The organism is Trinickia dabaoshanensis, assembly GCF_002879885.1.
GTDB lineage: Bacteria > Pseudomonadota > Gammaproteobacteria > Burkholderiales > Burkholderiaceae > Trinickia > Trinickia dabaoshanensis.
Window position 1 is genome coordinate 54511 of the sequence record NZ_PNYA01000028.1, and the last position, 50663, is coordinate 105173.

A 50663-nucleotide genomic window follows, 5' to 3' on the forward strand; every position below is an offset into this window, starting at 1 on the left:
CGGTCTATGGGATGCCCGAGCGCTGCCCGGTGGACGAATCGTTTCCCCTTTCGGCGACCAATCCCTATGGGCAATCCAAAGTCATCGCCGAACAAATCTTGCGTGACGTCGAAACCGCGGATCCGAGCTGGCGCATTGCGACGCTGCGCTATTTCAATCCGGTGGGCGCGCATGAAAGCGGTCTCATCGGAGAAGATCCGGCGGGCATACCAAACAATTTGATGCCGTATGTCGCGCAAGTCGCGGTTGGCAAGCGAGAAAAGCTGCATGTGTTCGGCGACGATTACGACACGCCCGACGGCACGGGCGTGCGCGATTACATTCACGTGGTCGATCTGGCCCGGGGGCACATCGCGGCGCTGAGCGCACTAGCCGCGCGCGACGCGAGCCTGGTGGCGAATCTCGGAACGGGACGCGGCTACTCGGTGCTCGAAGTCGTCCGCGCGTTCGAGGCGGCGTCAGGGCGTCCGGTGCCCTATGAAATCGTCGCGCGGCGGCCAGGCGACGTGGCGGCCTGTTATGCGAGCACCGATCTGGCCGAGAAGCTGCTCGGTTGGCGCGCGCAGTACGGGCTCCAGCGGATGTGCGAGGACCACTGGCGGTGGCAGGAGATGAATCCGCTGGGGTTCGCCGGCTGAGCCGGGCGACTCGATCGGGCGACGAGCCTCGAGGCCATCGGGCAATCGCAATCGCGACCGCGAACCGTCGCGGCTGGGCCGTATAATTCCGCGTCCGCCTTTAGCCCACGATCATGCTCAGTTTCGCGCTCGGTTTCTTGATTTCGCTTTTGATTACACTCTTGATCGTGCGCTATGCGCACCTGCACGAGAAGTTCTCGGTCGATAGCGACCTGGGCGGCGTTCAAAAATTTCACGCGCGGCCGGTCCCACGCGTTGGCGGCATCGGTATTTTGATCGGGCTAGTGGGTGCGGCCGTGCAGTTGCTCGGCCCCTACCCCGCGGTCGCACACGGCATTTTCGCGTTGGCCGCCTGCGGACTGCCGGCGTTCGCATCGGGCTTGATCGAAGATTTGACCAAGCGCGTCACGCCTTCGGCCCGGCTCCTCGCCACCATGAGCGCGGCCGCCATCGCTTATTTCGCGCTGCACATTGCCATCGTGCGGATCAGCGTTCCGCCGCTCGATTTCGTGCTGTCGTACGCGGCGGTGTCGTTTCTCGTGACGGTCTTGGCCGTTGCGGCACTCGCCAACGCCGTGAACATCATCGATGGCTTCAATGGCCTCGCATCGATGGTCGCGCTGATGATGTTCGCCTCGCTGGCCTATGTGGCGTTCAGGCTATCGGACGCCGTGGTGCTTTCCACCGCGCTCATCATGATGGGCGCGGTGCTCGGCTTCTTTATCTGGAATTTCCCGGCCGGACTGATTTTCCTCGGCGACGGCGGCGCCTATTTTTTGGGCTTCATGCTCGCCGAGTTGGCGATTGCGCTCGTGATGCGGCACCGGGAAGTGTCCGCGTGGTACCCGGTGCTGCTATTCGTATACCCCATCTTCGAAACCTGCTTCTCGATCTATCGAAAGAAGTTCGTACGCGGGATGTCCCCCGGTATTCCGGACGGGGTGCATCTGCACATGCTTGTCTACAAGCGTCTGATGCGGTGGGCGGTAGGTACGAAGACAGCGCACGAACTCACGCGGCGCAATTCGTTCACCTCACCGTATCTGTGGCTGCTGTGTCTAATTGGCGTGATACCGGCGACGCTTTTTTGGCAGCACACCGTGCATTTGTTCGTTTTCGTCGTGTTCTTTGCGGTGACTTATGTCTGGCTTTACGTGAGCATAGTCAGATTCAAATCGCCGCGATGGCTCGTTTACCGGCACCAAGGGCGCCGGCGATAACTGGACGCCCACCGGAGCGGCGGAGGGCTCTACCGGGACGGCCGATTGAGCCGCTATGCCTGCGAGCCTTCGCCGGTCGGGCCATGAGGCTGTGCCATACCTTTCGCGATTGCACGCGTGGCCCATTTTGCCCGGACGATTCTTTCGAGCACTTCGAATCCAACCAAAGCGAAAGTGGTCAAAACCGCCCGCGCCAAGTACCAAGGCGCCTCCGGTCGATAAACCGGGGTAAAGGTTTTGAATAGCGGAACGCCAATAATTCCAAAACCGCGCAGATAATCGACCCCTGCCAACAGGAGCGCAAACAATATCATTAACAAAACGCGCCTCGCATGTTCCGGACGCGATCGTTGTCTATTCTTTTCTCGCAATCCGATGAGCGCCAACTCCAAGACGATGCCAACCCCGCAGGCAAGTTGGACATACCCCCCGAATATGAATTGATATTTGGCCTGAAAGATCTCGTTCATAGTTCTTCATTGTTCAGCATTACTGAAGGCAACGAAGTGTAACATGCCGTTACATGCCCTAAGTTAGGGTTAGAGTAGAAAAACAAACGAAAACGTTTGCGAGTCCCGCCTATTTAATGAGATGAAGAATTGTGTGTTGCAGCCGAGCATCGACGGACGGCCAATTGGAGACCGCCGCCGGGGTAAAGGCTCAACTGAAAGGCAGACGCAAGCCGGACGCTCCGCGAGAACGCTTCCGAACGGCGCGACCCGATTGGCGACGCCGGATTGTCGAGAACCGTTATGACTGCGAGGCAGTCCGGGACACGACGACCTCTAATTCGGGAACGTTACTCGGTTGATATTCCGGCACCCATCGCCGCAAATCGCGCCTGACCTCTTCGTCCCTCAATGCACGGTGCTGCGTGAGCCACGGGAGCACTTCATCCAGTAGCGCTTGCTCCGCCTCCCTCGCACGGGCGATCCGCAGTTTCGGATGAGGGGTTGGCAACGTCGTTTCGTCGTCGGCCAACAATTCTTCGAAAAGCTTCTCGCCGGGCCTCAGCCCCGTAAACTCGATGCGGATCTGATCTTCCCCGTAACCGCAAAGCCGGATCAAATCGCGGGCGAGGTCAACGATACGGACAGGTTGGCCCATGTCCAAAATGAATATCTCGCCGCCGTTCCCCATGCTCGACGCCTGCAGCACGAGCTGAGAAGCCTCTGGAATCGTCATGAAAAAGCGCGTGATCTCGGGGTGAGTCACCGTGACTGGACCGCCTTTCGCGATTTGCTCCTGGAACTTCGGAATCACGCTGCCGGCGCTACCTAACACGTTGCCGAAGCGTACGGTTTCGAATCGAGTCTGCGAGGTCGTGCGCTGCAATGCTTGGCACACCATTTCCGCCAGCCGCTTGCTCGCCCCCATGACGTTGGTCGGGTTGACGGCCTTGTCGGTCGAAATGAGCACGAAGCGTTTCACGCCGTGGCGCATCGCGGCCCGCCCGACGCGATACGTACCCATCACGTTGTTGCGCACCGCCTGCCAAGCATTGACCTGCTCCATCAACGGAACATGCTTATAGGCCGCCGCATGATAGACGATGTGCGGCAAATGGCGCTCCATGACTTGGTCGAGCAACAACGAATCCTTCGCGTCCCCCACGACAGGAAGCACGGGCACCGTTGGGAACCGCTCGCGCAGTTCCTCGACGAGGCGATACATCGCGAATTCGGAGATATCGAGCGCGATCAGTTGCGCCGGCTCGAACCGAGCGATCTGACGGCTCAATTCGGAGCCGATCGAGCCGCCCGCCCCGGTCACCATCACGACATGGCCGCCCAGCAATTCCCGCAGGCCATTCGTGTCGATGCGGACCGGCTCTCGCCCCAAGAGGTCCTCGAGGTCGATCTGCCGCACCTGAGACAGAAAGCCCTGCCCGGGCACGAGAGCCGTCAATGCCGGCAACACCATGGCGTGCACGCCTGCTCGCAGGCACAGCGTGGCTACCCGGCGCTGCACGTCGACAGACGCCGACGGAATCGAGATGATGGCGTATTCAGCTTTAAACGTTGCCGCGATACGCGACAAGTCGGCGATGGTGCCGAGCACTTTGTGGCCGTATAGCTCCCTACCCTGCTTGGAGGGGTCGTCGTCGAGCAGACCGACCAAGCGCCACTCGCTCGAGCGCGACAATTCGCGGGCAAGGCTCGCGCCGGCGCGGCCGGCCCCGATGACGATGACGGGCTTTCCCTGGGAGACGAGTCCCCCGTATAGGTAGAACTCTTTCGATGCCCGGTAGATGGCACGCGCGCCGCCCATCCCCAAAAACAGCAACAGCGGCGAGACGATCAGCACCGAGCGCGGCGTGACGGGCTCCGGCTGCAGCATCAGCGAGGCGACCATCGTCACGAGCGCGCCCGCCGCGATCGCCTTCGCGATGCGCAACAAATCAGGCAGACTCGCAAACGCCCAGATTCCCCGATAAAGACCGAAGGCAAAGAACATCACCGCGTACGAGGGGAGCACCCAAAAGAGCGCCCGCAGGCCGCCGTCGAAGAAGGCGCGGGGAATTTGACCGTTGAAGCGCAGCAGATACGCGCTCTCCCACACGAGCGCCAACATGGCTATGTCAAAAACGAAGGCGCTCAACGAAAGCAACGCGGCTTTGTTTCGGCGAATCCAGGTCATCATTTCGAACCGGTGGAGGCAAGCATGAAGCGGCGCCATCTGACATCGACCGCGACACAGGCGGCGGCAAGCGCGGCAAGCCACACACCCAAAGCCGCCCATTGCCAGCCAAAAGGCAACTTTAAACAAACGATCGCGAGCATTATGCCCAGTCCCATCACCGCATACCAATAAAGCGCGGTACGGCGGTGTCCGAGCCCCGAGCGAACCATACGTTGATAGTAGTGCTCGCGGTGCGCCTGCCAGAATTTTTCGCCGCGCGCGAGGCGCCGCGCCAGCGTCACCGACGCGTCGACGACAAACGGCGAAAACGCCATGACCGGAAACCAAACGGGCCAGCCGCCGCTAAGCCACCCATACAATCCGAGCGCACCGGCGAGAAAACCCAACGGGATCGATCCGGCATCGCCGAGAAATACACGCGCGGGATGGAAGTTGAACCGCAAGAATCCCGCCGCCGCGCCGGCCACGGACGCGCAAGCAAGCGCAAGCTCGAACGATCGATGGCCGCCGACGAGCGCCGCGATGGCGTAGCCACCGAATCCGAACAGCGCCATACCGCCCGCAAGACCGTCCGCGCCGTCCATGAAATTGTAGAGATTCACGAGCCAGACCAGCGCGAGCGCGAGAAAGGCCAAAGCCCAGACCGGCAATGCGTATCCATAAACGGCAAGGAGCACGCATACGGCCGCGACATGCACGGCGAATCGAACGCGAGCCGGCAGTCCGCGGCGATCGTCGATCTGCGACACGACGGCAAGCGATAGCGCGGCCGCCGCGACCGGCCAAAGACTCGGCGCGGCGATCGCGATGCCGAGACTCGCGACGGGCGAGACGCCCCATCCGCCGACGCGCGGCGTGGGCCGCTCGTGCAGCGAGCGATCGTTCGGGATATCCGTTGCCAGCCGCCAGGCGAGACCGGTCCGCAGTAAGAAACCGATGACGGCGGCGCAAGCGAGCGCGGCGGCGAGCAACACGCCTATCGCAATCCAGGCGCTAGTGGCGGAAAAGGGCATGGCTAAACAATGATCAATAGGTGGCCCGATACCAATTCGCGGTAGCGGCGAGGCCCTCGTCGACCGTGTAAGGCGGGTTCCATCCGAGCGTAGCACGCAGATGAGCGGTATCGACCCGCAGACCGTCGACGAGCCGGCTTACTTGATCGGCGCGGCCGAGCAGGCGCCCCGCGGCGCGCAGCCAGGCTACGGGGACCGGCACCAGCCGCGCGCGGCGATGCAGGTGCCGGCCGATCGCCTCCGCGAGTTCGGACACGCTGAGGTCTCGACCGTCCGCGACGTGGAAACACTCGTTCGCGGCCCGTGGGTCGATGGCGCAAGCCACGAGCGCATCGACCAAATTACCGACGTAGACGAGACTGCGTTGCGCGGCGACCGCGCCCAGCGGCAAGGGGATGCCCCCGGCGATCGCGCGAATCAACTGGAGAAAATTGGCCCGCACGCCGGGACCATAAACCAAGGGCGGACGCACGATCACGATTTCGAGCCCCGTGCGCGCGCCGAACTCGCGCAGGGCGGTCTCGGCCTCCTGCTTCGAGCGCCCGTAGGCGTCCTCGGGGCGCGGCGGATCGGATTCCCGCAACGGCACGCCGCCATCGCGTTCGGCGACCGCCTTGATGCTGCTCACGAAGACGAACCGCTTGGCGCCGCGCGCTTTCGCCGCACGCGCGACGCGCAGTGAACCCTCGACGTTGGTCGCCCGATAAATCGCCAACGGATCGGCAGCGGTATCGCGCATGACGTGGACGCGAGCGGCCAAGTGAACGACGCAATCGGCATCGACGTCCGTAGGCCACGCTTGTTCGAGACCGTCGAAATCGGGCCGCGCATGCACCCAGCGGCGCACGCCGTCGATACATTGCGCGTCGCTTCGAATCAGCCCCGTGACTGCGTGCCCGGCCTCGAGCAGCGCGCCGGAAAGCGCACGGCCCACGAAACCGTTCGCCCCCGTCACGACGATATGCTTCATAACAACTTCCATCCGAACCGGTTGTAGAACTTGAAGGCGGACGCGGCGAACATGCGAATGTGGGCCGTCCCCTTACGGGCCGCCCCGCCCCCGTGATGGACGACGCGCACGGCGGGCACGTACGCGACGCGCGCGACACGATGCGCGCGCAGGCTCAGGTCGTAGTCCTCGAAGTAGAGGAAGTACCGCGCATCGAAACCGCCTAGCGCGCGCAATGCGTCGGTACGGAACAGCATGAAACAACCGCTGACGATAGGTGGATCCCACAGCGTGTCGCGCTCGTTGATTTCGGCACGCATTTCATAGCGGGCGAGCCGCCGCGCGAACGCCGCGCGCACGGATGCGGGCATGAAGCCTCGGACGAACAAGTCCCACAGAGTCGGATAACGGCGGCACAGGTACTGAAGACCGCCCTCGTCGTCACCGACCCGAGGTGCGAGCAAGCCGGCCTCCGGGTGCGCATCCAGGAAATCGAAGGCCTGCACGAGGGCGTCCTCGGCCAGATCGATATCTGGATTGAGTATGAGATGGAACCTGCTTTGTACCTCGGCGATCGCCAGGTTATGGCCGCACCCGTAGCCCACGTTGCCGTGCCCGCTGACGAGCCTGCATTGCACGCCGGCGTGGCTCAACGTCTCGAACATCTCACCGGCGGAATCGAAGCCGCCATTGTCGATGAGCCAGCAACCCGCCTTGAAACCGGGCCGCGCGCGCTCGAGTGCCGCGCAAGCCACGGCTAGGCTCTCGAGCGTGCGCGCGAGCAGCGAAAGATCCGGGCGGTAAACGACCACCGATATCGACAGGTCTACGGACGGGACGCGTGGCGTGGAAACAACAGTCATACGAGCGAGGGGCGGCAAAGATGCGTGAGTGTGCCCAAAGCGGGGCAATTGGACAACCGCCAGTTCGGATGGGCCACCGCACCGATCGATGACCGAGGACAAATCGGCCTGCCGAACGCGCCCGCGAACGACGCTCGTTAGCCCCGCCCCGCAGGATTGCGGAACGTTTGCGCAACCCCGTACAATACCGCCGGCCAGGCATTTGGGCATGCGCGAAGAGCCGTTGTGTATAATTTTAGGATTTCGATCGAGGCACGTCGCGCTCGCATGAAAGGATGATTCGAGGGCTTGCTACGGCCCCCCCTTTGGAGACCGCTTCCGAGGCCTGTTCCCGGTGCATCTAAGACGCGACAGCATGCTGACGCGGTTGCCATCGCGGCGGCGAACAACCGCTGCGACCTACGATCGGACCAATCCCGATAACACAGGCTTGAGCGCCTGTTTCGCCATACACGTTCCCCTTTTTCGGCAATGAGGACGCAATCAAGATGAAAGCAGTGCTGCTCGCTGGTGGTTTGGGCACCCGAATCTCCGAGGAGACGTATCTTAAGCCCAAGCCGATGATCGAGATCGGGGGGCGGCCCATCCTGTGGCACATCATGAAGATCTACTCGAGCCACGGCGTCAACGACTTCATCATCTGTTGCGGCTACAAGGGTTACGTCATTAAGGAGTACTTCGCAAATTACTTCCTCCATATGTCCGACGTAACGTTCGATATGTCGAACAACAAGATGGAAGTCCATCAGAACAATGCCGAATCCTGGCGCGTGACGCTCGTCGATACGGGCGAGCAGACCATGACCGGCGGGCGACTGAAGCGAGTTGCGCCCTACCTCGGCGACGAAGATTTCTGTTTCACCTATGGCGACGGTGTCGGCAACATCGACATTTCGGCGCTGATCGAGTTTCACCGCTCGCACGGCAAGCTCGCGACCCTGACAGCGACGCAGCCGCCCGGACGCTTCGGCGCGCTGGACGTGCACGGCAGCGCCGTGCGCAGCTTCCAGGAAAAGCCGCACGGCGACGGCGCATGGATCAACGGCGGTTTCTTCGTGCTCTCGCCGAAAGTCGTCGAGTACATCGACGGCGACCAAACGATTTGGGAGCGCGATCCGATGGAAAAGCTCGCTCACGAAGGGCAGCTTCAGGCGTGGTTCCATCGCGACTTCTGGCAGCCGATGGACACGCTCCGAGACAAAAATCATCTCGAAGATCTCTGGAGCTCGAACAAGGCGCCTTGGAAGGTGTGGCGATGAACGCAGCGTTCTGGCGCGGCAAGCGCGTGCTCGTCACCGGCCATACCGGCTTCAAGGGCGGCTGGCTGTGTCTTTGGCTGCAGCAAATGGGCGCCGACGTGCTCGGCTATTCGCTGCCCGCTCCGACCCAACCGAGCCTGTTCGACGCCGCTCGCGTCGCCGAGGGGATGAAGTCGGTGATCGGAGACGTGCGCGACCTCGAGCATCTCGCGCGCGTGCACGCCGAGCATGAACCCGAGATCGTCTTTCACCTCGCGGCGCAACCGCTCGTTCGGCTCTCGTATCGAGAACCCGTGCTCACCTACGAAACGAACGTGATGGGCACCGTTCACTTGCTCGAAGCCGTTCGCCGCACGCCCTCCGTGCGTGCCGTCGTGAACGTGACGAGCGACAAGTGCTACGAAAACCGCGAATGGGTCTGGGGCTATCGCGAAAACGAACCGATGGGCGGGTTCGACCCCTACAGCAATAGCAAAGGCTGCTCGGAGCTCGTCACCGACGCGTACCGCAATTCGTTCTTCCATCCGGACGCATTCGACACGCACCGCGTGGCGCTCGCCAGCGGGCGCGCGGGCAACGTCATCGGCGGCGGCGACTGGGCGGGCGACCGGCTCATTCCCGACATGATGCGCGCGATCAGCAGCAATACGCCCGTTCGCATCCGCAATCCGCACGCGATTCGTCCGTGGCAACACGTGCTCGAACCGCTCTCGGGTTATCTGGCGCTGGCCGAACGCCTGTATACCGACGGCCCGAAGTTCGTCGGCGGCTGGAACTTCGGCCCGAACGAGGCGGACACCCAGCCCGTGCAATGGATCGTCGAGCGTCTCGTGGCTAGCTGGGGCGATGGCGCCAGTTGGACACGCGACGAGGCACCGCAGCCCCACGAGGCCCATCACTTGAAGCTCGATTGCGCGAAAGCGCATGCGCTGCTTCATTGGGCTCCCCGCTGGAGCCTGGCGCAAGCCGTGGATCGGATCGTCGAGTGGCATCAAGCCTCCTTGCGGCAAGCCGACATGCGGGCCGTCACTCTTTCACAAATCAACGCGTACCAACAGCAATGACTTCTGACACCCAGCAACAACTGCGCGAGCAGATCATTCAACTCGTCGGTCAATACGGCGCACTCTCCACGCAAGCGCCGAAGTTCGAACCCGGCGTGTCGACCGTTCCGCCGTCCGGTAAGGTGATCGGCGCGCGCGAACTCGAACTGATGGTGGAAGCGTCGCTCGACGGCTGGCTGACGACGGGCCGCTTCAATGAAGCATTCGAGCAAAAGCTCGCGCGCTTCATCGGCGTCCAGCATCTGATCACGGTCAACTCGGGTTCGTCGGCGAACCTCGTCGCGTTTTCGACGCTGACGTCGCCGAAGCTCGGCGACCGGGCGATCAAACCGGGCGATGAAGTCATCGGCGTGGCCGCGGGCTTCCCGACGACCGTCAATCCGATCATTCAATTCGGCGCGATCCCCGTGTTCGTCGACGTCGAGCTCGGCACGTACAACATCGACGCCTCGAAGATCGAAGCGGCGATCAGCCCGAAGACGAAGGCGATCATGCTCGCCCACACGCTCGGCAACCCGTACAACCTCGACGTCGTCACGGCGCTGTGCAAGAAGTACGGCCTGTGGCTCATCGAGGACTGCTGCGATGCGCTCGGCTCGACCTACAACGGCAAGATGGTCGGGACGTTCGGCGATATCGGCACGTTGAGCTTTTACCCTGCCCACCACATCACGATGGGCGAAGGCGGCGCCGTCTTCACGAACAACCCCGATCTGAAGCTGATCGCCGAGTCGTTCCGCGACTGGGGCCGCGACTGCTACTGCGCGCCGGGCAAGGACAACACCTGCAATAAGCGGTTTTGCTGGAAGCTCGGCAATCTGCCCGAGGGATACGACCACAAGTACACGTATTCGCATCTCGGCTACAACCTGAAGATCACCGACATGCAGGCCGCTTGCGGCTTGGCGCAGCTCGACCGCGCACAAGAGTTCATCGAAGCGCGCCGTCGCAACTTCGCGTACCTGACCGAGCGTCTGCAAAGCTGCAAGGAACTGCTGATCCTGCCGCAAGCCACGCCGCAGTCCGATCCGTCGTGGTTCGGTTTCCCGATCACGCTCAAGCCCGAAGCGGGCCTGCGCCGCGTCGATCTGCTGACGTATCTCGATCAAAACAAGATCGGCACGCGCCTGCTGTTCGCCGGCAATTTGACGCGCCAGCCGTACATGATCGGCCGCAACTATCGCATCAGCGGCGAACTGACGAACACCGACATCATCATGAACGATACGTTCTGGGTGGGCACGTTCCCGGGTCTCGGCGAAGCTCAGCTCGACTACATCGCCGAGAAGATCGAGACGTTCTTGGGCGTAAACTTCTAAGATCCCGACTGCTCCGATGAACACAACGCGTCTGCTTCGGGACGACGAATACCATGCTGACTAAGGTGATGACGGCGTTGCGCGCCGATCGAGAGACGCGCAACAAGATGCTGCGATATCTGTTCGTCGGCGGCGCCAACACGGCTTTCGGATACTTCGCGACCGTGGGGTTGTATTACCTGCTGCGGCCGCACCTTCACATCGTCGTCATCGGAGTGATCGCGAACGTGGTGTGCATCACCGAGTCGTTCATCACGTACAAGCTGTTCGTGTTCAATTCGCGCAACGGCTGGTTGCGCGAATACCTGCGCTGTTACGTCGTCTACGGCAGCAGCGCGGTGATCGGAATCGCAGGGCTATGGCTGCTCGTCAACATCCTGGGCGTTCCTTTTTGGCTCGCCCAGGGCCTGCTGATGATAGTCAGCGTGGTGGTGTCGTACGCCGGACACGATCGATTCACTTTTAGAAAGACCCAGCGCGGATGAGCGAACGAAAACTAATCAGCATCGTTGCCGGATGCTTCAACGAGCAAGACAACATCGCCGAGCTGCATCAACGCATCACGGCGGTCATGCAGCAAGCGCCGCAGTACGACTACGAAATCCTGCTCATCGACAACGCATCGACCGATCGAACGGTCGACGTGATTCGAGAGATCGCCGCGCGCGACAAGCACCTGAAGGCCATCGTCAACGTGCGCAACTTCGGGCACATCCGGTCGCCCTATCACGCGCTGTTGCTGGCCCAAGGCGATGCGGTCATCGGCATGGCCTCCGACCTCGAGGATCCGCCGGAGCTCATTCTCGATTTCATCCGCAAGTGGGAAGAAGGCTACAAGATCGCGATCGGCGTGCGCCGCAAGCATGAAGAACGCGGCCTCATGCCCATCATGCGCAAGGCCTATTACAAACTGATCACGAGAATCTCCGAAGTCGAGCAAGTGCAGAACTTCACGGGTTTCGGCCTTTACGACAAGGCCGTCATGGATATCCTGCGCGATATCGAAGACCCGTATCCGTACTTCCGCGGCCTTATTTGCGAAATCGGCTTCGATCGCGCCGAAGTTCCGTTCGACAAGCCGGTGCGCAAGCGCGGGATATCGAAAGGCACGTTCCTCGTGTACCTCGATAGCGCGCTGCTCGGTATCGTCAACCATTCCAAGGCGCCGCTGCGGCTTGCCACGATGATCGGCATCGCGTTGAGCGGTCTGAGCTTCCTGACGGGCGTGTATTACTTCGTGCGTAAGCTGCTCGCGTGGGATCAGTTCCAAATGGGACTGGCGCCGCTCGGCGTCGGCGTGTTCTTTTTCATGGGCATGCTCTTTTTATTCCTCGGCCTGCTCGGGGAATACGTCGGTTTGCTCGTCACCCATACGGTGAAGCGGCCGATGGTGGTCGAGAAGGAACGGATCAATTTTGACTGAGAGCAAGACGATGCGCGTCATTCCGAACGGCTTCACGCTGTTTCAAGAAGATCTCGAACACGTCGCGCGGCATCTCGACGACGACTGGGATCGCCTGCGCGGCGCCCATCTGTTCATCACCGGAGGCACTGGCTTCTTCGGCATGTGGTTGCTGGAAAGCTTGCTGTGGGCAAACGAGACGCGTGGGCTCGGCATGCGCGTGACCGCGCTCAGCCGCTCGCCCGAGCGCTTTCTTGCCGAACGCGCGCCCCATTTGAAGGGTCGTCCGGGGCTCGAATTCGTCGCGGGCAGTCTTACCGACTTCGCTTTTCCGGCGCAACCGTGCACCCACATCCTGCACGCGGCGTCCGAAACGAACCTCGAACAATCGGCCGATTGGGCGCAGCGCCATTTGAATGCGGCGCTCGGCGGCACCCAGCGCTTGATCGAGATGGCTAGCCGGCACCGGTCGGAAGCGCTGTTGATTACGACCTCCGGCGCCGTGTACTCGCCGATGGATTCCGTCGTCAACGACCGCTGCGTCGAAGGCCCGGCGGGCCTGGCCGATTACGCATCGGAGAAAATCGTCTACGGCCAATCGAAGCGCATGATGGAAATCATGACCTCGGTGGCCGCGCAGCAAGTGGGCTTTCGGGCGTTGATCGCACGTTGTTTCGCCTTTGTCGGCCCCTATTTGCCGCTCGAAGCGAACTACGCGATCGGCAACTTCCTGCGCGATGCGCTCGCCGGACGCGACGTCGTCGTCGGCGGTGACGGCACGCCGCTGCGCTCGTACTTGTACGCGGCTGATCTCGCCGTTTGGCTGCTGCGCATTCTGGCGCGCGGGCGCACAGGCGTCCCCTATAACGTCGGCGGCGAACACGCGATGTCGATCGGGGACCTGGCGCGCACGGTGGCGCGAGTGGCAGGCGGTACGAGCAGCGTGCAGATCAAGGGTACGCCGGTGCCGGGTGCGAAACCGTCGGCCTACCTGCCGTCGGTTGCACGCGCACGGGACGAACTGGGATTGGACATTTTCGTGCCGATCGACGATGCCATTGCACGCACGCTCGCATGGCATCGGTCGCGCGGGGTGGGCAGTTAATCAGTCGGCGGAAAAGCGGGCTTCGCGCGCCGCACAAACGATGTTGCGCCGGATCGAAGCGCGGTGTAGATCGAGCAGCAATGAAGGAGCCTCGGAGCGCGAGGCAACGTATTCCAAAATTTTTTAGGCAAATCGTATGGCGATCAGTGTCTCGGATTATGTCTTCCAGCGCGTGGCGGAAGCTGGAGTGAAGGACGTCTTCATGGTGTCGGGCGGCGGCATCATGTACTTGTGTGACGCGGTCGGCCGCTCGAAGGATTTGCGCTATTGGTGCAACTATCACGAGCAGGCGTGCGCCATTGCCGCCGAAGGCTATGCGCGCGTGACCGAGAACCTGGGCGTGTGCCTCGTGACGACCGGCCCCGGCAGCACCAACGCGTTGTCGGCCGTCGCCGGCGCGTACGTCGACTCCATTCCGGTCCTCGTCATTTCGGGCCAGGTCCGTACGGCCATCATGGCCGACTATAGCTTCCAGCGCCAAGTCGGTCCGCAGGAGATCAACATCGAACCGATGGCCGCGCCCGTGACGAAGCATTGCGTCACGGTGATGCGCCCGGAAGACGTGCGCTACGAACTCGAGAAATGCCTTTATCTGGCGCGCGCCGGACGTCCGGGCCCGGTCTGGCTGAACCTGCCGCTCGATATTCAATCGGCGATGATCGAACCGGACCAGCAACGCGGCTACGTGCCGGAAGAGCCGGCTACGCCCGCACTCGACGAGGCGCTCGTCGACCAGGTGGCGCAACTGCTGCTCGCCTCGAAGCGCCCCGTGGTGATCGGCGGCAACGGCATCGCGCTGGGTCACGCGCGCAGTGCCTTCCGCGAGCTCGTCGCCCAGTTGAAGGTGCCCGCGTTGTCGACCATCAGCGGCATGGATCTGCTGGCGGAAGATAACCCGCTGTATCAAGGGCGTATCGGGCCGGGCGGCCAGCGCCGCGCGAACTTCGCGCTGCAAAACTCCGACTTGGTGCTCGCGATCGGCACGAGCTTGTCGATCTCCGCGATCGGCTTCAGCGACAAATTCGCGCCGAAGGCGAAGAAGGTTCACGTCAACATCGATCGCGGCGACCTGGTCAAGAAGAACATCGCCATCGACGTGTCGGTGCTCGCGGACGCAAAGCAGTTCATCGAGGCGCTTCTTGCCCGCGTCAAACAGCATCAATATCAGCCGACGCAGCGTTGGCTCGATGCCTGCGCGATGTGGAAGCGGGAATATCCCCCGATGCCGGCGCCGGAACACCTGCAAAAGAACCACGTCGACATCTACGCGGCCTATGACGAACTGTCGCGCCAACTGGGCGACACCGACGTCGTCGTGAGCGGCAACTCGCTCGACGGCTGCATCATCGCCTATCAGAACCACCGGGTGAAGGAAGGACAATTCGGGTTCACGAGCGCCTGCATGGGCTCGATGGGTTGGGATTTGCCGGCACTCATCGGCGCGTGCGTGGCGGACCGCGATCGACGCGGCGTCCTGGTGACCGGCGACGGCAGCGTGCTCTTCAACATTCAGGAACTGATGTTCCTGTCGCAGAATCGCCTGAATGCCAAGCTGTTCATCAGCAACAACGACGGCTATCAAAGTATCCGCAATACGCAGCGCCGGTACTTCGAGGGCCGCGAAGTCGGCACCGACCGCCACTCGGGTGTCGGCAACCCCGACTTCAAGAAGCTGGCCGAAGCGTTCGGCTTGAAGCACATGCTGATCGAGCGCAACGAGCAACTGCACGACGCGATCGCGACCGTTTTCGCGGATAAGGATCCGTGGATCGTCGAAATGTCGATTTCGCAGGAACAGCAGCGTTTCCGCGCGAGCTCGTTCCTGAAGCCGGACGGCACGCTTGGCTCGCGCCCGATGGAAGACATGGACCCGCTGCTGCCGCGCGAAGAGCTCGAGCGCAACATGACGATGTTCGACAACGACGATTGACGATCGGGCCGCAGCAGCTGGTTTGAGCATGCGCGGTCGTACGGTCGCTTGGCCGGGCGCAGCGGTAGCAATGCCGTTGCGCCCGAAGTCTTTATCTGTAAGCAGCCTGAACATGGCCATGCAACGTCTCATTCCACTGTCCGGGGGCGAATCAGAGATGAAAACTATAACGAATCCATCTAATCGACGTCCGTCGATCGATGCGCTGACTACCTTGCGCGGTGTCGCCGCGCTGCTCGTCGTCGTGCACCATATGGGCCTGCTCATGCTGCAACCGCTTAGGCAGACGATAGCGGCAATGCCGCTGGAGAAGTGCGGGCTGCTAGGCATGTCCGTTTTCTTCGTCTTGAGCGGTTTCGTCATCCACTACAACTACGCCGACCGGCTCGCCAGCGATCGTGAACGCGGCGTCATGATGTTTTTGTTTGCGCGGCTCGCCCGCTTGTATCCGCTGTACCTCCCGCTTATCCTCGCCAATTACGTGGTCAATGTCGGGCGCGCTGCTTACGCGGGCCGCCAATTGGCTGCTAGCGCCTACTCCGCATCGCTTCCGGCGTACCTCGCGGGCATGCAATCATGGTTTTATGCAACGCTGAACGGATTTAATCTCTCGATCTCGCAGGAGTATGCCAATAACTCCTGGTCTATCAGCGCCGAAATTTTCCTCTATCTGTTTTTCATCCCGCTCGCGTTATACGGGGGCTTTAAGCGGCACTCCGCGCTACGCGGAGTGCTGATCGCCGTTGGTGCGATCTTGGGACGCATACTTTTCGTGAAATTTTCCGAACTGAATTCCGTCAGAACCGCGTTGGAAAACGTGCTCGGCGTCGTGCCGTCTCTCGACGTCGGCAGTTGGCTGGTTTATTACTCGCCGTACGGCCGCTTGTTCGAGTTTCTAGCCGGCGTGGGTATAGCCGAGATTTGGCTAGCGGGAGGCAACGCGCCGGAGTCGGCTGGGCGGCGCCTTCTCGTTCGCGTCATTGGAGTGATCGGGTGCGCCTACATCGCCGGATCGTTTGCCGATCATGTGCTTTTCGAGTATCCCAAGCTCTTTGGCGGCGATCGAATTTATAGTGGTTACGCTATCGCCGTTCCCGCGGCGATTTACCTGTGTTGCAGCAGTCAGCGCTACCTCGGGAAACTCGCGAGCTGGTGGCCCCTGCTTGGGATAGGCGAAATCAGCTATTCCCTCTATATGCTGCACGGCAATCTGTTTCCGCTTTTTCTGGTGAAGCCGCACGACAGCCTGGCTGCGCTAGCGCCCGAGATGATCGCGAAATCGATAGCGTTTCTCGCCATCCTTTTTGCGGCCTCGTGGTTGACCTACCGGTATTGGGAAATGCCGGCTCGCAAGAAAATAGTCGGTTTTTATCGCAAAAGCATTTCGCCGCCGCATATCGACAAGTGCGATATCGTCCAGCGATAAGTCCCGCCCACCCGGCGTGGGCTTACACTGTAAAGTAACACTCGCGCGTCAAGCGAGATCATGCAAGGAACGACAATGTCGACGAATAAACGAATCCTCGTCACCGGCGCCGATGGTTTCATCGGCTCCCATCTCACGGAATACCTCGTCCGCGCGGGCTACGACGTTCGCGCGTTCGTTCTCTACAACTCGTTCAATTCGTGGGGCTGGCTCGATCGGGCCGATGCCGGCATCAAATCCTCGCTCGACGTGTTCGCCGGCGACATTCGCGATCCCAACGGCGTGCGCAAAGCCGTGCAAGGCTGCGACGTAGTGCTGCACCTGGCGGCGCTCATCGCGATCCCCTATTCGTACCATTCGCCCGACACCTACGTCGATACGAACGTAAAGGGCACGCTCAACGTCGTGCAAGCGGCGCGTGACCTCGGCGCGCGCGTCGTCCATACGTCCACGAGCGAAGTCTACGGCACGGCCCGTACGGTGCCGATCGACGAGACCCATCCGCTGCAAGGCCAGTCGCCGTATTCGGCATCGAAGATCGGAGCCGATCAGATCGCGCTCTCGTTTTACATGTCGTTCGAGACGCCGGTCGCCGTGCTGCGCCCGTTCAACACGTACGGTCCGCGTCAGTCGGCTCGCGCGGTCATCCCGAGCATCATCACGCAAATCGCGGCCGGCCAACGCAACCTCAAACTCGGCTCGCTGCACCCGACCCGCGATTTCAACTACGTGACCGATACCGTGCGCGCGTTCGAAGCCGTCATGAACAGCGACCAAGCGCTCGGGCAGGTGCTCAACGCGGGCAGCGGTTTCGAGGTCAGCATCGGCGACACCGTCCGCATGATCGCGGAAACCATGGGTGTCGAAGTGCAGATCGAGACCGACGAGCAACGTCTGCGCCCCGAGAAGAGCGAAGTCGAGCGCCTGCTGGCCGACAATCGCCGCCTGCGCGCGCTGACCAACTGGGCGCCCGAATACGCGGGTGTGGACGGGTTCCGCCGCGGCCTCGCGAAAACGGTCGAATGGTTTACCGACCCCGCCAATCTGGCGAACTACAAGGCCGATCGCTACAACGTATAGAGCGATTCGCCAATCGCCGAATCGATCCATCGATACCAGAGACACTCCTATGAGCCGAGCAGCCACGATCGTGCAAGCCGTCCGTGAGGCCTATCACCGCCCCGATGGCTTCCTGCCGCTACACGCCCCGATCTTCGAGGGTAACGAAAGCGCCTACGTTCTAAAAACCATCGAGTCGACGTTCGTCTCGTCGGTTGGCGAATACGTCAGCCAATTCGAGCGTATGTTGCAAGACATCACCGGAGCCGCGCACGTCGTGGCGACGACGAACGGCACGACGGCGTTGCATATGTCGTTGCTGCTCGCCGGCGTCGAGCGCGACGATCTCGTCGTTACGCAATCGCTCAGTTTCGTCGCCACCGCCAATTCGATCGCGCACGCGGGCGCCGTGCCCGCGTTCGTCGACGTGGATGCCGATACGCTGGGCATGTCGCCCACCGCGCTCGACGCATTCCTCGAACGAGAGTGCGAACGCTCGAGCCGCGGTTGCGTTCACCGCGGGAGCGGGCGCCGCGTGGCGGCATGCGTGCCGATGCACTCGTTCGGCCTGCCGGCCCGCATCCAGGAAATCGCCGACGTGTGCCGCAAATGGTCGATCCCGCTGATCGAAGATGCCGCGGAAGCATTGGGCAGCCGCGTCGGCGCCGCGCACTGCGGCACGTTCGGTCTGCTCGGCACGCTCAGTTTCAACGGCAACAAGATTTGTACGACGGGCGGCGGCGGCGCGATCATGACGAACGACCCCGAGATCGCCAAACGCGCGAAGCACCTGACCACGACCGCCAAGGTGCCACACCGTTGGCGCTTCGAACACGACGCGATCGGGTACAACTTCCGGCTGCCGAATTTGAATGCCGCGCTAGGCTGTGCTCAGCTCGAACGGCTCGACAAATTCATCGAATTCAAGCGTGACCTCGTGAACCGTTACGTGCACGCGTTCGCCGGTACGGGCATCCAAGTCATGACCGAGCGCCCGGGAACGTACTCGAACTATTGGCTCTGCGCCATCTTGCTCGCCGACCGCGACGAGCGCGACGCATGTCTCGAGGCAACCAATGAAGCCGGCGTCATGACGCGTCCGGTGTGGGAGCCGCTGCATACGTTGCCGATGTTCGCCGATGCGCCGCATGGCCCGCTCGAAACGACGCAATCGATCGCCGATCGTCTCATCAACATTCCGAGCGGTGTGCTGCATCCCTCGGCCTGAAGATGAACATTCTGCTGATTGGTGGGGGCGGCCACTGCAAAGCCGTCATCGACGTGATCGAGGCGCAGCGGGAATGGACCATCGCGGGTATCGTCGAAGCACCCGGCAGCGACACCCGTGAAGTGATGGGCTATCCCGTCATCGGTCATGACGACAAACTCGACGAGTTGTTCAACCACTATCAGAGCGCGCTCGTGACCGTTGGGCAAATCAAAACGCCCAATGTGCGCATGCGCCTGTTCGCGCGCTTGCGCCAGATCGGCTTCTCCCTGCCGGCCATCGTCTCGCCGTTAGCCCGCGTGGGCCGCGGCGCGACGATCGGAGAAGGCACCGTCGTCATGCACTTCGCCCAAGTCGGCCCGGACGCGAAGGTCGGCGAAAACACCATCGTCAATAGCCGCGCCTTGATCGAGCACGACGCCGTCGTCGGCGATCACTGCCATGTGTCGACGAGCGCCGTGATCAACGGCGCGACGCGCGTGGGCAACGGCGCGTTTATCGGCAGCGGCGCCGTCTGCCGCGAAGGCATTACGATCGGCGAGCGCGCCCTCGTCCCCATGGGTGCGCGCGTTCGCAAGTCGGTACCCAACGATACGCTTTATCTCGGAGACCAGTCCCGATGACTCCGCATTGCACGGTGATCGCCGAAGCCGGCGTCAACCATAACGGCTCGATCGATCTGGCCTATCAGCTCATCGACGCAGCGGCCGCCGCCGGCGTCGACTACGTCAAGTTCCAAACGTTTCGCGCCGAAGCGCTGGCCACCCGTGCCGCGCCGAAAGCCGCCTATCAGCAGGCGACGACGGGCAGCGGCGAGAGCCAACTCGCCATGCTCAAGCGGCTGGAGCTCCCCCTCGAGGCGTTCGCCGATCTCGCCGCGTATTGCGCGAAATGCGGGGTAGCGTTCATGTCGACACCGTTCGACTTGGAGGCCGCGAACTTCCTGGACGGCATCGGCATGGCGGCGTTCAAGGTGTCCTCCGGAGACCTTACGAACACGCCGTTCCTACGCGCGCTCGGCGCGAAAGGCAAACCCGTGATCCTGTCCTCGGGTATGGCGACCCTCGGCGAAGTGGAGCAAGCCGTCCAAACACTCGAGTCGGCCGGCCTCGCCATCTCCGACATCACGCTGTTGCACTGCACGACCGAATATCCGGCCCCCGCCGAAGAAGTGAACCTGCGCGCGATGCAGACGCTGCGCGCGGCCTTCCCCGGGGCAACGATCGGTTATTCGGACCACACGCAGGGCATCGAGATTCCTATCGCCGCGACGGCGCTCGGCGCGCAGGTCATCGAGAAGCACTTCACGCTCGACAGGACCATGGAGGGCCCGGACCATAAGGCGAGTCTCGAACCTGGCGAGCTGGCAGCGATGGTCCGCGCCATCCGCCGTGTCAGCGCCGCGCTCGGCGACGGCCGCAAGCGCCCGACGCCATCCGAGCTGCCGAACCGGGCCGTCGCGCGAAAGAGTATCGTCGCAGCCCGCCCGATCGCCAAAGGCGAAACGCTGAGCGCCGACAACCTTGCCGTGCGGCGGCCCGGCAACGGCCTATCGCCCACGCGCTGGGACGAAATCATCGGTACGACGGCCACGCGCGATTACGCGCAAGACGAACCGCTCTGAGGCCCATCCATGCGAATGCTCATCGTAGGCTATGGCTCCATCGGGGCGCGCCATGGCCGCATTGCCGCGTCCCTCGGCATCGAGGTGGCCTGCGTGTCGCGTAACGAAGCGTGCCCTCACCCTCGCTTCGGAAGCATCGCCGAGGCACTCGAGCGATTCATGCCGGAGCGCGTGCTGATCGCGAACCCGACGGCACAGCACGCCGACGCGCTGCGAGCGTTGCGCGAAGCCGGATTCGCGGGCGCCGTCCTGATCGAGAAGCCCATTTTCGACGCGCTCGATGCCTTGCCGGAAACCGGCAACATGCGCATCTACACGGCCTACAACTTGCGTTTCCATCCGCTCGTTCAAGCACTGCGGGCGCGGGTCGCGGGCCGCCCGCTCTTTTGCGCCAACTTTCAGGCCGGGCAGTATCTGCCGCAGTGGCGGCCGGCCACCGACTACCGCCAGAGCTATTCGGCGAGTAAGTCGATGGGCGGCGGCGTCCTGCGCGACTTGTCGCACGAAATCGATCTGGCGCTCTGGCTGTGCGGCCCCGCGGTCCGCGTCGCGGCGCTGGGCGGCCACTTCAGCGACCTGGAGATCGACAGCGACGACGTGTTTTCGATGCTTTCCGTCAATGCGCGCTGCCCCGCGGTATCCGTCGCCATCAACTACCTGGATCGCAAACCGCACCGAACGATCACGCTCAACGGTCCTGAATTGAGCGCGGCGCTCGATCTCGTCGCCGGCGAGCTGACCGTGAACGGAGAGACGACGCAGCTCACGCCCGAGCGCGACGTCACCTATCGTGCGCAGTTGGAAGCATTCGCGAGCGACGACGTAACGACGCTCGCCACGCTCGCCGAGGGCATCGACGTCGTGCGTTTCGTCGACGCGGCAGAAGCGGCGGCGGCGACGGGCTCATGGATCCAACCTTAAATCCCCATATCGAGAACCGGACTCACCATGCGCAAGATTGAAGAACTCATGTCGCTAGCCGGCAAGACGGCGGTCGTCACCGGCGGCGCCGGCCACATCGGCGCGGCCATGGCCGAGGCGCTCGCCGAAGCCAAAGCCACGGTCGTACTCGTCGATCGCCAAGCGGAGCAATTGACTCAACGCGCCGCGGACATCCGCGCGCGCACCGGCGCCCGCGTCGAAACCTTCGAACTCGAGCTGGCCGACGAAACGGCCGTACGCGCGTTGCCCGAACGCGTCGCCACGTTGTGCGGCGGCCTAGACGTGCTCGTCAATTGCGCGGCCTTCGTCGGTACCTCCCAGCTCGAAGGCTGGGCCGTACCGTTCGAGCAACAAAAGACGCCCGCCTGGCGCGCCGCGTTCGAAGTGAACGTGACCTCGGTGTTCGAACTCGTGCAAGCCGCGCTGCCTTACTTGAAAGCGTCCGGCAAAGGCTCCGTTATCAACGTGGCGTCCCTGTACGGCGTCGTGGGCCCCGATTGGCGACTCTACGAAGGCACGGCAATGGGCAATCCTGCCGCCTACGGTGCGAGCAAAGGCGCGCTGATCCAGCTCACCAACTGGCTCGCCACGACGCTTGCGCCAGCCGTTCGCGTCAACACCATTAGCCCGGGCGGCGTTTGGCGCAATCAGCCGGAGGCGTTCGCCAAACGCTATGTCGAGCGCACGCCCTTGCAGCGCATGGCCGTGGAAGAAGACTTCAAGGGTGCCGCGCTCTATCTCGCGAGCGACCTTTCCGCCTATGTAACGGGGCAGAACCTCGTCGTCGACGGCGGCTGGTGCGCTTGGTAAGTCCCTCGCTCGCCACGGTGGCGGCATCTCGCGTCGAATCTAGAAAGAAGAACGTATTGATGAAATCCTTGAGTCTGTGGGCTCGGTGCTTGCCGATCGCCATTTTCGCGGTCTTCGGCAGCACCTTGCTCGTCGTAACGAACCCCGGCTACTTTTGGGACGACTGGGTCTGGATCTTTCACGATTCCGCCGAAAACATTCAAATCGGCAAAGAACTCGGCGTGTGGTGGGGCGGGTACCTCACGACCATCATCAACGGACTCCCCTCGCCTTCGATCGCGATGCGGATCACGGCGCTCGTCGCTTGGATCGTGACCGGCGCGACGGTTGCCGTTTTGCTGCATCGGCACGCGCGCGTCACACGCATGACGGCGTTTCAGTTCTTTCTGATCTATTGCGCGACGCACGTCGCAATGATCCGCTTTTTGACGAGCGTCGCCCTCTACAACGTCTATATCGCGGCGTTCTGGCTAGGCGCTGCCGTGTTGCTCGGCGCGCGCCGCTCGGTGCTCGGGCGTTGGCTTGGCCTCGTTTTGCTGTTCTTCTCGTTCTACCTGAATTCACTGATTCTGCTGTACGCGCTACTCGTCGCACTGATCGTGTTCTCAGAGGTGCGACCGACCTTGACGTTCGCGGAAAACCCTTTGAGCGCGCCGGGGTGGACCAAGCTCTATCGCGTTCGCGCCGTGGCTTGCGCGCTCTTCGCGCAAGCACGACCGGCTTTGCTCGACTTCGCCCGCAAAAACGTTTCGCTGTTGGCGCTCCCGATCGTCTTCGTACTGGTGAAGCGCCTGACGACCGCCAAATCGGAGCTCTACGGCTCATACAATGCAATCGATGCGCACTTGGTGCTGTCGGCGATCGGAACGTCGTTTACGCTCGTGCACCCCGTTCTGCGCGATTTCTTCGCCGTCACGCTGCGCTCGGTGCCCCTGGCCGCACTGATCGCGTCCACACTGATTTGTTTCGGACTCTTGCGACTGCTGCCGCGCCGCGCGGCGCGCAGCCCCTGGCGCGACATCGGTTTGCAGCTCGTGCTGGGCTTGCTGTTTTTTGCCGCCGCCATTTATCCCTATGTGGTCGTCGGCAAAACACCCGATCTGACCAGCTTTTACGACGCGCGCAACATCCTGCCGGCTGTCGCAGCCATCGATTTGATTCTGCTCGCGCTCATCGACCTCCTCGATCGCGCGTTCGCCCCTGTGCCCTTGCTCGCTCGCTATGGTCGCGACTTGCTACTCGGCTTCGTGCTGGCAACATCCATAAGCGGAGGAGTCGTAACCGGTATCAATCTATGGCATGACTGGCTCCGCCAAACGGCCACGATCGATTTCCTGCGCGAGCACCGCGATCAATTGCGCGATGATCGTACATTCGTTTTCGACGACCAATCGACGCTCAGCCGAATCGGCGACCGCACTATTTGGAACTACGAGTACACGGGTAATCTCATTCGCGCGTATGGCGGACGCGATCACTTCGGCGTCTCCATCAGCGAGTATGTGCAATGGCCCAAAAACGTCGCGCTGCTCTCCAACAAGGTGCTGCGGCGCCGGTTCAATATCCGCGACTATGATTTCCGTAAGCCGCACGTTATCGTGACCATGAAGGACGGTGCGATGCCGCTAAAGCCCGTGCGCGTGCTATCGCTCGTGGCCGAATACCTGCGCCGCGATCCTGAGTGGGAGTCGGACGTCGCTCAATACTTCACGCTGAGCACCGCGAAGGAGTTTGTCGAAGCCGACGACCGGGTGGCGGAAATGTTCGATATGGCCGCGGCGCTCGCCGCCTACCGTCGCGATCACGGTTGCTATCCGACGCTCTCCGGCACACCGTGCGCAGAGCCGAAACATGCCTTGTTCGATAACGGCAATGTGGCCCCGCTCCCAGTGGTGGGCGATATCCCCGGTCTATTCCCCACCTACATGAAGCGCCCCGAGCTGATGCGCGCTCATCTAGACGATCCGCATTACCTATACTTCTCCGACGGTGTCGATTACAAGCTCGTCTACGCGCACGCGAGCGACCTGCCCTACGCCCGGCAAACGCACCCCGCGCTGATCGACATGCAGAACCTCGGCTACGGCGTTTGGACGTCTGACGCCCGCGCTTGGTAAGCGATCCCTGAGCATAGAACGACAGAACATGAAGACGATCTGCTTTTTCACGGGAACGCGAGCCGAATACGGCCTGCTACGCCCGCTCATGAAAGCCGTCCAGGCCACCCCCGGCATGCGCTTGCGCACGCTGGTTACCGGCGCGCATCTGGCCGAATCCCAGGGCCACACCTGGCGCGAGATCGAAGCGGACGGCCTGCCAATCGACGAACGCGTCGAAATCCTGCAGGACGGCAGCACTGATACCAGCGTCTGCACGGCGATGGGCCTTGGCATCATGCGCTATGGCGAATCCTTGAAGCGGCTCGCGCCCGACCTGCTCGTGATACTGGGCGACCGGTTCGAGGCACTGGCGGCCGCCGCGGCCGCCACGGTCTGCAAGGTGCCGATTGCGCATATTCACGGCGGCGAACTCACGCTCGGGGCGATGGACGATGCTTTCCGGCACGCGATCACCAAAATGAGCCACCTGCATTTCACGAGCACGGAGGCCTACCGCCGGCGAGTGATTCAATTGGGGGAAGCGCCTGCGCGCGTGTTCAACGTCGGCGCCCTCGGCGTCGAAAACATCAAAGCCCTTCCGCTCGCATCGAGGCAGCAGGTGGAGCAGCGTCTGGAGCTACCCCCGGATCAACCGTATTTCCTCGTGACGTTCCACCCGGCAACGCTCGATGCGCAACCGCCGCGCGAACAACTGGAGGCGCTGCTAGGAGCGCTCGACGCATTTCCCGACCACGTTTGCGTATTTACGGGTGCGAACGCGGACCCGGGCGGCGGTGAACTGAATCGGCTGCTCGCGCTTTCCGCGCAAGCGCGTCCCGGGCGCTTCCGTTTTTCGATGTCGCTTGGCGTGACGCTGTACCTATCGAGCGCGCGTTACGCGTCCGCCGTGATCGGCAACTCTTCCAGTGGAATCATCGAGATTCCGAGCCTCGGCGTGCCGACCGTGGACATCGGCACGCGCCAAGAGGGACGTATCCGCAGCGATAGCGTGCTGCACTGCGAGCCGGATGCAGCCGCGATCGAAGCGGCCATCGCGACGGCGATCGGCGTCGATTTCCGCAAGCTGGCTGCCAGTGCGTCGAACCCTTACGATCGCCCCGGCACGAGTCGATCGATCATCGACGCCGTGCTCGCCTCGAACCTCGAGGCGCTTCGCGAGAAGCCGTTCCACGACGTCGAGTGCACGGGACCCGGCACTTAGAAGCGTACCTAGTGCATGCTATGATTCGTTATTTGGGCCCGAACTGCTCCGTACTTGCACAAGACGGCGTTCTCGCTTCGGCTGAATCCGGGATTTATTCGGACGATTCCGCCGACGTGGCCTCAGATTCACTTCGCTCATCCTCCGCTTACTTCCCGATATGAAGGCCTCCGACCAACTCGCTCACTTGAGCGTAACGCTTGATTCCAAGATATCGGACGTTATCGCTCGCATTCAGGCTAGCGGCCCGGTCGCGTGCGCGTTGCTCTACGACGCAACGGGACGCTTCATCAACGTCATTACGGACGGCGACGTGCGCCGCGCGTTCCTCGAAGGCTACAAGCTCGACGACAGCGCGCGCGAAATAAACGAAGTGAAAGCGAAAACGGCTCGTCCAGCACCGATTACGGCCAGCATTCACTCGGCACCGGCCGAGCGCAAGGAATTATTTCGGGAACACAACCTGCGGCAATTGATTCTCGTCGATGCCGACGGCGCTCCCGTCGCGATCGTCGATCACTATGCCGCCGATCATTCGCCAAGCTACATCAATCGCAGTTTCACGGCCGTCGTGATGGCCGGTGGGTTCGGCACGCGCTTGCGCCCCCTTACTGCCGATACCCCGAAGCCGATGCTGCAAATCAATGGCCGGCCGATGCTCGAGATCAGCATCGAAAAGCTCATTAGCCACGGTGCGAGTCGGATCTTCATCGCAACGCACTATCTGCCGGAAAAAATCACGAGCCATTTCGGCAACGGCGAGCGGTTCGGCGTAGACATTCAGTACGTGCACGAAGAAGAACCGCTCGGCACGGGCGGCGCACTATCGCTCTTGCCGAGTATCGACGAGAACACACTCGTATTCAATGGCGACATTCTGACGAACCTGGATATCGGGATGTTCCTCGCCTACCACCTGAAAAGCGGGTCGGCGATGACCATCGCAGCAACGCAATACAGTTTTCAGGTGCCGTTCGGCGTCATCAGCGAACAAAACTCGTTCGTCACGCACATCGAAGAAAAGCCGAGTTTCAGCTTCCAGGTCAACAGTGGGATCTACTTTCTCTCGAAGAAGGTTTTCGAGGTGCTACCGAAGTCGGGCAAGTACAACATGACCGACGTGGCGCACACGCTGATCCAACAGTCGATGCCCGTATCGTGCTTTCCCATTTTCGAACACTGGTTGGACGTGGGCCGGCCTAGCGACTACGACCTCGCGGCAAAGCTGTTCTGAACCCACCGATGACCGAGCGCCCCGTGCACGAGCGGGTGCAACACCCGGCAAAGGCTCGTGCTCTTGCGATTCGCACGTTGCCGCGCGACCTTCTGCTCGTGCTCTCGCAACGGCTCTGGCAGGCGGGGGCCGGCCTTGTCACCACCGTGCTCGCCGTTCATTTCCTCTCGGCCGAGTTGCAAGGGTGGTACTACAGCTTTCTCAGCGTAGCGGCGCTCTACACCCTGTTCGACTTAGGGTTGTCGACAGTCTTGGTGCAAGTCGCCGCACACGCGTTCGCCGGCCTGCGGTGGCGTGCCGATTTCACCGTCGAGGGCGAGGGCTCCGATCACTTTCGCGCACTCGTCGGACGCGCCTCGCGCTGGTACGTCGTCAGTGCGATCGCCTTCGCGGTCCTCTTGCTGCCGGGGGGCCTTCTGTTCTTCGGCTCGAAGGCCGGTGCCGCGCCGCATTGGCTCGCACAGTGGATCGTATTGTGCAGCGTGACGGCCGCGGGTCTGATCTTCATGCCGTTCCTGTCCGTGCTGGAAGGAACGGGCCGAATCATCGAGGTCTACGCAATACGCTTGGCCGCGGCGATCTGCGGCTCGCTTGGAGCCTGGGCGATGTTGGCCGCCGGGGAAAATCTGTGGGCCACTGCCATGGTTCCGACGGCAACGCTCGTCATCCCGATTGCGTGGCTGCTCGCATACCGCCGCAACCTTATCGCCGTTGCATGGCAAACGGCGGGCCGCGAATTCGCCTGGCGGCACGAGGTCTGGCCGCTACAGTGGAGGCTCGCGGTTAACTGGCTGTGCGGTTACTTGCTGACCCAAATCAATACGCCTGTGCTGTTTCATACGCAGGGCGCCGTCGTCGCAGGCCAGTTCGGCTTGTCGCTTACGATCGTCAACATCATCAGCCTCGTGGCGCAGTCCTGGCTGACCCGGCGTGTGCCGGCCATGGCGCGAGCCGCGGCGCAGCGCGATTGGGCCGCGCTCGATCGCCTGTTCGTGCGCGATTACGCGGTGTCGTCGGCCGTCGCGGTGGCGGGCGCAGCCGTCACGCTGATTGCATATGGGTTGCTGTCTCACACCGCTTACGTTCATCGCGTGCTGCCGTTTTGGGAACTCGTCGCGTTGCTCGGCTTCATGCTGGCCAACCTATTGATCGGCGGACTCTCGACCCATCTTCGCAGCTACCGCAAAGAGCCCCTGATGCCGCTCATCGCGACGACGACACTGATCAGCACGCCCGTATTGATATGGGCCGCAGCGCGGTATTCGTCCGCGGGCCTCGTCGCCGTGCTGGCTGCGATCAATATCTGCGTGAATCTGCCCGTCGCCGTCGTCACTTGGCGGCACTGCAATCAAACCTGGAGACACGAAGCGTGAGCGACGAAACGTTGCCTCTTCTCACCATCGCCATTCCGACGTTCAATCGTGCCGGCTATCTGGAATTGAACCTTCAGCGGCTCGTCGAGGAATGCAAATCCATCGAGCAAGGTCTCGTCGAAGTCGTCGTGTCGGACAACCACTCGACGGACGATACGCCCGGCGTCGTCGCGCGCGCGATCGCAGGCGGCCTGCCCATTCGCTACATTCGCAACACGATCGACATCGGCTCGGACGCCAATATCGCGCAATGCTTCAATGAAGCGCGCGGGCATTACGTGCAGATCATGGGCGACGACGACCTGTACGTGCACGGCCAGCTCGCTCGTTTGCTGGAGCGACTGAAGCAAGACGACTATGGCGTCGTCTGCTTGCGTCCGTTCGGCTATGAAATCGACCCCGATCGGGAATTTCCCGGCGGGCACGGCGATGCGAGCATCTTCGAGAATATCGGCGATTTTCTCGCTGCGATCGGGCCGTTGATCACGTTCATTTCGGCGTGCGTGATCAATCGCCGGATCCAAAGCGAAATCGATGCGAGACAATTTTGCGGCAGCAATCTCGTGCAGGTGCATCTCGTCGTCTACGCGGCATTGCTTGCCAAGCGCAACGTCTATTTGACCGACTACATTCTTGCGTGCAAACGCGCGAACTCGGGCGGCTATGACTTCTCGGAAGTGTTCGTCGAGCGGCTCGGACGCATTCTCGATTCATACCGCCCCGCAGGCCTCGCCGCCTCGGCGATCGAGCAGTTCGAAACACGCATGTTGAAGTCGTATCACCCGTTCAACCTCTTGCGGCAACGCATCGCTCGCCAAGGGGATCTGCGCGCGACGTACGGCCGGTTCGCGGCCCGTTTCGGCGGGCGTCCGTTGTTCCGCTATTGGGTGGCACCGATCATCACCTTGCCGCGCCCCTTAGCGCTGGCCTGGGGCGCGGGCGCGACGTTCATCGGCCGCATCGCGAACGGCGATTTGCGCCGCGGGCTGCATTTCGCGTGGAATAGATTGCGGGGCATCGGCACGCGCAATTGAGCGGCGGCCCCGATATGGGCTCTGTCGCGGCGCCGGCGCCGCACCGCGGCGGCCCAGCCATCACCGCCGGGAAAACACGCGCCAAGCCAGGTATTGAAGCAGCATGATGGTCTTGCCGTCGACGATCTCGCCGGTCGCCATCATTGCGATTGCGCTATCGATGGGCAGTTCGAGAACATCGATGTCCTCACCCTCGTGAGCCAAACCGCCTCCGGGCCCCACCCGATCGCTCGGCGAGTACGGTCCGACGAAGCCGTGCACGACGTGGGTGATGCAACCCGGCACCATCATGGCCTCGAATGCCTTTTCGAGCGGCCCGATGCGATAGCCCGTTTCCTCCTCGACTTCGCGGCGTGCGCAGGCCTCGATCTCGTCCCCTTCCAGGAACCCGGCTGGCGCTTCGAGCATGAACGCATCTTCGCCACGCAGGTGAGCCGGGAGCCGGAATTGCCGCACGAGCAGCACGGTGCGGCGCTGCGGATCGTAAGGCAACACCGAGACACCGTCGTCGACGTGATAGATCTCGCGCGTCAACGATTGCGTCGCACCATCGCGCCGCTCGTAATCGAAATCGATTTTCTCGAGCAGCCGGTAGTCGTGCGATAAAGGATCGGTCGCGGTGATACGGATGTTTTGCCGTTTAGTCATGATCGCTCGCGCAAAATGTGCTCCGCGAGCGCAGCGCCGCGAAGCACGATGAAGCTGTCGGAAACCAAGGGGCATTTTAGCGAGCCTTGCGTGCGCATGCAGCGCGAGTTGCAACGCCTTAATCGACGCGCGCGGCGGTCAGTGTTATAAAATGCCACGCTGCATAGGCGCATCTGCCGCATTAGAATTCATCGCATACGTGGCGCGATTTTCCTGCGCATTGGCCGCGTCCAGCGGGGCTCCAAGACCCAACGAGATCAAGGATCATGGCTTTCAGCCATAAAAACCTCGAAATAGAGCGCCTGCGGGCCATCGCGGTTCTAATGACCATTTTGGTCCACACCCCGTTCAAGCAGTTGTTCCACCCGCAGCTCTACTCTTCGTTTACCGGGGTCGATCTGTTCTTTGTGATATCGGGGTTCGTTGTCACCCTGTCGTTTCTGCCTACACTCCCTAAAGAACCGCCGGCGACGGCGATCGCACGCATAGAAAGCTGTAAGTACGCGATCATCGGGTTCTATTTGCGTCGTCTTTTCCGCATTGCTCCGTCTGCCTTCTTTTACATCGTGCTGTATTGGGTCGCCGCGATTCTCATGAAGGATTCGGGCAGTAACGCTGATATCGCACGACCTGGGGACATCGTACGCGAGGGCGTCGCCTTCGCAGCCGGCATTTACAACTACGCTTCTGCCGCCGGCGCCGTTCCGAGAAACCTATGGCACTACTACAGCTTATCGATCGAGGAACACTTTTATCTCCTCGCTCCTTTGCTTCTTGTTCTTTGCGGGCGCACCTCTTATCGGCTCGTCGCGTGCGCAGTGGGTGTCGGCATCGTGCTCTTCGTCGCTCGCCCAATGACTTCCGGCAGCATCGCGACTCTCTCTCATACGCGCTTTGACGAGCTTTTCGACGGTGTCATCGTTGCGTTGCTGGTTGAGAAGTACCGCCCGTCAAGTGTGTGGCGGGCAGAAACGCTGCTTGCCGCCGCGCCGGCCGCCCTCGTCGCATTGATGGGACGGCCGTGGGCGCGGGCCGCTTTCAAAACGTCCGTGGGTCTCCTCTTGTGCGCCGTCCTCATATTGTTGCCCGGTGTACTCAATACCGACATTTTGGGCGGCGACAGCCACGCCTTTTATTTTTCGAGCGCCGCGTTCTGCGGGTATGCGTTGGTCTCGACGATGCTGGTCGTCTTGGCATCGCTCGAACGCGGTTGGATCATGCAAATCCCGATCTTGGCGCCGGTTTTGGAGTACGTCGGCTCGCGATCGTACTCGCTGTACCTAGGGCATGTGCTGCTGATCGAGGTGTACAACGATCTATATTTCCGGTTTTACGAACACATCCCTGATTTTTTCAAACTGACGCGTCCCGGCTACGCGTTGCAATTCGCCCTCTTTCTCGTGATCGCCATGCTGCTCGCAGAACTGACTTACCGATTCGTCGAGACGCCTTTCCGCCGCGTCGGCACCACCGTCGTGCGCTCGCTCCGGGAGCAAGCCGCATGAAGCGTTATCTCGTTCAATGCCTGCTCATACTATGGCCGGCGCTTGCCCTGGCGCAGTACGACTACAACGATGATTTCACGAAGGCAATCGACGCGCACTATCCGCCGCTCGTGCGCCTGCTCATCACCAAGGGCGCCAAGCAAAACACGCAAGACGCTCGCGGCGATACGCCGTTGATGCTGGCGATTCGTTCGCGGGACTCGGAGCTGTCGCACCTGCTGATGCAGTATCAGCCGAATCTGTTGCTGCAAAACGTGCACCATCATTCCGCCGCGATCGAAGCGGTACTCGCGGACGACGCCGATATGTTGTCGTCGACGCTCGATCGTTCCGACATGCTGCAGGTGGCGCAAGCGGCCGCGCTTTCCCGCAAGCTCGACAAAAGACGCAGCTACGACAAGCTCGCGGAGATTCTCGGCGCGCCCGGCATGCAAGAAATCAGCGAGTTCGCGTTGTCGGATATCGGCCGGTACGTCGAGGTCGGCAACGAAGTCTCGCTGCCGTACTCACCGGGCACGAGCCTGCCCCCTTTGTGCGGAACCAAGGACACCGTTTTCCTCTTCCAAGGGCGGATCTGCAAAAAAGAGGGCGATCAGGTCCAGGTGGAGTGGCGCTCGGTCTCGAACCTGCAGAACAATGACCGACGCTGTTCGCCGCAGCATCATTTCGCGCTCGAGCGATCGTCCGACGACCTTCGGAACAAGACGTACCTGGGATCGTGCGGGGTCGCGCCGACCGCATTTGGCGCACTACCGGCGAGCTACGACTATCGTCGATTCTTGCCGCCCGAGTTACAGTAGCGCGCGCCGCGCGGGCCGATGCTCGCGCGGACAACGTCAGCCCCACTCAACCGGCCGGCGAAACTCCACCGCTCACACACAGGTTCAGCGCCTCGCGCCAGTCGGGCGGGCATAGGCCAAACGCACGCGCAAGCTTGTCGTTCGACAACCGAGAGTTGCTCGGGCGCTTTGCCGGCGTTGGATAGGCCGACGTGGGGATCGCGTGCACCGTCGGCTTCGTGCCGAGCGCAGACACCTCGAAAATCGCTTCGGCAAACCCATGCCACGAGGTCTGCCCGGAAGCCGTCAAGTGGTACACCCCCGATCGCTCGCGCCACCACTCATCGCAGCGCGCACGATCGGTCGCGCCGGCGCCGATCGCTTGCGCCAAGATGTTCGCGGTCATGACGGCAATCGTGTTCGACCATGTCGGCGCACCGATCTGATCGTTGACCACGTTGAGCGCCTCCCTTTCTGCGCCGAGCCGCAACATCGTCAGCAAAAAGTTCTTGCCACGCATCCCGTACACCCAGCTCGTCCGAAAGATCAAATGCGCCCCACCGGCGGCTGCGACAGCCCTTTCGCCCGCCAGCTTGCTTCGCCCGTACTCGTTCTGCGGATTCGGTTCGTCCTCTTCCGTATACGCGGCGTTGCCCCGGCCGTCGAAGACATAGTCGGTCGAATAATGAACCAATGGGGCGCCGATACGCGCGGCTTCCTCTGCAAGAACGCCCGGGGCCGCACCGTTGATCAGCATCGCGGCCTCCGCGTCGGTTTCGGCCCGATCCACCGCGGTATACGCGGCCGCGTTGACGACGAGCGCGGGCCGAATGCCGCGTACCGCCTCGCGCACTCGCGCGAGATCGGACAAATCCAGCGCGGCCCGATCGCAAGCAACGACGCGTCCGAGTCCTTGCAGGCTTCGCGCCAGCTCGAATCCGACCTGACCGCCGGCACCGGTCAACAATATCGTGCGCGGCGCGTCGAGCGCCAGGCCGTCTCGTGTGCGCTCAGGCATAACACTCGGCTTCCGATAGGGACTTGCCCGCCGCGTCCTTCGCAGCGAGCGCCGGCTCGAAGTCGATCGGCCAAACGATGCCGACGGCGGGATCGTTCCACAACAAACAGCGCTCGAACTCCGGATACCAATAATCCGTCGTCTTGTACAGAAATTGGGCTTCGTCCGATAGGACGACAAAGCCGTGAGCGAAGCCCGGCGGGATCCACATCTGTTTGTGATCGTCTGCCGACAACTGTGCGCCGGCCCACTTGCCGAACGTGGGAGAACTGCGGCGCATATCCACCGCTACGTCGAAAACCGCACCCTCCACGACACGCACGAGTTTGCCCTGCGCATGCTCGATCTGGTAATGCATGCCTCTGAGCACGCCTTTGACCGATCGCGAATGATTGTCCTGCACGAACTGCACGCCCGGCTGGACCTGCGACTCGAATTCGCGAACGTTGAAGCTTTCGAAGAAATAGCCGCGGGGATCGCCGAACACTTTCGGCTCGATCAGCTTCACTTCACTCAGCGCCAGCGGGGTAACCTGAATACTCATGCGATGTGGCTCTTGAGAATATTTTGCAGATACATGCCGTATCCGCTCTTGGCAAGCGGAGCAGCGAGCTTGGCGAGTTGCTCGGCATCGATCCACCCGCGACGGTGCGCGATCTCTTCGGGACATGCAACCATGAGACCCTGCCGCTTTTGCAGCGTGGCGATGAACGTCGCGGCCTCGATGAGCGAGTCGTGCGTGCCGGTATCGAGCCAGGCGTAGCCGCGCCCCATGATCTCGACGCTCAGCGCCCCGTCGGCCAGATAGTGCGAATTCACATCCGTGATTTCGAGCTCGCCGCGCGCCGACGGCTTGATGTCGGCGGCGATGTCGCAGACGCGCCGATCGTAGAAGTAAAGCCCGGTCACGGCATAGCTCGAGCGCGGCTGCGCCGGCTTTTCCTCGATCGAGACCGCACGGAATCCTTCGTCGAACTCGATGACACCGTACCGCTCGGGATCATGCACGTGATAGGCGAACACCGTCGCACCGGAATCGCGCGCGTTCGCGCGTTCGAGCTGTCCGGCCAGGTCGTGGCCGTAGAAAATGTTGTCGCCGAGGATCAACGTACTCGGGTCGCCGCCGATGAACTCGCGACCAATGATGAAGGCCTGCGCGAGCCCATCGGGCGAAGGCTGGACGGCGTACTGCAGATTCATGCCCCAACGGCTGCCGTCGCCGAGCATCGCGGTGAAACGCGGCGTGTCTTGCGGCGTGGAGATGATCAGCACGTCGCGAATGCCCGCAAGCATCAACGTCGACAACGGATAGTAGATCATCGGCTTGTCGTACACGGGCAGAAGCTGCTTCGATACGACGTTCGTGATCGGATAAAGCCGAGTGCCGGAGCCTCCGGCCAAGATGATGCCTTTACGCGACATGGGGTGCTCTCCTCACATGCGCTTGGTGTAGTTGGTTTCGACCCACTTCCGATACTCGCCCGATGCGACCTCGTTCACCCATGCCTGGTGCTCGAGGTACCAGCGGACGGTTTTCGCCATCCCTGTCTCGAACGTCTCCGCCGGCTTCCACCCGAGCTCGCGCTCCAACTTACTCGCATCGATGGCGTAACGCCGGTCGTGCCCGGGCCGGTCTTTGACGAACGCGATCTGATCGCGATAAGAGCCCTGCGCGAGCGGGCGGGCCACATCGAGCAGATCGCAAAGGGTGTGCACCACCTCGATGTTGGCCTTCTCGTTCCACCCGCCGATGTTATACGTTTGACCCGGCTCGCCGCGCGCGAGCACTTCGCGAATCGCGCTGCAGTGATCGGTCACATAGAGCCAATCGCGCACGTTGCGGCCGTCGCCGTAGACAGGAAGCGCCTTGCCGGCCAATGCGTTGGCGATCATCAGCGGAATCAACTTCTCCGGGAATTGGTAGGGACCGTAGTTGTTCGAACAGTTCGTCGTGAGTGTCGGCAAACCGTAGGTATGGAAATAGGCGCGCACGAGGTGGTCCGAACCCGCTTTCGTCGCGGAATACGGACTATTGGGCGCATAGGGCGTGGTTTCGGAAAACTGCGGATCGGTCGGCCCCAGCGAGCCGAAGACTTCGTCGGTGGACACGTGCAGGAAGCGGAATGCTTCGCGCTCGCCCCGCTCGAGCGAAGCCCAGTAGCGGCGCGCGGCCTCCAACAGTGCAAAGGTGCCCACGACGTTCGTCTGAACGAAATCGGCCGGCCCGTGAATGGAACGATCGACGTGGCTCTCGGCTGCGAAGTGTACGACGGCGCGCGGGCGATGCGTCGCGAACAACGCGTCGAGCGCCGCCGCATCGCAGATATCGACGCGGGCGAAGACATGCCGGGAATCCCCCTGCAGCGACTCGAGCGTGCGCAAATTGCCCGCATAAGTGAGCTTATCGACATTGAGCACGGCTTCCTGTGCGCCGCGCAGCCAGTCGAGCACGAAATTTGCGCCGATGAAGCCGGCACCGCCCGTTACGAGAATCATGAAGTTCCTATAGGATAAGCGTGGCCCGAAAACGAGCCGGACCGCGACCTACACGTCTGCCGCCGTCCTGGAAGCAATCGTCATGCGGCCGCTTCAATGCCGCCAATTATACGGCGCCGCCACCACTGTCCGGCCACGCCCCTCACTTCGATGATCGATCACGTCTCTCGCGTCCCCTTTGCCTTCGGCGACCTTCAAGGCTGCCATGCCCCACTGCGGCGGCTGCTCGACACGCTGCCCCGTGCACCGGAATCGCCCCTATGGTTCGCCGGCGACCTCATCAACCGCGGCCCCGATTCCCTGGCCACGCTGCGCGAAGTCGTCGGCTTCGGAGCTCGCGCGCGTGCCGTGCTCGGCAATCACGATCTGCATCTGCTCGCCGTTCATGCCGGCATTCGAAAGATGAAGGACAGCGACACGATCGCCGACATCCTCGCCGCGCCCGACGCGCCGGCGCTACTCGAATGGCTCCGGAACCGGCCGTTTGCTCACCACGAAAATGGCATGCTGATGGTGCACGCTGGCGTGCTGCCGCAATGGGACCTCACGCTTGCGCTCGAACTCGCCGATGAATTGCAGCGCGCCTTGCGCGCAGCCGATTGGAAGAACACGCTCGCCGAACTCTACGGCAACGAACCGCGCCGCTGGTCGCCGGATCTAAAACGCAAGGATCGGATGCGCGTCGCCTTCAATGCATTCACGCGCATTCGCTTTTGCACAGCGGACGGGACGATGGAATTCGCGGCGAACGGCAGCCCCGCGTCCGCGCCGGCCAACCATCTGCCCTGGTTCGACGCCCCCGAACGCCGCACGCGAGACGTGACGATCGTCTTCGGACATTGGGCCGCGCTCGGGCTCATGCTGCGCGAGAATTTGATCGCGCTCGATTCGGGGTGCGTATGGGGCAATCGGCTGTCGGCCGTCCGCCTGTCGCCCGACCCGCGAGAGCGCACCGTCGTGCAGGTGGAATGCCGTGAATGCGCGGGAGCGGGACGCGGCGATTGACACCGCGTATTGACACCACGTCTTGACACCGCGTTTCGTAACTCGTGACTGGGACACGACTACCTCGGGGAATGCCGCCAACCGTCCGGTGCCGCGGCGCCCCCTTCGCCCCATCCGTTCACTGCCGCGGCGTCAGCGCGCCCTCGATCGAAGGCTCGTCTCCGGGTTCTTGCGTGCATGCGGTCGCTACCGGCACCGCGCACGTCTCGCCGATCGGACCCGCCACTTGCAACTGCAACTCCCCCAACCCCGCCCCCACCGCTTCCCGCGCCTTGGCCGACAGCGCGCGCCGGTCGCTCATCGGCTCGATTGCTTCCCCGACATACAAATGCGCCGTGAACGGCCCGCCGCGCAGCACCGCATCGACCGACTGTCCGAGCGAGAGCTCGTCGATGTAAGCGGGGACCGTCGACTGACGCCCTTCGCGATCCTCGTACAGCAGGCAGATCGGCTGCACCAGACATTGCGCCGACACCGCCGCCTGAAACAAATTCGAGTGAAACGGTAAGAGCCCCACGCCGTCCGAAGTGGTCCCTTCGGGAAAGACGCAGACGACCCCGCCCGACGAGATTCGCTCGACGATCTCATGCATCGTGCGATGCGCATCGCGGCGCTTCTCGCGATGAATGAAAATCGTCCCCAATCGATGCGCGAGCCAGCCGACGACGGGCCACTTTCTCACCTCGGCTTTCGACACGAACGGCGTCGGACGCCAGGCGTTGACGACGTAGATATCGAGCCAGGAGATATGATTGCCCACGACGAGCGCACCACGGTCGACGCGCCGTTCGTCGTGATGCACGACGAGCCGCATACCGGCGAGCCGGAGCATCTTGATCGACCAAGCCCGGTTGATCTCGAGCTTCGCCTCGGCGGACATACGCGGGAAACGGACAGCGACGATCCACATCCCTCGCAGCAGATGCAAAACGAGCCGTAATTTCGCTATAGCAACTTTCATCGCGCTCGGCGGTTCATGTTTCGTTCGACGGATGGATCGCCCGCCCGGTCTTCAAGACTGCTCGTACGCCACACGCCCGGCGACGATCGTCGCGCGCACGCGTGCCGGCAGTTCATAGCCGAGGAACGGCGTGTTATGCCCTTGGCTCTTGAGCGCGCGAGGCTCGACGCGCCAGTAAGCGTTGCGGTCGAACACGCAGATATCGGCCGCGGCCCCCGCTTGCAGCGTGCCAACCGGCAGCTTCAAGACCTTCGCCGGCTCGCACGTGATCCGGCCGAGCGCACGCGTCAGCGGCAACTTTGCTTCATCGGCCCACTTGATCGTCAGCGAGAGCAGCAATTCAAGCCCGGTGGCGCCAGGCGTCGCCTCGGCGAACGGCAACAACTTCTCGTCGTCGTCCACCGGCGTATGCGCCGAGCAGATGGCATCGATCGTACCGTCGGCCAGGCCCGCGCGGATCGCCTCACGATCGCGCTGCGTGCGCAGCGGTGGATCGAGGCGGAATTGCGAATCGAAGTAGCCGATATCGACGTCGATCAAATGAATGTGATTCGCGCTGACGTCGCACGAGACCGCCAGGCCCTCGGCCTTCGCTTCCCGCACGAGCGCCACGCCGGCTGCCGAAGACAAATGCGACAGATGCACGCGCGCGCCCGTCGAGCGCATCAACTCGAAAATCGTATGCAGGGCAATCGTCTCGGCCGCCACGGAAACACCGGACAAGCCGAGGCGCGAAGCAACCGCGCCGCTTGCCGCCACCCCACCCTTGGCGAGATAGGCGTCTTGCGGGCGCAACCAAACGGTATAGCCGTACGTGCTCGCATATTGAAGCGCGCGCAGCATCACTTGCGTATCGACGATCGGCACATCGGCTTGTGTAAACCCGACACAACCGGCTTCCGTCAATCCGACCATCTCGGTGATGACGGTGCCCTTCAAGCCAACCGTCAGTGCGCCCAGCGGATGCACGTTCGCACGGTTGAGCTTGCTCGCGCGGAACTTGAGCATCTCGACGAGACCCGGCTCATCGAGTATGGGGTCCGTATCGGGCGGACACGCGAGCGTCGTGACGCCGCCGGCCATCGCCGCGGCCATTTCCGAATCAAGCGTGGCTTTGTGCTCGTAGCCGGGCTCGCGCAAGCGCGCCGACAAATCGACGAACCCCGGTGACACGCAAAGCCCGTTTGCGTCGATCGTTTTATCGGCCTTGAAATCGGCGGGCGCCGTGCCGATCGCGGCGATCTTGCCGTCGGCAATGAAAACGTCCGCCCGTTGCTCGGTACCCGCTTGCGGGTCGATCACCGTGCCGCCTTGGATATGAATCTTCATGCGCTGCCTTTGTTCTCTTTGACGTCGCTGCTCTCTCGCCTCATGGCGTGGCGACACTGCCCGTTCAGTCGTTGTTGCCGGCGACGATGCTCATCACGGCCATGCGCACCGCGATACCGAACGTCACTTGATTCAGAATCACCGATTGCGGGCCGTCGGCCACCTGCGAATCGATTTCCACGCCGCGGTTCATCGGTCCCGGATGCATCACGATCGCATCGGGCTTGGCCCGCGCAAGCCGCTCGGGCGTCAGCCCCCAGCTCTTGAAGTACTCTTGCGCCGAAGGCAGCAACGCACCGCTCATGCGCTCGTTTTGAAGGCGCAACATGATTACGACGTCGACGTCCTTCAGCCCTTCGTCGAGGTTGTGATAAACGCGCACGCCCAAATCTTCCAAGCCGCCCGGCAATAGCGTGCGAGGGCCGATCGCGCGTACCTCCGGCACGCCGAGCGTCGTCAACGCGTGAATGTCGGAACGCGCCACGCGCGAGTGCAAAATATCGCCGACGATGGCCACGCGCAGATTGGTGAAATCGCGCTTGTAGTGGCGAATCGTGTACATGTCGAGCAGCCCCTGCGTGGGGTGCGCATGGCGCCCGTCGCCCGCGTTGATCACATGCACATGCGGCGCGCAGTGTTCGGCGATCAGATAGGGCGCCCCGCTCGATGCATGGCGCACGACGAACATGTCGGCATGCATGGCCGACAAGTTGTTGATCGTGTCGAGCAGCGATTCGCCCTTGCTCGTCGAGGACGCGTTGATGTTCAGGTTGAGCACGTCGGCCGATAAGCGCTTGGCCGCGATTTCGAACGTCGTGCGCGTACGCGTGGAGTTTTCGAAGAAGAGGTTGAATACCGACTTGCCGCGCAGAAGCGGCACTTTTTTCACCTCGCGATCGGTCACGCTCACGAACTGCTCGGCGGTATCGAGGATATGCGTGACGATCGAGCGCGGCAGTCCTTCGATCGTCAGCAAATGCTTGAGCTCGCCGTTTTTCGTAAGCTGCGGGTTGCCCTTGAGAAAGCCGTAGCGGAAACGCTCGGCGGGTGCGGACGCGCCGCCGTGATCGGCACGGCCCGGGGTGACGGTATTCATGGTCGGTCTAACTCAAACATGGGTGGACAAGCGCCTGCCGGCACGCGGCCCGCGGCGCTTCGCCTAGAAAAAGCGACGGCGTATCAATCGCCACGCGTTTCGGTGCGAAACGTGAATTGCATTTCGCCAGCGCGCTCGAGTACGAGCGTCGTATCGGCGGCCACTTCGGCGCGCACGCCGATGAATCGCGCCTCGATCGGCATCTCCCGGCCGCTGCGCTCGGCGAGTACGGCAAGCTCGATCGCGGCGGGACGGCCGTAGTCGTACAACTCGTTCACGGCTGCGCGTACGGTTCGCCCCGTATGCAGGACGTCGTCGACGAGAACGATGCGGCGGCCGTCGACGTCGAACGGCAGCGACGTGGGACTCGCCTGGCTATGCAGACCCTTTTTGGCGTAATCGTCGCGGTGCAACGCGACGTTTACGACCCCGAAAAATTTCGCGCCGAGATCGCGGGCGAGACGCTCGGCCAGCCAAGCGCCCCCGCTGTGGATGCCCGCGAGGACAGGGCCGTCGGCGGCGCCGAACGCTGCGCCGTAGGCGTCGCGAATCTGGGCGAGGAGCGTCGCATACGACGCTTCGGCATCAATCGAACTCATCAAGAAAGCCCGTCCAGGTATTGTTGAAGAATGATGCGTGCCGCCTCGGCATCGCGCATCTCGGCGGCCACGCCGCTTTCACGCATATCGAGATCGGCCGCGACGGAACTGTAGCGCTCGTCGACCCACGCAACGGGCAAATTGAAACGCCCGTTCAACTGATTGCCGAAGCGCTTGGCGAGCTGCGTCATGTCGTGCGGCGTACCGTCGGGATGACACGGTAGGCCGACCACGAGCGCGTCGGGCTTCCATTCGGCGATGAGTTTGCCCATGGCTTCGAAGCGAAACTCGCGATTGCGGTTGGGCACGACGGTCAGCGCGCGGGCATGCCGCGTCAGCGCGTTGCCGATCGCCACCCCGATCCGCTTTTCTCCATAGTCGAACGCAAGCAGCGTCGCCTCACGTCCAACACCTTTCGTCATGCGTGACCCGCGTCGCCCGAAAGCATCGAGGGCGTCACGCCGAGCAGCGCCAGCGCGGCTTCGAAACGTTGCTCCGCCGGAACGTCGAACACGATCTTCGGATCGGCTTCGACCGTCAGCCAGCCGTTGCGGGAGATTTCGTCCTCGAGCTGCCCCGCGCCCCAGCCGGCATGGCCGAGGGTGAGCAAGAAACGATGAGGCCCTTTGCCGCTCGCGACGGCCTCGAGAACGTCTTTCGACGTCGTCATTTCGAGCCCGCCCGTCACCGCCATCGACGACGTGTAGGCGCTACCCTCGACGGGCTCGTGCAGCACGAACCCGCGCTCCGTTTGCACGGGGCCGCCGAAATAGACGGGGACGTGGAGAAGCGGCTCGATCTCGAGCTTCAGGTCGATGCGACTGAACAGCGATTCGAGATCGATATCGGTCGGCCGGTTGATGACGAGGCCGAGCGCACCGCGTTCGCTGTGATCGCAAAGGTAGACCACCGTCCCTGAAAACGTGGGATCCGCCATATTGGGCATGGCGATCAGGAACTGGTTGGTCAGATTGATGCGATCGTTACTCTTAGGCATGGTTCGAATTTTAGCAAAGACGGTGCACGTTGGACGCCGCAAATGAGCGCCGGCACGCAAGCGCGTGCGGCAAACCATGAACGGCGCATGCTTCGCGCCCGCCCGCGGCTGCCTGATGTTTCCCGCACTCTATCACGCATGCCCGCCGCGCCCGCGGCTTCGAGCCGTTCGGACAAGGACTCGGCCCGCGGCGCCCGGCCACATGCTCGATGCGCGCGCGGCCAGCGGCGTCAACGATATCCGCATAAAGGAAGCGAAGTCCGGCAGCGCTTAAGAAAGGGAAGACGACGGCACCGAGCCGGCCGCTGGGGCGGCGCGCTCGATGGCCTGCACGAGCAACGCAAGCGGCACGGCCGAATCGGGCTGCGCAAAGCCAGCCGCAACGCGCAGCAGCATCGCGCGCAACGCTTCCCCGGCCTGCTCCATTGGACGCCGCGCCGGGGCCGCTTGCACCGATCCGATGCGCGCTGCATAGGCGTGGCGGCGCCAAGCGAGACCGAGCGCATCGGCCAGCAATGCGACGTGACCGAGACCCAATGCCTGAGCCGCGGCGCCAAGCCCATAGGCGGCCTGCCCCGCGTGCCCGGCGGCAAGCGCATCGGGTGTCGCCGCCGCAAACGCCGCGTCGGTACCGACCGAAAGCGCGGCCATCGCGGCATCGGCCGTTTGCAGGAAATCCTCGTATGCGTAGACGTTCAACGATAGCGCACCGAGTTCGCGCGCAACGCTCGAGCCCGCCGCGCCCTCGCCCGCCGCGGCAGCCTCGGCTTCGGCCGCCTCTTTTTCCCAAGCGGCCTCGGACGCCTGCGTCCCCGCGACGTGCCAATCGACCGTCAATCCGTAATCGTTGAGCATCTCGACCGCGTCGGCGTCTTCCGCCGCCGCGCCGTACAGCGCGTAATCGCGCCATAACAGCGCGAGCGCCGCGCGGACGAACGAACGCGGCGCCACTTGCAGCCCCTGACCTTGCTCGGCCAGCAACAAATTGCATCGCGCGTAAAAGCGCTTCGCCTCGGGATCGCCCGCTCGAGCGCGGCCGTTCAAGCGCAGCGCATGAGCACAGGCGCCCGCCAAACGCCAAACATCGTACGTGTCGTCACCTGCCAACTCGGCGATGCACGCGTCGAGCTCATCGAGCGCCGCGCTCGTATCTTCCTGCCCTTTGAGGACAGGCAGCAGCGCCTGCTCGTAACGAGCGCGCACGACGCGTAACGACGCCGCCGGGACCGCGCGCAACGCGGTGCAAGCAATAGGACGCCCCGTCAGGGCTAAGTCCTCGAACGCAACGACGTAGCCCTGCGTATGGCGCGCAACCTGCGCGTTCAGATCCCGATAGTGAGCGAACAGCGTGGGCGAACAGGCCAGCTCGCGTAGATTGCGGCGCGTCAGCGCCGCATGGAAATCGGCGAGCGCCGAACGAAACCGCGGTAGGAAGTCATCGTTCGCGTACGGCGCAGCGAGCACCAGCGCGTCGACGAAGCGCTGCGACGCGAGCCAGCCGGCTTGCCGCAACGCCTGCGCCGCCCGCAGCAAAGGCCCGACGACCGCCATGCGCGCCTCGCTGGCGCGCATGGCCTCCGCCAGCGCGGCTTCGGCCTCGGGCACAGCGGCGCCGCGCGGATTGGGCAAGGCTTCGAGGCTCGGTAAATCTGCGGTTGTCATGGCGTGGGGGCATACGACACGGCCCAGGCTAAAAGCCCGGGCCGCGCCGGCCGGTGGTCAGAGCTGCACCATCTCGAAATCTTCTTTGCGCGCACCGCATTCGGGGCACGTCCAGTTGATCGGAACGTCTTCCCAGCGGGTACCCGGGGCAATGCCTTCTTCAGGCAGACCGGCCTCTTCGTCGTAGATCCAGCCGCAAATCAGGCACATCCACTGTTTGTATTCCATTCTTGTATCGCGTTGAAAGATCCGTTGATCAAAGAGCCATGATGGTACCGTTTTTGGGGTGCCACTGGCTAGGAATCCACGCACGGCGCGGCGCGCCTATTGTCAGGCAATATGCGTCGATTCCGGGTAAAGCATGCGCTCGTTCGTGCCATCGGAGCGCATTAGGCCGCATAATGAAACCGACCGCGCAGGCGAGCCGGCCGGCCCGCCGCTCGCGGCTCAAAGACAACACCCTATTTCATGCAAAGCGCCGCCCCTCCGATCGTTCTAACCTTCGGCCTATCCGACCCCACCGGCGGTTTCGGCCTGCAGGCCGACCTGCTAACGCTCGCCAGCATGGGCTGCCACGGCGTATCGGTCCTCACGGGCTACACGGTACGCGATTCGGCCACCTGCGAGGAAGTGACGGGGCTCGATCCCGACGTCGTGGCCACGCAGGCGCGCATGCTGCTCGAGGATATGCCGATCGCCGCCTTCAAGGTGGGCGCGGCGACACGCGCGGAGGTCGTCAGCGCCATCGCCGAGGTCGTGTCCGATTACGACGATATTCCACTCATCCTCGCGCCCGACTTCACGGTGGACGACGAGCACGTATTGGCCGCCGACGAGTTGCGCGAGTCGATCGCCGATTTGCTCGCCCCGCAAACAACGGTCCTCATCGCCGATCAAGCGACGTTGATCGCGCTCGCGCAGCCCGACGGCGACGCCGACGCGCCGAGTTTGGACGGCGCCATTGCCCACTTGCTTTCGCAGGGCGCGGAATACGTCCTGTCCACGCAGACGGGCACGCATCGGCTGGTCAACACGCTCTTCAGCGACGATGGCCAGTTGCGCCAGGACATGTGGGACCGCCCGCAACAGCGGCTGATGGGCATCACCGATACACTGGGCGCGGCCGTCGCCGCCTTGCTGGCGAACGGACAGGAGCCTGCCGAAGCGGTGCGCGAGGCGCAGGAATATCTCTATCAGGCCGTGCGCCACGCTTTCCGCCCCGGGATGGGCGCCTATTTGCCGGATCGTTTTTTCTGGGCGCGCGACGACGACGAGGCTGCCGCCCCGCCGCCGATCGGCGTGGATTTGCCGCGGCCTAAACCGACGCGGGCTTGACCCGCATTCGAGCGGCCATAAAAAACCCGCAATCGCTTGCGGGTTTTTTTATCGGCCACGGACGCGCCTCGCGGCGCGCCCGTCATGCGATCTCGACTGACGGCCGGAGCCGTCAGACCGAAATTACATGTCCATGCCCATGCCGCCCATGCCGCCGGGCATGCCGCCAGGCATCGGAGCATCCTTCTTCGGCAGTTCGGCAACGGCTGCGTCCGTCGTCAGCAGCAGGCCTGCCACCGAAGCGGCGTTTTGCAGCGCGGTGCGTGTCACCTTCGTCGGATCGACAACGCCGGCTTCCACGAGGTCGCCGTATTCGCCGGTCGCGGCGTTGTAGCCGTGGTTGCCCTTGCCTGCGGCAACCGCTGCCACGACGACGCTGGCTTCTTCGCCGCCGTTCGTCACGATCTGACGCAGCGGCTCTTCCATCGCGCGCAGCACGATCTTGATGCCGGCGTTTTGGTCGGCATTGACGCCGGTCAGGCCCGAGATCGCAGCACGAGCACGGATCAGTGCAACGCCGCCGCCAGGAACGATGCCTTCTTCAACGGCAGCACGGGTCGCGTGCAGCGCGTCTTCGACACGTGCCTTCTTTTCCTTCATTTCGACTTCGGTAGCCGCGCCGACCTTGATGACGGCCACACCGCCAGCCAGCTTCGCCACGCGCTCTTGCAGCTTTTCGCGGTCGTAGTCGGACGTCGCTTCTTCGATTTGCGTGCGAATTTGCTTCACGCGCGCTTCGATGTTCTTCCCTTCGCCTGCGCCGTCGATGATCGTCGTGTTTTCCTTGCCCACTTCGATGCGCTTGGCTTGGCCGAGCTCTTGCAGCGTCGCCTTTTCGAGCGTGAGGCCCGTTTCCTCGGCGATCACTTGGCCGCCCGTCAGGATCGCGATGTCTTCCAGCATCGCCTTGCGACGATCGCCGAAGCCAGGCGCCTTGACCGCAACGGTCTTCAGGATGCCGCGGATGTTGTTCACCACGAGCGTCGCGAGGGCTTCACCTTCGACGTCTTCAGCGATGATCAGGAGCGGACGGCCGGCCTTGGCCACTTGCTCGAGCACCGGCAGCAGATCGCGGATGTTCGAAACCTTCTTGTCGTGCAGCAGCACGAACGGGTTTTCGAGGACGGCGACTTGCTTGTCCGGGTTGTTGATGAAGTAGGGCGACAGGTAGCCGCGGTCGAATTGCATGCCTTCGACCACTTCGAGTTCGTCGGCCAGCGACTTGCCGTCTTCGACGGTGATCACGCCTTCCTTGCCGACCTTGTCCATCGCTTCGGCGATGCGATCGCCGATCGACGTGTCGCTATTTGCCGAGATCGAGCCGACCTGCGCGATTTCCTTGTTCGTCGTGCAGGGCTTGCTGATCTTCTTCAGCTCTTCCACGGCGGCGTGCACGGCCTTGTCGATACCGCGCTTCAGGTCCATCGGGTTCATGCCCGATGCAACGTACTTCATGCCTTCGCGGACGATCGACTGAGCCAGCACCGTAGCCGTCGTCGTACCGTCACCGGCGTTGTCGCTGGTCTTGGAAGCAACTTCCTTGACCATTTGCGCGCCCATGTTCTGGAGCTTGTCTTCGAGCTCGATTTCCTTGGCGACCGACACGCCATCCTTCGTGACCGTCGGGCCGCCGAAGCTGCGTTCGAGGACGACGTTGCGACCCTTCGGGCCCAGCGTGACCTTCACTGCGTTCGCAAGGATGTTCACGCCTTCAACCATCTTGGCGCGAGCGCTGTCGCCGAATACGACGTCTTTAGCTGCCATCTTTTAACTCCTTGAATTCTTTGGGAAATGTCGACCTGGACGGGATTTACTTCTGAACGACCGCCATGATGTCTTCTTCGCGCATCACGAGCAGTTCGTTGCCATCGACCTTGACGGTCTGGCCAGCGTACTTGCCGAACAGGACGCGATCGCCGACTTTGACGTCCAGCGCGATTTGATCGCCCTTGTCATTGCGCTTGCCCGGCCCGATCGCGAGGACTTCGCCTTGATCCGGCTTCTCGGCTGCGGCGTCGGGGATCACGATGCCGGAGGCGGTCTTGGTTTCCTGATCCAAACGCTTCACGATAACGCGATCGTGCAAAGGACGAAGGTTCATGCTTGCTCCTCTCTGGTTTGAGACTGAAAAACGCTTAAGTTAAGGCCGCGTGGCGCGACCCGGACGAAACCCTTGTTAGCACTCAAGTGCAGCGAGTGCTAATTATATGGATCGACCCTGGCGATTTCAAGGGAGGGGTGGGAGGAGTTTTTACACCCGGTGTCGAGATTCACTCGACTTGGAACTTTGATCGCGCAAGTCGGGACCTTGCACCGCAGCAATGCGCTCGGAGAGGCGAGCCGACAAGTCCTCGTACAAAACTCTGGACGCGCCGCTGGGTCCTGATAGCCGGCTTCCCCCGCCGCGACCAAGCCCCAAGCCGGGTATTGACCCACGACCAAATTGCTCGAGCGTTCACCTAGACGCCACATTAGGGGTAATCCCTAGTTCGCCACTGACCGAGAATGCTCACTTCACGAATACAGCGGCAGCATGGTTGGGCCGATGAGACGACAGCGCTACGCTGGGCTGTGCCGAACACAATGACAGGACAGCCAACTGGCCATAAAGCATACAGCTCGTCCCGTCGGAGAAAGTCGCGCTAGACTTTGCAGCGACGATGCCTTCCGCCGACTCCGCGTTGCTGACAATGCCATTCGTGCCTAGGCTATCGATTGCCCCTCCCCCGAGGAATCGAGGACGCTTACGGAAATACGCCGACCGACGACCTCCGGAAGGTTCTCCGAAGGCGACGGCACGGGCCACAGTCGAGAACGAAGTCGGAAACTGAGAGATGACTATTTGGGACTACAGTGACCTTTCTTGGGACCTCGGACGAATGGTATCGCGGTGTGCTACGTGTCTGTTTTGCCGATCGCCACTGCGAAAACTCCCTCCGGAGCATCGTGAGTATGAGGAACGCAATCTCGAAGTCGAGGTGACGCCCGCAGTCTGTCGTTTGTGCGGCTGGTGGACGCTCACTGTCATGGACCAGGATATCGAACCGAGATCGCCGATCGCGCCACACCCCGAAGATATATTTGATGATGGCCGAAGCCGTTGGGGCGCAGAAACAGGTGCGGCCGGGAGCCTTAGGGAGCTGGATCTAACCGATATTCAGCACCCGCTGCAAGACGTGCGCGACTATCTCACCATCAGATACGACAAGCGATTTGAATTGCATCCCCGCCTTTTCGAGGAGACAGTTGCAAGCGTATTCCGCGATCGAGGGTTCCTTCCACGCGTCACCAGCTACTCAGGCGACGGCGGCATCGACGTAATCCTCGAACGCCCCGGGGAAAGGATCGGCGTTCAAGTAAAGCGATACAAGAACGCCATTTCTGCGGAGCAGATTCGCTCGCTGGCTGGGGCGCTCCTTATTGGCGGGTACACCAAGGGCGTATTCGTCACAACGTCCAGGTACCAACCGGGAGCCACGGAGGTAACCGCACTCGCGAGCGCCCGGGGAATGGCAATCAAACTTCTGGATGCGCCACGCTTTTTTGACGAACTAAAAATCGCCCAACGATCCAAATTTCAAGCGAAAGATTATGAGAATTTCTATTCAATCGGCTTCGCGAGATACGAATGATTACAATTGTCTTAGATACAAATGTTTACGACAAACTTGAGGCCGATCCGTTCACGGTCGAGCAAATAAATCAGTTGATCGCCGACGATTTTATCGGAATAGTGGTACCACGGCAGGTGGCCGAAGAATTGAGACAACGTCCAACAGGCATACCCAAGCTATTCCCGATGATGTATGTGGGCCACGCTGTCGCCCGGGCAGGGATCATGCGCCCAGGTGACTACTTGGGCTCCGGCGAAGTATTCGACGATCATCGCGGAGCTTCTCAGAAGGCCGGTGACGCATTCATTGCGGACGTAGCATCGATGATTGCTGACTGGTTCGTTTCGGAGGATATTCGATGCATCAGGCGCTTCCCTGCCAATACGCGATGTACACCAATGCGCTATCAACAATTCTCCGAAAGGCTCACGACACTCGATCAGCAATAGTCACGCCGACGCTTCGCATCATTGGAGCGACTTGATCGCTCCAATGATGGTAGTAGCAAGTTTTCAACTTCCGCCTTCGACAGCTCCATCCTTCCGCAACACGTGAATCCCTCACATACTTGAATGGTCTTTCGCCTCTTCCGGCAACAGCCCCACTTCACGAAGCGTGTATTTCACAGCAAAAGATTTCGGCCCATCGAATATCCACTGCCTGAGCAAGGCCGAATCGATACCTATTTCCTGCAAAAGGAGGGCGTGATAGAGGTAGCCAATCGCCTCGGATTTTTTTGCTACATCAATCACGAAATTTTGGTAGTCCCCTTCGTGCCGCTGACCACCAAAATGCGAGATGTCATTTCGACACCGAGCACATTCCTCGCAAAAACGATTGAGTCGCTTTCTGTCAAAATCAAATGGAAGATGCCGAAAAATCTCAAACAATCGCTGCTGCAACGATGGCTCGCTCACATTTCTCAACCGTCCTTCCAGCCACTCTCGGTCGTCCTCGCCCTCGATTTGCAACAAGATGCGTTGAATCTTCTGTTCTAGCTTGGTTGGCATTGAACTTCGACCGTTTTTCTTGCGATGCAAAGATTCGATTCCCCATATGAGGTTCACAAATCGATGCTCCACATACAACTTCATACCGCGACGCGTTCCCAGGTAGAGATAGAAGCCCGGCCCGAAGTCGTTATGCTTTCGCCTCCACAAGCTAAAAATCTCACCAAATCGCTCACGAAGCTGAACAAAATTTGTCCAACAGTCATCCCACGTAGGGGCTTTTGAGGAGCGACCGTGACCGTGAAAATACAGATCAAATGTATCTTTTCCTGCCTTGAGACGCGGCCACGCAAGGGAGTATTCAGACCCGGTAAGCAAGATAAACAAATCTTGCATGCGGCCATACTCTGTCCTCATCTCCGTCAACGGGAGCATATTTTTAGGTGAGAAATTGATTGATGCGCATTCAATTAACGTGAGTTCGTGCGATCGACGGCTGTATTGACTCGGAAACGGGCCAGAGATGTCATAGCGAATCGTCAAAATTCCATCGTCCAACTGCCACATATCCGACTTGGGAAGCCTATGCCTCGCTGTGATGCGGGACCGCGTCCGCTTGGTCTCAATGTTGCCAAGACGCAACCAATCCTCCATGCCGGTCAACTCTACGTCGAGAGCGTCGAACTGCAACGGATCATTCGACAGCGGAAATGCTCCTCGTGTGACTAGGCAGTTCGTCGCTGCGAACCCCTCGAACGAAACACCGTTACTACTAAATCGGCCGCCATGCTTACGCAGCCCAAGCAAAAGGACGTTCTTATTGCTATCTTTCAACTTACCTTGAATCGCCTTGTCACCCGGAAGCTCTCTATCGCGGTCGATTAACGTCGCTATGGGTCCGTGCTCGCCATTAAGATAGCCGTCGAGCTCGAGATGAATTTTTCCGATTTCGTTAATGGAAAGCGTACCTGTGACCAGACTGGAAGGCGCGAAATGCCCTTTCGGAATGGGTTCCTCATGCCACCAGAAATACCCTCGCTCTTCGAGAATTTTATCGGACAAAATCATCCCCCATTTCTGTTTCACTGGCCTTGCCCCTGTTTCACGAATCCCATAGCTGAAGCCATCAGGCCGCATGCCCTCGCTGAGCGACGGCCCAATTCTTCTCGAACGTCATGGGACTGACGTAGTTCAATGTCGAATGCAGTCGGCG

At 61.8% G+C, this 50663-nt stretch carries 48 protein-coding genes (1 of these 48 running past the window's edge); 27 read left to right on the forward strand and 21 right to left on the reverse strand.

What is annotated here, in order from left to right; genetic code table 11:
• Positions 1 to 638, forward strand: the 3' portion of a protein-coding gene (galE, locus tag C0Z18_RS25595; protein ID WP_102648261.1) for a UDP-glucose 4-epimerase GalE. It extends 400 nt beyond the left edge of the window; the window shows 638 of its 1038 coding nt (coding positions 401-1038); the start codon falls outside the window, past its left edge; it ends in the stop codon at positions 636 to 638.
• A 113-nt stretch (positions 639 to 751) separates the two neighbouring features.
• Positions 752 to 1858 (forward strand): MraY family glycosyltransferase, encoded by a 1107-nt coding sequence (locus C0Z18_RS25600; RefSeq protein WP_102648262.1) that lies wholly within the window; start codon positions 752 to 754, stop codon positions 1856 to 1858.
• A 53-nt stretch (positions 1859 to 1911) separates the two neighbouring features.
• Here C0Z18_RS25600 and C0Z18_RS25605 read toward each other — a convergent pair whose 3' ends face one another.
• The 5 genes from C0Z18_RS25605 to C0Z18_RS25625 all read right to left on the reverse strand — a co-directional run bounded on the left by C0Z18_RS25605 (position 1912) and on the right by C0Z18_RS25625 (position 7326).
• A complete protein-coding gene (locus tag C0Z18_RS25605) occupies positions 1912 to 2328 on the reverse strand; it encodes a hypothetical protein (RefSeq protein WP_102648263.1) in 417 nt (138 codons plus the stop codon).
• 280 nt (positions 2329 to 2608) lie between these two features.
• The gene (locus C0Z18_RS25610) at positions 2609 to 4432 is read right to left on the reverse strand and encodes a polysaccharide biosynthesis protein (RefSeq protein WP_408647117.1); all 1824 of its coding nucleotides are present in this window, start codon (positions 4430 to 4432) and stop codon (positions 2609 to 2611) included.
• A 65-nt stretch (positions 4433 to 4497) separates the two neighbouring features.
• Entirely contained in the window at positions 4498 to 5514 is a 1017-nt protein-coding gene (locus C0Z18_RS25615) for an MraY family glycosyltransferase (RefSeq protein ID WP_102648264.1), read from the reverse strand.
• Positions 5515 to 5527: 13 nt separating this feature from the next.
• The gene (locus tag C0Z18_RS25620; protein WP_102648265.1) at positions 5528 to 6484 is read right to left on the reverse strand and encodes a UDP-glucose 4-epimerase family protein; all 957 of its coding nucleotides are present in this window, start codon (positions 6482 to 6484) and stop codon (positions 5528 to 5530) included.
• The gene (locus tag C0Z18_RS25625; RefSeq protein WP_102648266.1) at positions 6481 to 7326 is read right to left on the reverse strand and encodes a glycosyltransferase family 2 protein; all 846 of its coding nucleotides are present in this window, start codon (positions 7324 to 7326) and stop codon (positions 6481 to 6483) included. The genes C0Z18_RS25620 and C0Z18_RS25625 overlap by 4 nt, the downstream gene beginning before the upstream one ends.
• A 488-nt stretch (positions 7327 to 7814) precedes the next feature.
• Between C0Z18_RS25625 and rfbF the strand changes: the two genes are divergently transcribed.
• The 19 genes from rfbF to C0Z18_RS25715 all read left to right on the forward strand — a co-directional run bounded on the left by rfbF (position 7815) and on the right by C0Z18_RS25715 (position 29456).
• Positions 7815 to 8585, forward strand: a complete 771-nt coding sequence (gene rfbF, locus C0Z18_RS25630) for a glucose-1-phosphate cytidylyltransferase (RefSeq protein WP_102648267.1) — start codon at positions 7815 to 7817, stop codon at positions 8583 to 8585.
• Complete coding sequence (gene rfbG / locus C0Z18_RS25635; RefSeq protein WP_199189549.1) at positions 8582 to 9649, forward strand: CDP-glucose 4,6-dehydratase; 1068 nt, start codon at positions 8582 to 8584, stop codon at positions 9647 to 9649. The genes rfbF and rfbG overlap by 4 nt, the downstream gene beginning before the upstream one ends.
• Complete coding sequence (rfbH, locus tag C0Z18_RS25640; RefSeq protein WP_102648269.1) at positions 9646 to 10968, forward strand: lipopolysaccharide biosynthesis protein RfbH; 1323 nt, start codon at positions 9646 to 9648, stop codon at positions 10966 to 10968. Before rfbG ends, rfbH begins: the two co-directional genes overlap by 4 nt.
• Positions 10969 to 11021: 53 nt before the next feature.
• Complete coding sequence (locus C0Z18_RS25645; protein ID WP_102648270.1) at positions 11022 to 11453, forward strand: GtrA family protein; 432 nt, start codon at positions 11022 to 11024, stop codon at positions 11451 to 11453.
• Positions 11450 to 12391, forward strand: a complete 942-nt coding sequence (locus C0Z18_RS25650; RefSeq protein ID WP_102648271.1) for a glycosyltransferase family 2 protein — start codon at positions 11450 to 11452, stop codon at positions 12389 to 12391. Before C0Z18_RS25645 ends, C0Z18_RS25650 begins: the two co-directional genes overlap by 4 nt.
• The gene (locus C0Z18_RS25655) at positions 12384 to 13475 is read left to right on the forward strand and encodes an NAD-dependent epimerase/dehydratase family protein (RefSeq protein WP_146014096.1); all 1092 of its coding nucleotides are present in this window, start codon (positions 12384 to 12386) and stop codon (positions 13473 to 13475) included. Before C0Z18_RS25650 ends, C0Z18_RS25655 begins: the two co-directional genes overlap by 8 nt.
• Before the next feature lie 136 nt (positions 13476 to 13611).
• Positions 13612 to 15405 carry a thiamine pyrophosphate-binding protein gene (locus tag C0Z18_RS25660; RefSeq protein ID WP_102648273.1) on the forward strand — a complete coding sequence of 598 codons (1794 nt, stop codon included), beginning with the start codon at positions 13612 to 13614 and terminating at the stop codon, positions 15403 to 15405.
• Between the two features lie 157 nt (positions 15406 to 15562).
• On the forward strand, positions 15563 to 16831 hold the full coding sequence (locus C0Z18_RS25665) for an acyltransferase family protein (RefSeq protein ID WP_158244289.1): 1269 nt from the start codon (positions 15563 to 15565) through the stop codon (positions 16829 to 16831).
• A 75-nt stretch (positions 16832 to 16906) separates the two neighbouring features.
• Complete coding sequence (locus C0Z18_RS25670; RefSeq protein WP_102648275.1) at positions 16907 to 17911, forward strand: NAD-dependent 4,6-dehydratase LegB; 1005 nt, start codon at positions 16907 to 16909, stop codon at positions 17909 to 17911.
• A gap of 49 nt (positions 17912 to 17960) precedes the next feature.
• Positions 17961 to 19118, forward strand: coding sequence for a LegC family aminotransferase (locus C0Z18_RS25675; RefSeq protein WP_102648276.1), 1158 nt, complete (start codon positions 17961 to 17963; stop codon positions 19116 to 19118).
• A 2-nt stretch (positions 19119 to 19120) separates the two neighbouring features.
• The gene (locus tag C0Z18_RS25680) at positions 19121 to 19741 is read left to right on the forward strand and encodes an acetyltransferase (RefSeq protein ID WP_102648277.1); all 621 of its coding nucleotides are present in this window, start codon (positions 19121 to 19123) and stop codon (positions 19739 to 19741) included.
• Positions 19738 to 20742: an N-acetylneuraminate synthase gene (neuB, locus tag C0Z18_RS25685; protein WP_102648278.1), complete on the forward strand. Its 1005-nt coding sequence runs from the start codon at positions 19738 to 19740 to the stop codon at positions 20740 to 20742. The genes C0Z18_RS25680 and neuB overlap by 4 nt, the downstream gene beginning before the upstream one ends.
• Before the next feature lie 9 nt (positions 20743 to 20751).
• Positions 20752 to 21663: a Gfo/Idh/MocA family oxidoreductase gene (locus tag C0Z18_RS25690; protein WP_102648279.1), complete on the forward strand. Its 912-nt coding sequence runs from the start codon at positions 20752 to 20754 to the stop codon at positions 21661 to 21663.
• Between the two features lie 27 nt (positions 21664 to 21690).
• Positions 21691 to 22494 carry an SDR family oxidoreductase gene (locus tag C0Z18_RS25695; RefSeq protein WP_102648280.1) on the forward strand — a complete coding sequence of 268 codons (804 nt, stop codon included), beginning with the start codon at positions 21691 to 21693 and terminating at the stop codon, positions 22492 to 22494.
• A gap of 59 nt (positions 22495 to 22553) precedes the next feature.
• The gene (locus C0Z18_RS25700; RefSeq protein ID WP_146014097.1) at positions 22554 to 24611 is read left to right on the forward strand and encodes a hypothetical protein; all 2058 of its coding nucleotides are present in this window, start codon (positions 22554 to 22556) and stop codon (positions 24609 to 24611) included.
• Positions 24612 to 24639: 28 nt separating this feature from the next.
• Positions 24640 to 25815 carry a UDP-N-acetylglucosamine 2-epimerase gene (gene neuC / locus C0Z18_RS25705; protein ID WP_102648282.1) on the forward strand — a complete coding sequence of 392 codons (1176 nt, stop codon included), beginning with the start codon at positions 24640 to 24642 and terminating at the stop codon, positions 25813 to 25815.
• Positions 25816 to 25975: 160 nt separating this feature from the next.
• Positions 25976 to 27049, forward strand: a complete 1074-nt coding sequence (locus C0Z18_RS25710) for a nucleotidyltransferase family protein (RefSeq protein ID WP_102648283.1) — start codon at positions 25976 to 25978, stop codon at positions 27047 to 27049.
• A gap of 8 nt (positions 27050 to 27057) precedes the next feature.
• Positions 27058 to 28422: a hypothetical protein gene (locus C0Z18_RS33025; RefSeq protein ID WP_158244290.1), complete on the forward strand. Its 1365-nt coding sequence runs from the start codon at positions 27058 to 27060 to the stop codon at positions 28420 to 28422.
• Entirely contained in the window at positions 28419 to 29456 is a 1038-nt protein-coding gene (locus tag C0Z18_RS25715; protein ID WP_158244291.1) for a glycosyltransferase family 2 protein, read from the forward strand. The genes C0Z18_RS33025 and C0Z18_RS25715 overlap by 4 nt, the downstream gene beginning before the upstream one ends.
• A 60-nt stretch (positions 29457 to 29516) precedes the next feature.
• On the opposite strand, the gene C0Z18_RS25720 is transcribed toward C0Z18_RS25715, so the two are convergent.
• On the reverse strand, positions 29517 to 30104 hold the full coding sequence (locus C0Z18_RS25720; protein WP_102648285.1) for an NUDIX domain-containing protein: 588 nt from the start codon (positions 30102 to 30104) through the stop codon (positions 29517 to 29519).
• 266 nt (positions 30105 to 30370) lie between these two features.
• On the opposite strand from C0Z18_RS25720, the gene C0Z18_RS25725 reads away from it, so the two are divergent.
• A complete protein-coding gene (locus C0Z18_RS25725; protein ID WP_102648286.1) occupies positions 30371 to 31609 on the forward strand; it encodes an acyltransferase family protein in 1239 nt (412 codons plus the stop codon).
• Positions 31606 to 32409 (forward strand): ankyrin repeat domain-containing protein, encoded by an 804-nt coding sequence (locus tag C0Z18_RS25730; protein WP_102648287.1) that lies wholly within the window; start codon positions 31606 to 31608, stop codon positions 32407 to 32409. Before C0Z18_RS25725 ends, C0Z18_RS25730 begins: the two co-directional genes overlap by 4 nt.
• 46 nt (positions 32410 to 32455) lie before the next feature.
• Here the strand turns inward: C0Z18_RS25730 and rfbD are convergent, their stop codons facing one another.
• The 4 genes from rfbD to rfbB are packed head-to-tail and all read right to left on the reverse strand — an operon-like array spanning position 32456 to position 35902.
• Positions 32456 to 33406: a dTDP-4-dehydrorhamnose reductase gene (gene rfbD, locus C0Z18_RS25735; RefSeq protein WP_199189550.1), complete on the reverse strand. Its 951-nt coding sequence runs from the start codon at positions 33404 to 33406 to the stop codon at positions 32456 to 32458.
• Positions 33399 to 33950 (reverse strand): dTDP-4-dehydrorhamnose 3,5-epimerase, encoded by a 552-nt coding sequence (gene rfbC, locus C0Z18_RS25740; RefSeq protein ID WP_102648288.1) that lies wholly within the window; start codon positions 33948 to 33950, stop codon positions 33399 to 33401. Before rfbC ends, rfbD begins: the two co-directional genes overlap by 8 nt.
• Positions 33947 to 34828 carry a glucose-1-phosphate thymidylyltransferase RfbA gene (gene rfbA, locus C0Z18_RS25745; protein ID WP_102648289.1) on the reverse strand — a complete coding sequence of 294 codons (882 nt, stop codon included), beginning with the start codon at positions 34826 to 34828 and terminating at the stop codon, positions 33947 to 33949. Before rfbA ends, rfbC begins: the two co-directional genes overlap by 4 nt.
• Before the next feature lie 12 nt (positions 34829 to 34840).
• Positions 34841 to 35902 (reverse strand): dTDP-glucose 4,6-dehydratase, encoded by a 1062-nt coding sequence (rfbB, locus tag C0Z18_RS25750; RefSeq protein WP_102648290.1) that lies wholly within the window; start codon positions 35900 to 35902, stop codon positions 34841 to 34843.
• A gap of 150 nt (positions 35903 to 36052) precedes the next feature.
• On the opposite strand from rfbB, the gene C0Z18_RS25755 reads away from it, so the two are divergent.
• Positions 36053 to 36907, forward strand: coding sequence for a symmetrical bis(5'-nucleosyl)-tetraphosphatase (locus tag C0Z18_RS25755; RefSeq protein WP_102648291.1), 855 nt, complete (start codon positions 36053 to 36055; stop codon positions 36905 to 36907).
• Positions 36908 to 37025: 118 nt separating this feature from the next.
• Here C0Z18_RS25755 and C0Z18_RS25760 read toward each other — a convergent pair whose 3' ends face one another.
• The 8 genes from C0Z18_RS25760 to C0Z18_RS25800 all read right to left on the reverse strand — a co-directional run bounded on the left by C0Z18_RS25760 (position 37026) and on the right by C0Z18_RS25800 (position 43779).
• Positions 37026 to 37868, reverse strand: a complete 843-nt coding sequence (locus C0Z18_RS25760) for a lysophospholipid acyltransferase family protein (RefSeq protein WP_102648292.1) — start codon at positions 37866 to 37868, stop codon at positions 37026 to 37028.
• A 51-nt stretch (positions 37869 to 37919) separates the two neighbouring features.
• Entirely contained in the window at positions 37920 to 39197 is a 1278-nt protein-coding gene (locus tag C0Z18_RS25765; protein ID WP_102648293.1) for a dihydroorotase, read from the reverse strand.
• Positions 39198 to 39261: 64 nt separating this feature from the next.
• Positions 39262 to 40293, reverse strand: a complete 1032-nt coding sequence (locus C0Z18_RS25770) for an aspartate carbamoyltransferase catalytic subunit (RefSeq protein ID WP_102648294.1) — start codon at positions 40291 to 40293, stop codon at positions 39262 to 39264.
• An 83-nt stretch (positions 40294 to 40376) separates the two neighbouring features.
• Positions 40377 to 40892 (reverse strand): bifunctional pyr operon transcriptional regulator/uracil phosphoribosyltransferase PyrR, encoded by a 516-nt coding sequence (pyrR, locus tag C0Z18_RS25775; protein ID WP_102648295.1) that lies wholly within the window; start codon positions 40890 to 40892, stop codon positions 40377 to 40379.
• Entirely contained in the window at positions 40892 to 41314 is a 423-nt protein-coding gene (gene ruvX, locus C0Z18_RS25780) for a Holliday junction resolvase RuvX (protein WP_102648296.1), read from the reverse strand. Before ruvX ends, pyrR begins: the two co-directional genes overlap by 1 nt.
• Positions 41311 to 41889 (reverse strand): YqgE/AlgH family protein, encoded by a 579-nt coding sequence (locus C0Z18_RS25785; RefSeq protein WP_102648297.1) that lies wholly within the window; start codon positions 41887 to 41889, stop codon positions 41311 to 41313. The genes ruvX and C0Z18_RS25785 overlap by 4 nt, the downstream gene beginning before the upstream one ends.
• 270 nt (positions 41890 to 42159) lie before the next feature.
• A complete protein-coding gene (locus tag C0Z18_RS25795) occupies positions 42160 to 43551 on the reverse strand; it encodes a hypothetical protein (RefSeq protein WP_102648299.1) in 1392 nt (463 codons plus the stop codon).
• 57 nt (positions 43552 to 43608) lie between these two features.
• A complete protein-coding gene (locus C0Z18_RS25800) occupies positions 43609 to 43779 on the reverse strand; it encodes a rubredoxin (RefSeq protein WP_102648300.1) in 171 nt (56 codons plus the stop codon).
• Between the two features lie 240 nt (positions 43780 to 44019).
• Here C0Z18_RS25800 and C0Z18_RS25805 point away from each other — a divergent pair, with 240 nt between their 5' ends.
• Positions 44020 to 44886: a hydroxymethylpyrimidine/phosphomethylpyrimidine kinase gene (locus tag C0Z18_RS25805; protein ID WP_102648301.1), complete on the forward strand. Its 867-nt coding sequence runs from the start codon at positions 44020 to 44022 to the stop codon at positions 44884 to 44886.
• Between the two features lie 123 nt (positions 44887 to 45009).
• Here C0Z18_RS25805 and groL read toward each other — a convergent pair whose 3' ends face one another.
• Both groL and groES read right to left on the reverse strand, forming a co-directional pair.
• A complete protein-coding gene (gene groL, locus C0Z18_RS25810) occupies positions 45010 to 46650 on the reverse strand; it encodes a chaperonin GroEL (RefSeq protein WP_102648302.1) in 1641 nt (546 codons plus the stop codon).
• A 46-nt stretch (positions 46651 to 46696) separates the two neighbouring features.
• On the reverse strand, positions 46697 to 46987 hold the full coding sequence (gene groES / locus C0Z18_RS25815; RefSeq protein ID WP_102648303.1) for a co-chaperone GroES: 291 nt from the start codon (positions 46985 to 46987) through the stop codon (positions 46697 to 46699).
• 925 nt (positions 46988 to 47912) lie between these two features.
• On the opposite strand from groES, the gene C0Z18_RS25820 reads away from it, so the two are divergent.
• The gene (locus C0Z18_RS25820) at positions 47913 to 48518 is read left to right on the forward strand and encodes a restriction endonuclease (RefSeq protein WP_158244292.1); all 606 of its coding nucleotides are present in this window, start codon (positions 47913 to 47915) and stop codon (positions 48516 to 48518) included.
• A complete protein-coding gene (locus tag C0Z18_RS25825; RefSeq protein WP_102648305.1) occupies positions 48515 to 48949 on the forward strand; it encodes a hypothetical protein in 435 nt (144 codons plus the stop codon). The genes C0Z18_RS25820 and C0Z18_RS25825 overlap by 4 nt, the downstream gene beginning before the upstream one ends.
• Before the next feature lie 111 nt (positions 48950 to 49060).
• On the opposite strand, the gene C0Z18_RS25830 is transcribed toward C0Z18_RS25825, so the two are convergent.
• Positions 49061 to 50536, reverse strand: coding sequence for an ApeA N-terminal domain 1-containing protein (locus tag C0Z18_RS25830; protein ID WP_146014098.1), 1476 nt, complete (start codon positions 50534 to 50536; stop codon positions 49061 to 49063).
• Between the last annotated feature and the right edge of the window lie 127 nt (positions 50537 to 50663).

Excerpts from the sequence above, each read along its gene's own strand:
- C0Z18_RS25600 (WP_102648262.1), top strand. The coding sequence starts at position 752 with ATGCTCAGTTTCGCGCTCGGTTTCTTGATTTCGCTTTTGATTACACTC.
- C0Z18_RS25605 (WP_102648263.1), bottom strand. The coding sequence starts at position 2,328 with ATGAACGAGATCTTTCAGGCCAAATATCAATTCATATTCGGGGGGTAT.
- C0Z18_RS25610 (WP_408647117.1), bottom strand. The coding sequence starts at position 4,432 with ATGTTGGCGCTCGTGTGGGAGAGCGCGTATCTGCTGCGCTTCAACGGT.
- C0Z18_RS25615 (WP_102648264.1), bottom strand. The coding sequence starts at position 5,514 with ATGCCCTTTTCCGCCACTAGCGCCTGGATTGCGATAGGCGTGTTGCTC.
- C0Z18_RS25620 (WP_102648265.1), bottom strand. The coding sequence starts at position 6,484 with ATGAAGCATATCGTCGTGACGGGGGCGAACGGTTTCGTGGGCCGTGCG.
- C0Z18_RS25625 (WP_102648266.1), bottom strand. The coding sequence starts at position 7,326 with ATGACTGTTGTTTCCACGCCACGCGTCCCGTCCGTAGACCTGTCGATA.
- rfbF (WP_102648267.1), top strand. The coding sequence starts at position 7,815 with ATGAAAGCAGTGCTGCTCGCTGGTGGTTTGGGCACCCGAATCTCCGAG.
- rfbG (WP_199189549.1), top strand. The coding sequence starts at position 8,582 with ATGAACGCAGCGTTCTGGCGCGGCAAGCGCGTGCTCGTCACCGGCCAT.
- rfbH (WP_102648269.1), top strand. The coding sequence starts at position 9,646 with ATGACTTCTGACACCCAGCAACAACTGCGCGAGCAGATCATTCAACTC.
- C0Z18_RS25645 (WP_102648270.1), top strand. The coding sequence starts at position 11,022 with ATGCTGACTAAGGTGATGACGGCGTTGCGCGCCGATCGAGAGACGCGC.
- C0Z18_RS25650 (WP_102648271.1), top strand. The coding sequence starts at position 11,450 with ATGAGCGAACGAAAACTAATCAGCATCGTTGCCGGATGCTTCAACGAG.
- C0Z18_RS25660 (WP_102648273.1), top strand. The coding sequence starts at position 13,612 with ATGGCGATCAGTGTCTCGGATTATGTCTTCCAGCGCGTGGCGGAAGCT.
- C0Z18_RS25665 (WP_158244289.1), top strand. The coding sequence starts at position 15,563 with ATGAAAACTATAACGAATCCATCTAATCGACGTCCGTCGATCGATGCG.
- C0Z18_RS25670 (WP_102648275.1), top strand. The coding sequence starts at position 16,907 with ATGTCGACGAATAAACGAATCCTCGTCACCGGCGCCGATGGTTTCATC.
- C0Z18_RS25675 (WP_102648276.1), top strand. The coding sequence starts at position 17,961 with ATGAGCCGAGCAGCCACGATCGTGCAAGCCGTCCGTGAGGCCTATCAC.
- C0Z18_RS25680 (WP_102648277.1), top strand. The coding sequence starts at position 19,121 with ATGAACATTCTGCTGATTGGTGGGGGCGGCCACTGCAAAGCCGTCATC.
- neuB (WP_102648278.1), top strand. The coding sequence starts at position 19,738 with ATGACTCCGCATTGCACGGTGATCGCCGAAGCCGGCGTCAACCATAAC.
- C0Z18_RS25690 (WP_102648279.1), top strand. The coding sequence starts at position 20,752 with ATGCGAATGCTCATCGTAGGCTATGGCTCCATCGGGGCGCGCCATGGC.
- C0Z18_RS25695 (WP_102648280.1), top strand. The coding sequence starts at position 21,691 with ATGCGCAAGATTGAAGAACTCATGTCGCTAGCCGGCAAGACGGCGGTC.
- C0Z18_RS25700 (WP_146014097.1), top strand. The coding sequence starts at position 22,554 with ATGAAATCCTTGAGTCTGTGGGCTCGGTGCTTGCCGATCGCCATTTTC.
- neuC (WP_102648282.1), top strand. The coding sequence starts at position 24,640 with ATGAAGACGATCTGCTTTTTCACGGGAACGCGAGCCGAATACGGCCTG.
- C0Z18_RS25710 (WP_102648283.1), top strand. The coding sequence starts at position 25,976 with ATGAAGGCCTCCGACCAACTCGCTCACTTGAGCGTAACGCTTGATTCC.
- C0Z18_RS33025 (WP_158244290.1), top strand. The coding sequence starts at position 27,058 with ATGACCGAGCGCCCCGTGCACGAGCGGGTGCAACACCCGGCAAAGGCT.
- C0Z18_RS25720 (WP_102648285.1), bottom strand. The coding sequence starts at position 30,104 with ATGACTAAACGGCAAAACATCCGTATCACCGCGACCGATCCTTTATCG.
- C0Z18_RS25725 (WP_102648286.1), top strand. The coding sequence starts at position 30,371 with ATGGCTTTCAGCCATAAAAACCTCGAAATAGAGCGCCTGCGGGCCATC.
- C0Z18_RS25730 (WP_102648287.1), top strand. The coding sequence starts at position 31,606 with ATGAAGCGTTATCTCGTTCAATGCCTGCTCATACTATGGCCGGCGCTT.
- rfbD (WP_199189550.1), bottom strand. The coding sequence starts at position 33,406 with ATGCCTGAGCGCACACGAGACGGCCTGGCGCTCGACGCGCCGCGCACG.
- rfbC (WP_102648288.1), bottom strand. The coding sequence starts at position 33,950 with ATGAGTATTCAGGTTACCCCGCTGGCGCTGAGTGAAGTGAAGCTGATC.
- rfbA (WP_102648289.1), bottom strand. The coding sequence starts at position 34,828 with ATGTCGCGTAAAGGCATCATCTTGGCCGGAGGCTCCGGCACTCGGCTT.
- rfbB (WP_102648290.1), bottom strand. The coding sequence starts at position 35,902 with ATGATTCTCGTAACGGGCGGTGCCGGCTTCATCGGCGCAAATTTCGTG.
- C0Z18_RS25755 (WP_102648291.1), top strand. The coding sequence starts at position 36,053 with ATGATCGATCACGTCTCTCGCGTCCCCTTTGCCTTCGGCGACCTTCAA.
- C0Z18_RS25760 (WP_102648292.1), bottom strand. The coding sequence starts at position 37,868 with ATGAAAGTTGCTATAGCGAAATTACGGCTCGTTTTGCATCTGCTGCGA.
- C0Z18_RS25765 (WP_102648293.1), bottom strand. The coding sequence starts at position 39,197 with ATGAAGATTCATATCCAAGGCGGCACGGTGATCGACCCGCAAGCGGGT.
- C0Z18_RS25770 (WP_102648294.1), bottom strand. The coding sequence starts at position 40,293 with ATGAATACCGTCACCCCGGGCCGTGCCGATCACGGCGGCGCGTCCGCA.
- pyrR (WP_102648295.1), bottom strand. The coding sequence starts at position 40,892 with ATGAGTTCGATTGATGCCGAAGCGTCGTATGCGACGCTCCTCGCCCAG.
- ruvX (WP_102648296.1), bottom strand. The coding sequence starts at position 41,314 with ATGACGAAAGGTGTTGGACGTGAGGCGACGCTGCTTGCGTTCGACTAT.
- C0Z18_RS25785 (WP_102648297.1), bottom strand. The coding sequence starts at position 41,889 with ATGCCTAAGAGTAACGATCGCATCAATCTGACCAACCAGTTCCTGATC.
- C0Z18_RS25795 (WP_102648299.1), bottom strand. The coding sequence starts at position 43,551 with ATGACAACCGCAGATTTACCGAGCCTCGAAGCCTTGCCCAATCCGCGC.
- C0Z18_RS25800 (WP_102648300.1), bottom strand. The coding sequence starts at position 43,779 with ATGGAATACAAACAGTGGATGTGCCTGATTTGCGGCTGGATCTACGAC.
- C0Z18_RS25805 (WP_102648301.1), top strand. The coding sequence starts at position 44,020 with ATGCAAAGCGCCGCCCCTCCGATCGTTCTAACCTTCGGCCTATCCGAC.
- groL (WP_102648302.1), bottom strand. The coding sequence starts at position 46,650 with ATGGCAGCTAAAGACGTCGTATTCGGCGACAGCGCTCGCGCCAAGATG.
- groES (WP_102648303.1), bottom strand. The coding sequence starts at position 46,987 with ATGAACCTTCGTCCTTTGCACGATCGCGTTATCGTGAAGCGTTTGGAT.
- C0Z18_RS25820 (WP_158244292.1), top strand. The coding sequence starts at position 47,913 with ATGGACCAGGATATCGAACCGAGATCGCCGATCGCGCCACACCCCGAA.
- C0Z18_RS25825 (WP_102648305.1), top strand. The coding sequence starts at position 48,515 with ATGATTACAATTGTCTTAGATACAAATGTTTACGACAAACTTGAGGCC.